This is a genomic window from Burkholderia sp. M6-3 (genome assembly GCF_050858985.1).
Taxonomy (GTDB): domain Bacteria; phylum Pseudomonadota; class Gammaproteobacteria; order Burkholderiales; family Burkholderiaceae; genus Paraburkholderia; species Paraburkholderia caledonica.
In genome coordinates this window covers 2,762,365-2,820,035 of record NZ_CP110090.1, presented here as the reverse complement: position 1 = coordinate 2,820,035, position 57,671 = coordinate 2,762,365, and the positions used below count along the sequence as shown (strand labels likewise).

Below are 57,671 nucleotides of genomic sequence, written 5' to 3'. Positions count from 1 at the left end.
GACTGGCAGGTTGTTGCTGTGGTGTGGCGCTCGCGTGCACTGCCGGCGCGCCAGGCGAAGAGAGCGGCCAAACCTTGAAGTCAAAGCTGGCCACACGCAATGGGCGCGGAGTTCGCCGCACCTTTCATACGTTTGCTTATTTCGACTGATAGGCGCGTTTGGCGCTTGTTTGCCGCTTTTTCGCGCGTTTGATGTTGCCGCCTTGCGTGACGCGTTCGTTTCCGCGTACCAGCACTGCTTTCGCCTTGGGTTTGCGCATGGGCACTTCGCTAGGCTTCACGACTTTGACTACGCGTGGTGCGCGGCCCTTGCCGGGCTTGGCTTCGACAGCGGCTTCGCGGGCGCTCGGCAATGCGCCGCGCTTGCTCTTTACCGCGGGTTGCGCCGCGGCCTCCGGCTTCCAGATAACCAGCAGCTTGCCGATATGCTGGATCGGCGCGGCGTTCAGCGTGTCGCAGATCTGTTCGTAAATGGCGATGCGTTCTTCGCGTTCGTCGCCGAACACACGGATCTTGATCAGCTGATGAGCGGCGAGGTGAACCTTGATCTCGGCGAGCACGGCGTCGGTCAAACCTTCGGCGCCGACGAGCACGACCGGTTTGAGCGCATGTGCCTGGGAGCGCAACTCGGCGCGTTGGTCGGAAGAGACTTTGAGGGCGGACATGTGAAGTGGAAGACTCGACTAAAATGGCAGCGCCTGCGTGGCCTATCCCGTCTTTCGATCGATTCGGTTTGGGCGCAATCGGGATACGAGTGGGACAGTACGGCAGGCGGCGCGTCAGAACAACAGAATCGCGGATAACTGCCGGTTTTTGGCGGTCGCCGCGCGAATTAACCGCGTATTATCCGCTAAAGCGTGACATGACGCAGCAAGAGTTCAACGTTTAATGGCAAAAAACAAGTTCAACACGGCGTGGTTGCATGACCACATCAACGATCCTTACGTAAAGATGGCGCAGCGCGAAGGCTATCGCGCCCGCGCAGCGTACAAGCTGAAGGAAATCGACGAGCAGGACAAGCTGATCCGCCCGGGGCAGGTCATCGTCGATCTGGGCTCCACGCCAGGCAGCTGGAGCCAGTATGCGCGCAACAAACTCGCGAAAGGGTCACGGCGCGACGCCGAGCGCGAAGGCGGGATCGACGGCACCATTATCGCGCTCGATGTGCTCCCGATGGAGCCGGTCGCCGACGTGCACTTCATTCAGGGCGACTTTCGCGAAGACTCGGTGCTCGCCCAGTTGGAAGAATTAGTGGGAGAGCGCCAGGTGGACCTTGTAATTTCGGATATGGCGCCCAACCTGTCAGGCGTGGCCTTGGCGGATGCAGCGCGGATCGAGCATTTGTGCGATCTCGCGCTGGAATTCTCGCAGAATCACCTGAAACCGGATGGAGCCCTTTTAGTCAAATGCTTTCACGGCAGTGGTTACAGCCAGATTGTCGAAAAGTTCAAGCGCCAGTTCAAGGTGGTGGCTGCCCGCAAGCCGAAGGCTTCGCGGGACAAGTCGTCAGAAACGTTTATTTTGGGTAAGCATTTGAAGCGGCCCGCGTAGGGCGCCCCGCGTAGGGCGCCCCGCATAGGGCGGCTCTCGTAAGGCCTGCAGAATGGTTCAGCGTCTGTCCATAAATGCGCTGATGACGGTGGAAATCTCCACCGTTGCAGCCCGCTACGCTATTTCTGTGGTAGCGAAACCTTATGGCAGGGGTCTGCGGACTGGATTAGAATGCTTTCGTGGTGCCGCAAGGCAAATGTAGGCGCCCGTCTAAGTGAAGGAGTGGTGCTTTGAACAACAATATGTTTTCGAAAGCAGCAGTGTGGCTGGTTATCGCACTGGTGCTATTTACGGTGTTCAAGCAGTTCGACAAGCCCCGTGTCCAGGAAGGCGTTTCCTATTCGCAGTTCATGGACGACGCGAAGAACGGCAAAGTCAAGAACGTCATTGTCCAGGGGCGGAACCTCACGGTCACTCCAGCAGACGGCCAAAAGTACCAGATCGTGTCGCCCGGCGACATCTGGATGGTCGGCGATCTGATGAAGTATGGCGTTCAGGTAAGCGGCAAGGCTGACGACGAACCCAATGCGCTGGTGTCCGCGCTGTATTACCTCGGGCCGACGATCCTGATCATCGGTTTCTGGTTCTACATGATGCGACAGATGCAGGGGGGCGGGAAAGGCGGCGCCTTTTCGTTCGGCAAGTCTCGCGCGCGTCTGATCGACGAAAACAACAACGCAATCAATTTCACCGACGTCGCAGGTTGCGACGAAGCGAAGGAAGAAGTCTCCGAGCTGGTCGATTTCCTGCGCGATCCGCAGAAGTTCCAGAAGCTGGGCGGCCGCATTCCGCGTGGCGTGTTGCTGGTCGGGCCGCCGGGAACTGGTAAGACGCTGCTCGCCCGCGCCATTGCCGGCGAAGCGAAGGTGCCGTTCTTCAGCATTTCGGGTTCGGACTTCGTCGAAATGTTCGTGGGTGTCGGCGCGGCGCGTGTGCGCGACATGTTCGAGCAGGCGAAAAAGCATGCACCGTGCATCGTGTTCATCGACGAAATCGACGCGGTCGGCCGTCATCGCGGCGCCGGCATGGGCGGCGGTAACGACGAACGCGAGCAGACGCTGAATCAGATGCTGGTCGAGATGGACGGCTTCGAGGCGAATTCGGGTGTGATCGTGATCGCCGCAACCAACCGTTCGGACGTGCTCGACAAGGCTCTGCTGCGTCCGGGCCGTTTCGACCGCCAGGTTTATGTCGGTCTGCCGGACATTCGCGGTCGCGAACACATCATGAAGGTTCACCTGCGCAAGGTGCCTATTTCGAACGACGTCGACGCAGCGGTGATCGCGCGTGGCACGCCGGGCTTCTCGGGCGCCGATCTGGCGAATCTCGTGAACGAAGCGGCTTTGTTCGCAGCGCGTCGCGGCAAGCGCATCGTCGAAATGACGGATTTCGAAGACGCGAAAGACAAGATTTTCATGGGTCCGGAGCGCAAGTCGGCCGTGATCCGCGAAGAATCGAAGCGTGCTACCGCGTATCACGAGTCGGGTCACGCAGTCATTGCGAAGCTGTTGCCGAAGGCCGATCCGGTGCACAAGGTCACGATCATTCCGCGTGGCCGTGCGTTGGGCGTCACGTGGCAGTTGCCGGAGCATGACAACGAAACGTATTCGAAAGACTACCTGCTGGATCGTCTCGCCATCCTGTTTGGTGGCCGTGTTGCGGAAGAGCTGTTCCTCAACCTGATCAGCACCGGCGCGTCGGACGACTTCAACAAGGCCACGCAAACCGCGCGCGCCATGGTGGCTCGTTTCGGCATGACGGACGCGTTGGGACCGATGGTCTACGTTGACGACGAAAACGACGCAACGCCGTTTGGCCGCGGTTTCACGCGTACCATTTCGGAAGCAACGCAGCAGAAGGTCGACGCGGAAATCCGGCGCGTGCTGGACGAGCAATACAACCTCGCGAAGCGCCTGCTGGACGAAAACCGCGACAAGGTCGAAGCAATGACCGCCGCGCTGATGGAGTGGGAAACGATCGACGCCGATCAGATCAACGACATCATGGCAGGTCGTCCGCCGCGCTCGCCGAAGAGCTCGCCGCCGTCGGCAAGCGACGCTTCGTCGGGCGGCAGCCCCGGCACCGAAGTCAAGCCGGGCAGCGCGACCGCGCCGGCCTGATCGGCTATCAGTAGAAAGTGCGGGCCGGTGTGTTTCACACCGGCCCGTTTTGCATTTATCCGTCATAAGTGATGTAACGCTACGTGGCCACAGTCGCTATTCCTTCTCCCCGTATCCCGGAGCCGTTGCAATGCGGCCGGTTCAAGCTGAGCTTTGAACGCCCGTTGGTCATGGGCATCCTGAACGTCACACCAGATTCGTTTTCCGACGGCGGCCAGTATGCGATGCGCGGCGATGCGTTGCGTCAAGCCGAACGCATGCTGCTCGAGGGCGCGGACATCATCGACATCGGCGGCGAATCGACGCGTCCGGGTGCGCCGCCAGTGCCGCTCGACGAAGAGCTCGAGCGTGTGATCCCACTCGTGGAGCAACTGCGCGGCGCCAACGTGCCGCTTTCCGTCGACACCTATAAGCCTGAAGTAATGCGCCACGCGCTGGCCGCGGGCGCCGATCTGATCAACGACATCTGGGGCTTTCGCATGCCCGGTGCCGTCGATGCGGTCCGCGAAAGCGACTGCGGTCTGTGCGTCATGCATATGCTCGGCGAGCCGCAGAGCATGCAACTGGGCGAACCGGCTTACGGTGACGTCGTCAGCGAAGTCCGGCAGTTTCTGGAAGAACGGGTGGATGCGCTCAGACAGGCGGGCATCGCGCGTGACCGCATCAGCGTCGACCCCGGTTTTGGTTTTGGCAAGGCAGTGGTCGAGCATAATTACGCGCTGCTGGCGGGTCTGCCGGATACGGCGCCGCGCGGCGAGCCGCCATATCCCATTCTTGCGGGAATGTCGCGCAAATCGATGATCGGCGCGGTCACCGGACGGGCGGCGCCGGAACGCGTTGCCGGCAGCATTGCTGCGGCCGTTTGCGCGGCGGAGCGCGGCGCCGCGATTCTCCGCGTGCACGACGTCGCGCAAACAGTAGACGCATTGAAAGTTTGGGTAGCCCTGCGCAACGCGGCGAATCACGCCGGCCCGCGCGGTTGAGCCCACAGTCAAGGAGGAACATAAAAGATGGCACGTCGTTATTTCGGCACGGACGGAATTCGGGGAAAGGTCGGTGAAGGGCCCATCACGCCGGAATTTGTATTGCGGCTCGGCTATGCGGCCGGCAAGGTGCTGGTCGGTGCAGACCGTTGGGCACGCACGGGCACGCGGCCAACCGTGCTGATCGGTAAGGACACGCGGGTGTCCGGCTATATGCTCGAGGCTGCGCTCGAAGCCGGTTTTTCGGCGGCGGGCGTCGACGTGATGCTGGCCGGTCCAATGCCCACGCCGGGCATCGCCTATCTGACGCGCGCGTTGCGGCTCGCGGCCGGCGTGGTGATCAGCGCGTCGCACAATCCGTATTACGATAACGGCATCAAATTCTTCTCCGCCGACGGCAACAAGTTGCCCGACGAGGTGGAATCGCAGATCGAAGAGCATCTGGAGCTGCCGCTCGCCTGTGCTGCGTCCGAGCAGCTCGGCAAGGCGCGGCGTCTCGACGACGCCGCCGGCCGCTACATCGAGTTCTGCAAAAGCACTTTTCCTGCGGCGTTCGATTTGCGGGGACTGAAACTGGTGGTCGACTGCGCGCACGGCGCCGCGTATGACGTCGCGCCGCACGTCTTTCACGAACTCGGCGCGGAGATCATCCCGATTGGCGTCGCGCCGAATGGCTTCAATATTAACGACGGCGTCGGTGCGACCGCGCCGGATGCGCTCGTGCGGGCGGTGCGGGCCAACCACGCTGATCTGGGCATTGCGCTCGACGGAGACGCTGACCGTCTGCAGGTCGTCGACGCGGCAGGGCGCCTGTATAACGGCGACGAACTGCTGTACGTGCTGGTGAAAGATCGTATCGCGACCGACGGCAAGGTCGAAGGCGCGGTCGGCACCTTGATGACCAATATGGCGGTCGAAGTCGCGTTGCAGGCAGCGGGCGTCAAGTTCGTGCGCGCGGCAGTCGGCGACCGCTACGTGCTGGAACAGTTGCGGGAGCACGGCTGGCAGCTCGGCGCGGAAGGGTCGGGCCACATTTTGTCGCTCGACCGCCATTCCACTGGCGACGGCATCGTGTCAGCGCTGCTCGTGCTCGCCGCCATGAAGCGCAGCGACAAGACGCTGGCCGAACTGCTCGACGGCGTCACGCTGTTCCCGCAAAAGCTGATCAATGTGCGGATGAAACCGGACGCCGACTGGAAGAGCAGCGACGCGATCCGGCGCGCCATCGCCAGCGCTGAGGACGCGCTCAATGGCCGCGGGCGCGTGCTGATTCGCGCATCGGGCACCGAGCCAGTGCTGCGGGTCATGGTGGAGGCGGAACACGTCGACGATGCGCTTCGTCATGCCGAATCCATAGCTGCTGCGGTGAAGCAGGCGACGGCTTAAGCGGGCGCCTGAATGCGCGCGCGGGCCCGCCGACGGCCCCGCGCGCGCATGCTCGAGTTTCATGCGGTGAGCTGATGCGCACTCCCGCATCGTTCGACCCACGCTCCACCGCCACCCCACGCAAACCCCCACCCCATCTTTTTCGCCTAATCTATACAGGCACCGGGCAACGACGCCGCCCGATCAGCGATTTAGCCGCCGGAACGCCTTTCACCTTAGTAAACCCACTGTCACATACGTTTCACGGTAAGTCACGTTACTGTCACAAAGAGACCCTAAGCTTCGCGGTGTTCGTCTTACTCGCTCACACCGCTCACACCTTGGAGGTTTCGATGAAATTGATGCAAACCGTGTTCGCTGGCGTCGCTGGCGCGTTCTTCGCGATCGCAGCGCAAGCCGCAGACATCACCGGCGCGGGCAGCACCTTCGCAGCACCGATTTATACGAAGTGGGCCGACGCCTATCAGAAATCCGGCGGCGGCAAGGTTAACTATCAGGGTATCGGTTCGTCGGGCGGCGTGAAGCAGATCGTTGCCAAGACCGTCGATTTTGCAGGCTCCGACGCTCCGCTGAAGGACGACGAACTCGCCAAGGACGGCCTGTTCCAGTTCCCGACGGTGGTCGGCGGCGTGGTGCCGGTCGTCAACGTGCCGGGCGTGAAGCCGGCTGAACTCGTCCTGTCGGGCGAAGTGCTGGGCGATATCTATCTGGGCAAGATCAAGAAGTGGAACGATCCCGCGATCGTCGCACTGAATTCGAAGGTGAAGCTGCCGGACACGGACATTGCCGTGGTTCGCCGCGCCGACGGTTCGGGTACCAGCTTCATCTGGACGAACTACCTGTCGAAGGTCAACACGGAATGGAAGTCGAAGGTTGGTGAAGGCTCGACGGTCAACTGGCCGACGGGTACGGGCGGCAAGGGCAACGACGGCGTCGCCGCATTCGTGCAACGTCTGCCGGGCGCAATCGGCTACGTCGAATGGGCCTACGCCAAGCAGAACCACATGACCTACGTCGCGCTGAAGAATTCGACGGGCACCGTGGTCGAGCCGAAGACGGAAACTTTCAAGGCAGCGGCAGCAGGCGCGGACTGGTCGAAATCGTTCTACCAGATCCTGACGAACGAGCCGGGCAAGAACGCATGGCCGATCGTCGGCGCGACGTTCGTGCTGTTGCACACGACGCAGGAGAAGGCGCCGCAAGGCAGCGAGACGCTGAAGTTCTTCGACTGGGCATTCAAGAACGGCACGCAAGCCGCGAACGATCTCGACTACATTTCGCTGCCGGAATCGGTCGTGTCGGAAATCCGCACCCAGTGGAAGTCCAAGGTCAAGGACGCAGCGGGCAAGCCGCTCGCCGAGTAAGCGTTGCCCTAGAAGAAGCAGGCAACGGCTGTACGTAACACATTGGCCGTCCTCGCGTGAGGACGGCCAATGGCATTGACCGGCACGTCCCGGCGACGTACCGGCACCCGGCAACATCAGTCGGTACTCACGCATTACCGGCCGCGCGGCATACGTCGCACGGCAACTGGAAAAGGTCCATCAGGCTCTTATGTCCGACATCCAACTCGCGTCAGGCGCTTCGCGGGCGACACCGCCCGGCAGCGCGTCCCAGCAGAAAGCGCCCAGCCGCGCCGGCGACGTGATCTTCGGCGGCCTTGCGCGCCTCGCCGCTATCGTTACGCTGTTGCTGCTCGGCGGAATCATCGTTTCGCTGATCGTCGCGTCGATGCCGTCGATCAAGCAATTTGGCCTCGGCTTCCTGTGGAGCGCGCAATGGGATCCGCCGAGTAAGCAGTTCGGCGCACTCGTGCCGATCTACGGCACGATCGCCACATCGATCATTGCACTCATCATCGCGGTGCCCGTCAGCTTCGGCATCGCACTTTTTCTGACGGAGCTCTCGCCCGCATGGCTGCGTCGGCCGCTCGGCATCGCGATCGAACTGCTCGCCGCGATTCCGTCGATCGTCTACGGCATGTGGGGCCTGCTCGTGTTCGCGCCGATCTTCGCGACGTGGTTCGAGAAGCCGCTCGGCGCGGTGCTCGGCGGCATTCCGGTGGTCGGCGCGCTGTTTCAGGGCGCGCCTATCGGCATCGGCATTCTGTGCGCGGGCGTGATTCTCGCGATCATGATCATTCCGTACATCGCTTCCGTGATGCGCGACGTGTTCGAGGTCACGCCGGTTCTGCTCAAGGAGTCGGCTTACGGCATCGGCTGCACGACGTGGGAAGTAATGTGGAAGATCGTGCTGCCCTTCACGAAGAGCGGTGTGATCGGCGGCGTGATGCTCGGCCTCGGCCGCGCGCTCGGCGAAACCATGGCCGTGACCTTTGTGATCGGCAATACGAATCTGCTCGACAACGTGTCGCTCTTTTCGCCGGGCAACAGCATCACGTCGGCGCTCGCCAATGAATTCGCCGAAGCGGATCCGGGCCTGCATACGTCGGCACTGATGGAACTCGGCCTCATCCTGTTCGTGATTACATTCATCGTGCTGGCGATTTCGAAGATCATGCTGCTTCGTCTCGAGAAAGGGGAGGGCGCCAAATGAGCCGGTCCACCTTGAACATGCCGGGTTCGAACGACGCAGCCGCGCTCGAAAAAATGCGCGTGCGTCTGCAAGGACGTCGACGCATGAAGAATGCGATGGCGCTGACGTTGTCGCTCGCCGCGATGGCCTTCGGTCTGCTGTGGCTGATCTGGATTCTCTATACGACGCTGCGCCTCGGTATCGGCGGCTTGTCGATCGAGCTGTTCACGCAGTCCACGCCTCCGCCGAACACCGATGGCGGCGGTCTCGCCAACGCGATCGTCGGCAGCTTGATGCTGGTTGTGCTCGCAACGGTCGTCGGCACGCCGATCGGCATTCTTGCAGGCGTGTATCTCGCGGAATACGGACAGAAACGCTGGCTCGCGAGCGTCACCCGTTTCATCAACGACATTCTGTTGTCGGCGCCGTCGATCGTGGTCGGTCTGTTCGTCTACGCGCTCGTCGTCGCGAAGATGGGGCACTTCAGCGGCTGGGCCGGCGTATTCGCGCTCGCGCTGTTGCAGATCCCAATCGTCATCCGCACCACCGAAAACATGCTCAAACTCGTGCCGAACGCACTGCGTGAAGCGGCGTTCGCGCTCGGCACGCCGAAGTGGAAGATGGTGTTGTCGATTACGCTGAAGGCGTCCATTGCGGGCATCGTCACCGGCGTACTGCTCGCCGTCGCGCGTATTGCCGGCGAAACGGCGCCGCTGCTTTTCACCGCGTTGTCGAATCAGTTCTTCTCGGCGGATCTGGGCCAGCCGGTCGCGAACCTGCCGGTCACGATCTACAAGTTTGCGATGAGCCCGTTCGCGCAGTGGCAATCGCTCGCGTGGGCCGGCGTCTTCCTGATCACGCTCGCGGTGTTGGGACTGAACATCCTCGCGCGCACGATCTTCACGAACAAGTAAGGGCGGAGTGTAATCCGATGAACATGGCAGAAACTCAACTCAATCCGATCTCGCGTCCAACTGCGCCCGCCGGTTTCGATCCCGCACAAGGCGGCCAGGAGCCGTCGCCGTCGCGCCCGAAGATCGAGGTCAACGACCTGAACTTCTTCTACGGCAAGTATCACGCGCTGAAGAACATCAATTTGCAGATTCCCGAAGGCAAGGTCACCGCGTTTATCGGCCCGTCGGGTTGCGGAAAGTCGACGTTGCTGCGTACGTTCAACAAGATGTACGCGCTCTATCCGGAGCAACGCGCCGAAGGCGAAATCCTGATGGACGGCGAAAACCTGCTGACCTCGAAGCGCGACATTTCGCTGCTGCGCGCGCGCATCGGCATGGTGTTTCAGAAGCCGACGCCGTTTCCCATGTCGATCTACGACAACATTGCGTTCGGCGTGAAGATGTTCGAAACGCTGCCGCGTTCGGAAATGGACGACCGCGTCGAATGGGCGCTCACGAAGGCCGCGCTGTGGAACGAAGTGAAGGACAAACTCGGCCAGAGCGGCTACGGTTTGTCCGGCGGCCAGCAGCAGCGTTTATGCATTGCGCGCGGCATCGCGATTCGCCCGGAGGTGTTGTTGCTCGACGAACCGTGCTCGGCGCTCGACCCGATTTCGACGGGCCGTATCGAAGAACTGATCGCCGAACTGAAGAGCGACTACACGGTGGTGATCGTCACGCACAACATGCAACAGGCGGCCCGCTGTTCGGACTACACTGCCTATATGTATCTTGGCGAGCTGATCGAATTCGGCGACACCGAAAAGATCTTCATCAAGCCGGTCCGCAAGGAAACCGAAGACTACATTACGGGCCGCTTCGGCTAATCCGCCGGGCAAAAACAACGGAGTACGACATGTCCGATAAACACCTGTCCAGCCAGTTCGACGCCGACCTGAACCTGGTTTCCTCGAAGGTGCTCGAAATGGGCGGCCTCGTCGAATCGCAGATCGTCAAAGCGATGCAGGCGCTCAACGAGTTCGATCTCGACATCGCCGAGCAAGTGATCGCGGCAGAAGACCGCCTGAACACGATGGAAGTGGAGATCGACGAAGAATGCAGCAACATCATCGCGCGCCGTCAGCCGGCCGCCCGTGATTTGCGCTTGCTGATCGCAATCTCGAAGACCATCACGAATCTTGAGCGCGCGGGCGACGAGGCCGAGAAAATCGCCAAGCGCACCAAGCGTCTCATGGAAGACGGCGCATCGCGCACCATCAATATCGCTGAAATCAAATTGTCGGGCGAAATGGCGGTGTCGATTCTGCGCCGCGCGCTCGACGCGTTCGCGCGTCTCGACACGGTCGCCGCTGCGCAAATCGTGCGCGACGATAAAGCGATCGACGAGGAATTCCGCGCGTTCGTGCGTAAGCTGATTTCGTACATGACCGAAGATCCGCGCTCCATTTCGGTGGGCCTCGATTTTCTGTTCATCGCGAAAGCCATCGAACGGATCGGCGACCATGCGAAGAACATCGCCGAGTTCATCATTTACATCGTGAAGGGTACGGACGTGCGGCACAAGTCGCGCGACGCGCTCGAACGCGAAGCACTCAGTTAATCCAGAGATAAGGACCAGAGGTGCCGATGCCCAGCAGCATTCTCGTCATTGAAGATGAGCCCGCGATTTCCGAACTCATTTCGGTCAATCTTCAACACGCCGGACACTGCCCGATTCGCGCGTACAACGCCGAGCAGGCGCAGAACCTGATCAGCGACGTATTGCCCGACCTCGTCCTGCTCGACTGGATGCTGCCGGGCAAGTCGGGTATTGCGTTCGCGCGCGACCTGCGCAACAACGAACGTACCAAGCACATTCCGATCATCATGCTGACCGCACGCGGCGATGAACAGGATAAGGTGCTCGGCCTCGAAATCGGCGCCGACGACTACGTCACCAAGCCGTTTTCCCCGAAAGAATTGATGGCGCGCATCAAGGCGGTTTTGCGCCGCCGCGCGCCGCAATTGACCGAAGACGTCGTCGCGATCAATGGATTGAAGCTCGACCCGGCTACGCATCGTGTCGCGGCGCACGCGGAAGGCAGCGAGATCAAACTCGATCTCGGCCCGACCGAATTCCGCTTGCTGCATTTCTTCATGACGCATCCCGAGCGCGTGCACAGCCGCACGCAACTGCTCGACCAGGTATGGGGCGACCACGTGTTCGTCGAAGAGCGCACGGTGGACGTGCACATCAAGCGTCTGCGCGCGGCCCTCAAGCCGGCCGGCTGCGATGCTATGATCGAGACGGTCCGCGGCAGCGGCTACCGTCTGGCCAAAAGCGCTTGATCGCTTGATCAATGGGTAGCGGCGCGCACGCCGCTCTCTTCGAACGTTTAGACCATGAACATCATCTGGGCGCGCTCCATCGTTTCGATCGTGCTGCTCGCCATACTGTGCGTGGTGGTCGGCGCAGTGGTCAATGTGAAGGCAGCATTGATCCTCGCGGTCGTAATGCTGCTTCTGCAAAGCTTCTTCGGCACCTTTCATAAAGAGCGCTTGTGGCGTTTGCTCGACGCGCCGGTTTACGGCGAGGTGCCGAGCGCGCCTGGCATCTGGGGCGAAATCTATTACCGTTTGCATAAGCTCGCGAAGCGCTGGCATGCACAGGTGCGCCAGGTCGAGCAGCAGCATTCGCGTTTCATTCAGGCAATTCAAGCGTCGCCGAACGGCGTCGCAATGCTCGACGACCACGATCAGATTGAGTGGTGCAACGCCATTTCGGAAGTGCATTTCGGGCTCGACGCTAAGCGCGATTTGCGTCAGCACATCACGCATCTGGTGCGTCAGCCGGACTTCGTGCGTTACCTGAACTCGCACCACTACGAAGAAATGCTGATCATGCGCGGCATGGGCGAGAAGCGGCAGAACGTGCTGTCCGTGCAAGTGTTCCCTTATGGCGAGAACCGCAAGCTCGTGCTGTCGCAAGACATCACCGAACTCGAGCGCACCGACGCGATGCGTCGCGACTTCGTCGCCAATGTGTCTCATGAACTGAAGACGCCGCTCACTGTGCTCTCCGGTTTTCTCGAGACGATGCGCGAGTTGCCGTTGGCCGAAACCGAGCGAGCGCGTTATCTGGAGTTGATGGAGCAGCAGGCGTCTCGCATGCGCCATATTGTGAACGATCTACTCGTGCTCGCGAAACTCGAAGGCGATAACAAGCCGCCGAGCGATCAGATGATCGACATGCGCGCCGTACTGCGGCATTTGCGCGACGATGCGGAAAGCCTGTCGAGCGATCACCATAAGATTACTTTCGACGCCGACGAAGGCCTCACGGTGACCGGCGTCGAGACGGAGATTCTGAGCGCGTTAGGCAACCTGGTGACCAACGCCATTCGCTATACGCCCGACGGCGGCGCGATCAAGGTCAGCTGGCAGGCGCAAAGCGGCGCTGCCGTATTCTCCGTGACGGATAGCGGCTTGGGTATTCCAGCCGCCGACATTCCACGGCTAACCGAGCGCTTTTATCGCGTCGACCGCAGTCGCTCGCGCGACACGGGCGGCACGGGCCTCGGACTCGCGATCGTGAAGCATGTGCTGCAACGGCACGATGCGCAACTCGACGTGAAAAGCGAGGAAGGGCGCGGCAGCACTTTCACCGTGAGATTCCCGGTTTATCGCACGACGCGGCGGCAACCGGCGCATGCGTGAGAAGCACTCGCTTCAAGAAAAAGCCCGCTAGAAAGCGGGCTTTTTTATGCACGTAACAGCGTTCACGCGCTCGACGCATAGTGCGCCGTCCCTCACGGACAGAACTTCGTCAACAGACTCATTTGCGCATTGCGCGAGGACTTGCCGGGACGCCGCCGACGATAGTGTCCGTCGCTTTGCATCAGCCACGCGGACTGATTGTCGCCGAGAAACGCAGACAGGCCTTCTGCAATCACACGCCGCTTGAGCCGCCGATTGTTGATGGGGAACGCAACTTCCACGCGGCGGAAGAAGTTGCGATCCATCCAGTCCGCGCTCGACAGATATACCTGCTCGCGGCCGTCGTCGTAGAAATAGTAGATGCGATGATGTTCGAGAAAGCGCCCGACAATCGAGCGCACCGTGATGTTTTCCGACAGGCCCGGCACGCCCGGCTGCAACGAACACACACCACGCACGATCAAGTCGATCTTCACGCCGGCCTGCGATGCTTCGTATAACTCTGCGATCACCGTAGGTTCGAGCAGCGCGTTCATCTTCGCGACAATGCGCGCTTTCTTGCCGGCGCGCGCATGCTCAGCTTCGGCGCGAATTGCCTCGACGAGTTTCGGATGCAACGTGAACGGCGACTGCCATAACTCGTGCAGCTTCAGTTCGCCGCCAATGCCGGTCAGTTGCTGAAAAACGTGGTGCACGTCTTCGCAGATTTTCTGATCCGCGGTCATCAGGCCGAAGTCGGTGTAAAGGCGTGCAGTGCGCGGATGATAATTGCCGGTGCCCAGGTGCACGTAGCGTTTGAGCGTCATCTTGCCGCCCACCGTTGCGCGCCGCACGATCAGCATCATCTTTGCGTGGCACTTGTGGCCCACCACGCCGTACACCACATGCGCGCCGACAGCTTCGAGTTGCGAGGCCCAGTTGATGTTCGTCTCTTCGTCAAAGCGCGCAAGCAGTTCGACCACCACCGTCACTTCCTTGCCGTTGCGCGCGGCTTGCATGAGCGCGTCCATCAGCGGCGAGTCGGTGCCTGTGCGATAAATCGTCTGCTTGATGGCAACGACGTTTGGATCTTTCGCAGCCTGCAGCAGCAGTTCGAGAACCGGCTGAAAACTTTCGTACGGGTGATGCAGCAGCACGTCGCCCTGATCGATCACGTCGAACATGCTTGTTGCGTTCGCGACGGCGGAAGGAATCGCGGGAATGTGAGGCACGAACTTCAGATCGGGCCGATCCACCATCTCCGGCAATTGCATCAGACGCACGAGATTGACGGGGCCGTCCGCGTAATAGCAGTCCTTGTTCGACAGGCCGCTCTCGTCGAGCAGGCGCCGCACGACATGCGCGGGTGTCTCCGCGGATACTTCGAGGCGTACCGCGTTACCCAGATGCCGCGCGGGAAGTTCGCCCTGTAGCGCGACGCGCAGATTAGTAATTTCGTCTTCGTCGACAAACAGTTCGCTGTTGCGCGTAATGCGAAACTGATTGCAACTTCGCACGACAAGGTTCGGAAACAGCTCGCCGACAAAGCGCTGCAATAGCGAGCTCAACAGCACGAAACCATGCGGATAGCCCGACAGTGCCTGTGGCATCCGTACGAGACGCGGCAACGCGCGCGGCGCCTGCACGATGCCCATCATTGCCTGACGGCCGAAGGCGTCCTTGCCCTCGAGTTCGACGACGAAGTTCAGGCTCTTGTTCAGCACACGCGGAAACGGATGCGCCGGATCGAGGCCGATCGGCGTGAGCACGGGAAGGAGTTCGTCGAAGAAGTAGTTGCGCGCCCATTCGGTCTGCGCTTCGCTCCAGGCTTCGGTGCCGTGAAAGTAGATGCCTTCTGCTTCCAGCGCGGTGAACACGGTGTCGTGCAGCATCGTGTACTGCCGATGCACGAGCTTTTGCGCCCGCTCGACCACGAGGTCGTAGACATGCTGCAGCGACATGCCGTCGGGCGACAGCGCACCGGGGTTGTCGCGCATCTGCTCCTGCAGTCCGGCCATGCGGACTTCGAAAAATTCGTCGAGATTGCTACTGGTGATGCAGATGAACCGCAGGCGTTCAAGCAAAGGGACGGCGGGGTCGGCGGCTTGCGCCAACACACGCTCGTTGAAACCAAGAATGCCCAGCTCGCGATTCAATAAGGGGTAGCGGATGGACATCGGCAGCGAGAATGGAATGTCAGATATGGAGGCAGAAAGACGCTCGGAAATTCTCACAGTATGATGACGATGTTATGACATTCTGAATGTTATAAATTCTACGCTGTATTCCTCGCCTGTCGTCAATATGACGCAGTCCATATGGGACCATGGGGCACCCCCATCTCCGCGAGGTGACATCGTGAACTCCGGTACGCTTAGAATGGCGTCTTTGAACAGCGCGGCCGGCCGCAAGACGAAGGGAACCTCGCGTGACGGTCCCGCCTTGCTCACATCCACCGCTGCCGCGCTCGCGCGCATGGAGTCCCCATACCCGATGGTCAATACCCCACAACTCCTTGCTGCAGTCGACCTTGGTTCGAACAGCTTCCGGCTGATCGTCGGCCGGGTCGAGGAAACCGACGCGGGCAGCCAGATTTATCAGGTCGATGCGTTGCGTGAGCCCGTGCGGCTCGCCGCCGGTCTGTCGCGCGACAAGATGCTCGATCGCGCGTCACAGGTCCGCGGCTGGGATGCACTGAAGCGCTTTGGCGAGCGGCTGCGCGACTTTCATCCCGACCACGTTCGCGCGGTCGCGACCAACACATTGCGTATCGCGAAGAATGCTGGGGAATTCCTCGGCGAAGCACAAGCTGCGCTAGGCTTCCCGATCGAGGTCATTGCCGGCCGCGAGGAAGCGCGGCTGATTTACGCCGGGGCAGCACACTCCGTGCCCGCGAGCCCGGGCAAGAGGCTCGTGGTCGATATTGGCGGCGGCTCGACGGAGTTCATCATCGGCTCGCACTACACGCCGATCAAGATGGAAAGCCTGTACATCGGCTGCGTGAGCCATAGCCGGGCGTTTTTCCCGTCAGGCAACGTCGACGAATACACGATGCGTCAGGCCGAGCTTGCAGCAGGCCGCGAAATCCAAATCATTTCGGCCGAATACAAGAAAACCGGCTGGGAGCAGGCAATTGGCTCGTCCGGCACGGCGCGTGCCCTTGCGGAACTCGTCGAGGCAAACGGCTTTAACGATGCCGGCATCACGCACGGCATTTCGCGCGGGGGCCTCGAGCGTTTGAAGCGTGCGCTGATCAAGGCGGAGAACGTCAATCGTCTTAAGCTGGTTGCGTTGAAGGGCGACCGGATTCCGGTGCTGGCGGGCGGCCTCTCGATCATGATCGCGGTGTTCGACGAACTCGGCGTCGATTATGTCGATACGACAGATGGCGCTTTGAGACTCGGCGTGCTCTACGATCTGCTCGGTCGTTCGCAACACGAAGACATGCGCACGGTCACAGTGGAAGGCTTCATGCGCCGCTACGGCGTGGATCGTCCGCAGGCCGGGCGCATCGGCGAACTGGCGGTGCGCTTTTACGATCAGTTCGCGGAGCCCGACGAAGAACGCCGCCAGGAGAACCGCATGTTTCTCGGCTGGGCGGCGGCGTTGCATGAAATCGGCTTGTCGATCTCGCACAGCGCCTATCACAAGCATTCTGCTTATATCGCCAGCAATGCAGACATGCCCGGCTTCTCGCGCACTGACCAGGCGCGGCTTGCGGCGCTGGTGCTCGGTCACGCAGGCAAGCTTGGCAAGCTGTCGCAAACGCGCGAAGTGGAGTGGCCGCTGCTGTTCTGTTTGCGGCTCGCCGCACTGCTATGCCGCCGGCGTGCCGATGTCGGTCTGCCTGGCATCACGGTCGCGCAGGCCAACGGCGGGTATGAGGTGCGTTTGCCTAACGAGTGGGTCGCCAATAATCCGCTTACGGACTACAGCCTGATCCAGGAAGCCGCGGAGTGGGAAAAGGTTGGGATTCCGTATCGAGTGGTCTATACGGACGACTGACGTGTCGATGTCTGGTTCTGTCATTACGTAGGCAGAGCATGTGGCGCATGGAGAAAAGCCCGGTTTTCACCGGGCTTTTCCGTTTCTGCTTGTGCACGCACGCTCAAACGTCGTCAGCGCGGCAATGCATCGCCTAGGAAGTGGCGCGCATAGCGGGCGTTGATGTCCGACAGACGGAACAGCGTCAGAAAATCGGCGGTATTGAAGTCGGGATCCCATGCGGGTGCGCCGCAAATCTTCGCACCTAGTCGCAGATATCCTTTGACGAGCGGTGGCGGTGCGACATTCGCACCGGTCTGCAATTCGTCGACGGGCAGCGGCGTGTGCGGGAATGCGCGATATTCCGGCGCGGTCAGCGCGCTATCGCGCAGCGAGCAATAGAGGTTCGCCGCATAGTGCCCACCGTCGACCATCGCGACACTCGCGCAGCCGAGCATCGTCTCGTAACCGTTGTGCTTCATATATGCCGCAAGTCCGGCCCACAGCGACATGATGACGGAGCCGCTGCGATAGTCGGCGTGCACACACGAGCGGCCGACTTCGACCATCTTCGCGCGCAGGTGAGTGAGACGCGAGACGTCGAACTCGCTTTCCGCGTAGAGACGTCCGATGCGCGCCGCCTGATGCGGCGGTAACGCGCGATAGGTGCCAACCACTTTCAGGGTGTCGAGATCGCGCACCAGCAGGTGATCGCAGTACGAATCGAAGGGATCGACGTCGAGGCCCGCGGGACCGCTCAGGCGAGCGCCCATTTCGTCGGCGAACACGCGGTAACGCAGACGCTGCGCCTCGCGAAGCTCTTCGTCGGTGCGGGCCCACGTGACTCGCAGCCGGTGCTGGGCGGTGACGGTCTCTTCGGCGCGGGGCAGGCGACGCGACTCGAAGATCGAAGCGAGGGGCAGGGTAGGCGTCGGCAGTTCTCGCATTGGGGCGTCCTGGTCGAAAAAAGGATGAGTCTTTTTTCGCCAATGTAGTAACGCCCGGTGACGCTCGCATGGCAAAGCCATGACGATTGGATGACTGTATGAAAGCTGCGGGTGCCGCGTCGCTTGCCGGTTGGCGTTCCGTGTACGCGCCGCGCTGGGCTCGCTGACGCTGGCCGCGCGCAGTTCGCCGATCGGATCAGACGAGATCGGGGGTCATCGCTGCGTGCAGCACCGCCTGGTCGTCGCCGTGGCGCTCGCGGCTGGCGATCCACCATAGGCCCGCTTTCTTGAGCGGCCAACTGGCGTCGCTGTTGGCAAGCAGCTTTGCGGCAACGTGGCCGAGCGTCGGCTGATGACCCACGATCACCACCGTTTCGGCGATGCCCTTCGGCCAGCCGGATGCGTTGAGCACGTCTTGCGCGCTTGCATTCGGCGCGAGCTCGCGCACGACACGGTATTGATCGCTCAACGTCTCCGCGGTCTGGATGGTCCGCACCGCGGGGCTGGCGAGGATCACGGCGTCGTCGGGCAGGCGCGTGCGCAGCCATTTGGCGACGTGTTGCGCCTGCTTGCGGCCGCGAGTGGTGAGTGCGCGGGCGAGATCCGTGGCGGCATAGTCCTCGGCTTCGGCGTGACGCCAGAGAATCAGATTCATGCGTGGCTCCTCGAGTCTGGATGCGGGGTGTTGCAGTGCCTTGCACGGCGCGCTGCACGGTTCCAACGCCTGGGCGCGGCTTGAAATCTAGCGGGGCGGCTCGCTCCATGCGGACGGTCGGTGCTTTCGACGCCGATGCATCGGCCACTTCGTCCATTACGGACCGCTGGCTGAATCGCGCTTCGGATGCAATTGTTTTAGCAGATCGCGAGCCTGGCCTCGGGCTCATCTGCATTCATTCGGATGCGAAAAGCAAAAACCCGCGAAGCCGGAGGCGACGCGGGTTTTTGTGATGCCGTTGCTGCTTTTTTCGTGGTCGGAGCGAAAGGATTCGAACCTTCGACCCTCTGATCCCAAATCAGATGCGCTACCAGGCTGCGCTACGCTCCGACGAATCCGAGATTCTACGTGGCTTTAGGTGCCAGAGTCAATCGCGAATTGCGTCGGAGTGAAAATAGCCGCGTCATATGCGTCCCATGAGCAGCAACACGATGACGATGATCAGCACAACGCCGAGCAGGCCCGTCGGGCGGTAGCCCCAGCCGCTGCTGTACGGCCAGGTCGGCAACGCGCCGATCAGCAGCAGGATGAGCACGATGAGGAGGATGGTTCCGATTGTCATTTGAGTTCTCCCTGTCCGGCTCCGACGAATGCCGGGCCGCATGGTTCGTTGATCCGACGCAAATTGCCCGGCGCGATGAGCGACGTACAACGTGCGCTGCTTGCAGCCAGCCAAGCAGCAATGCACGTGCCTAAGCTTCGACTGCTGGCCGTGGCCCCGCACGGAACGTTAGAGAGAGGCGGTGTCTGACGACGCGGGCAAGGCGGAGGTGCACCAAAGGCGGTCGGTGAGATCGGCGGGCGAAGGAGAGCGTGAGGAGGCGCAGGAGGGCGCACAGTGAGAAAGTTGGACTGGGAGCAGGCTAAACGAAGGCGGGCCGGACACGGGAGCACGGGACCGGCGCCTGGCGGGAAAGGCTCAAGGCGGGGCAGGTTTGGGCGTGATAGGGCTCAGGCGTAGCACGGCCAGCCGTGGCGCAACAGGCGCAACATGACCGGACGGCGCACCTCGACGGAGGTGTCAGGAATTTTGTGTGCTGAGGTCGGTTAAAAAATCTCAGCTCATGGCGGCGGTGAATCGCTCGCCGAACAGAATGGCGAACTGATTGACAGCTTGCCGCCAGGTGATAGGCGGCATCTTCCAATCCTTTTCGATGTTGCGCAAGGCCAGATACAGCAGTTTGCTGGCGGCTTCGTCGCTGGGGAAGTGGCCGCGATTCTTGACGATTTTGCGCAACTGCATGTGCATGCTCTCGATGGCGTTGGTCGTATAAACGATTCGACGCACCTCGGGGGGATAGGCGAAGAAGGGAATCACCTGTTCCCATTGGCGTTGCCACATGGCCGCGACGGTAGGGAATTTGCGGCCCCATTCGCTTTGCGCAAAGGCGTCGAGCGCCACTGCCGCCGCCTCGGCCGAGGCGGCCTGATAGACCGGCTTGAGCGCAGCCGCCAACGGCTTGCGGTCCTTCCAGCTCGCCAGATTCAGCGAATTGCGGATCAGATGCACGATGCAGGTCTGAATCTGGGCGGCCGGATAGACCGCTTCGATCGCCTCCGGGAAGCCGCGCAAACCGTCAACCACCGCGATCAGGATGTCGTGCAGGCCACGGTTCTTCAGTTCGTTGAAGACCTTCAGCCAGAACTTGGCTCCCTCGGTTTGCTCGATCCACAAACCCAGCACTTCCTTGCGGCCGTCGGCGCGAATGCCCAGCGCGAGATACACCGCCTTGTTCCTGACCGTGCCTTCGTCGCGGATCTTCAGCCGAAGTGCGTCGAAATACACGATCGGATACATCGCCTCAAGCGGGCGTTGCTGCCACTGTTCGACCTCGGCCAGCACTTCATCGGTGACAGTCGAAATCAGATCGGGCGACACCTGCAGGCCATACAGTTCCAGCAAATGGCCCTGGATCTCGCGCACGCTCATGCCGCGCGCGTACATGCTGATGACGTGATCGTCGAAGCCCGGCAGCCGGCGTTGATACTTGCCGACCAGTTGCGGCTCGAACGTTGCCTGCCGATCACGCGGGATATCCAGATTCAGTTCGCCGTTGGGCGTGATGACCGTCTTATGGCTCGTGCCGTTGCGGTGGTTGCCGGCCTTGCCTTGCTCAACCTCGTTCTCCAGGTGATGCGTGAGCTCCGCCGCCAGCATGCGCTCAGCCAGTTGCTTCTTCAGTTGCCCGGCCAGGCCCGATTCGCCGAGAACCGACTCCGCATCCTTGTTTTGAATCTGCGCCAGCAGTTGATCGATCAGTTCATCGGGAAACAGCTTCGGCGCCTTCGGGTTCTTGATCTTCTTAGTCACAGTTGCTTCGGTCATAGGACGTTGTTTCCGTTATCGTCTCATGACCTCGGCACACTAAAATTCTGACAGGCTCACCTCGACCGACACGACAGCGCCCCTCCCGCAATCGCGGGACAACCTGCAATCGAACGAGGCACAAAAACCTTCAGTGCCGGCGGCGCTTCCAGTGCGGCATGTGCACGTGCTGATGAGTCAGCCAGTGATGCAGCATGCCTTCGCCGTGTTCGCGCCGATATGTCTTCGATTCAAAAATCGACAGTGCGAGCAGCACGGCGAGGCCGATCCCGAGTCCGACCAGACCGGCAACCGATTCAGCGTCCATGGCAGTCTCCTTTGACGTTCTGCTGTGACTTTATAGTAGGTCACGCATCGCGAAACGGCAGGGCGGACTGCGCGCGCCGCGTCATGGAACGAGCGTTGCGGGTAGACTCTCGCGCTCCGTAGCTCCGTAGCTCACGCCTTGCGTTCCTTCCCACTAGAGAGACTACCGTCCATGTTTCGTGTTTCGATGATTGCATTGTTCCTGAGCGCCAGTGTCGTGGGCTGTGCAAATGATCCATCCGGCCACCGCGCGGCTCCGCCGCAGGATCCTGCCGATTATCATGGTGTGCCCACCGACACCCGCCCGCCCGCGATGGTGCCCGCACCTGTCGCGGGTTGAGCGCGAGCGGAAAACCGACGCGCCGTCGCCGCTACACCCCCACGCTCGCAACGACTTTCGTCAGATGACGCGCAAGCGTCACCCCACGCGCGGCCATGAAGACCAGCATCGCTGCCCAAAGACCATGGTTGCCGTACAGCACGAGCAGCGGCCACGAGGCGCCGACGAAAATTGCGAACGACAAGACCATCGACGTCATCAATTCTCGCGTGCGTGTTGCGCCGATAAACACGCCGTCGAGCACATAGCCGCCTACCGACACCACCGGCGAGAGCGCCGCCCAAGGCAGATAACGCCCGGCCGTGGCGCGCACGGCCGCCTGATCGGTCAGGCAGCCGACGATCCACGAACCCAGCCCCGCATACACGAGTGCGAAGCCGAGTGCGCCGAGCGCCGACCATAGCGCCGTAACCTTGATGGCCTGGACGAACGCGTGCCGGTCGCGCGCGCCGATTGCCGCGCCGACCAGCGCCTCGGCGGCGTGTGCGAAGCCGTCGAGCCCGTAAGCCATGAAGGTCTGAAAGTTCAGCAGCAGCGCGTTCGCGGCGAGCGTCGCGTCGCCCTGTTTCGCTCCGAGGTGCGCAAACCAGCCGAACGACAGCAGCAGGCACAGCGTGCGCAAAAAGATGTCGCGATTGAGAACGATCAGGCGCCGCAGCGCCGCGGCGTCGAAGAGCGCCTGCCGAGTGAGGGCGGGTAGGCCGCGCGTCCTGCCGTGCCACAGCAGCGCGGCGCCGAGCACGAAGCCGAGCGCGTCGGCGGTGGAAGTGGCTGCGCCGATTCCCGCAACGCCCCAGTTGAACACGTACACATACAGGAGCACCGCGGCGATGTTCACGCCGTTGATAAACACCTGCGACAACAGCGCCAGACGCACGCGCTGCGTGCCGAGCAGCCAGCCCAGCACCACATAGTTGCCGAGCGCGAGCGGCGCGGCCCAGATGCGCGCGTGACAGTAGAGGCGCGCGTTGCGCTGCACGGCGTCGCTTCCGCCGATGGCACGCAAAGCGTAATCGATCAGCGGCACCTGGAGCGCGAGAATTGCGGCGCCGATCGCGACCGCGAGCAATAGCGCTCGCACCACGTTATCGCGCAATGCCGCCTGGTCGCCCGCACCGTGCGCCTGCGCGACGAGGCCGGTCGTGCCCATGCGCAAAAAGCCGAAGCCCCAGAACACGAAGTTGAAGAAGAGTCCGCCAAGCGCGACGCCGCCGAGATACGCCGCTCCGTCCAGATGACCGGCGACGGCGGTATCTACGGCGCCGAGAATCGGCTGAGTCAGATTGGCGAGGACGATCGGAAATGCAAGCGCCAGCACGCGGCGATGCCAGCGCACCGGCAGCGCGGGCGCCGTATGTTCGGCCCCAGACGCCGCTTCGCTCAATGGCGTTCCTGCACACAAATCCACGGAGAGACGACCACGGCCCAAAGGTCAGGGTCGCGCGCGGCGAAGTCCGCGGCGGTTTCCGACTGCACTCGCTCGACAAGTCCCGCCGACAGCCATTGTGTGATCTGCGCGGTGTCGTCGCTCGCGATGGCTTCGGCCACGCTCACGAGATCGAGGTCGCTCGCCACGCGTAACAGCATGCCCCGCGCGAAGAAGCGTTCCAGTTCCGGCCAGCCGATTTTCGCTGTTTCGGCGAGGAGCTTGGCATACAGGGGGCTATGGGCGGCGTCGTTGGAAGTCATCGTAAGCGGGTTCTGGCGGGGGTCGATACTATAAACCATCGGCGTAAGCAGCCGGCGCGGTACGCATTCCGGTACGCTTAGGCCCTTCGCAATTCGTCCGATTCTGAACCTTCATGTCACTCGATTCAACCGCGCCGGCTTCGGGCGCGCCAGTTCACGAAGTGGCCGGCGCCACGCTCACTCGCGCCGACGTCGAGCAACTGATTGCGGCAAGCGCCGTCGCAAGCAAACAGCCGGGCGGCGCGCCGCTCATCTTCAACGACTGCGATCTGGAAGGCGCCGATCTGTCGCGGCTCGACTTGCGCGGCGCGCAGTTCCACCGCTGCACGCTTGCCGAGGCTTCGTTTTTCGGCGCAACGCTTGCGCAGACACGCTGGGCTCGGTGCCGGGCCCGCCAGGCCGATTTTGCATCGGCGGATCTCGTGGATGCGGCATTCCAGTCGAGTGATCTGAACAACTCGAACTGGCGGCGCGCCAAACTCGCGTCTGCGTCGTTTCGCGGCTGCAAGCTGACCGGCGCGAACTTCGAGGCGTGCACGGCGCTGGGCCTGAGCTTCGTCGAAACGCTGCTGGTCGGCGCGCATTTGCGCGGTCTGTCATTTCGCAAGGCCACGCTGCATCAGCTAGATTTCTCCGACGCCGACCTCGCGGGCGTCGATTTCCGCGAGGCGATTTTCGATGGCGGCAGTCTCAAGGACGCACATCTGAAGGGCGCGCGGTTCGACGGCGCCGATCTGCGCGAGGCTGACTTGAGCGGCGTGCGACTGGTAGATGCGGCTCTCTTCAAAGGCGCGACGATTTCGCATCTACAGGCTGCGGTGCTCATTACCGAGCTGGGATTGCGAGTCATGTAAAGCCCCCGCGCGACCTGGCCGGATTATGACTTTCGGCCGACTTGTGCGGAACCGCACGAATGACTAACATCTGATTTATTCAACGCCTGAAACCGGGATTTTAAGCGGCTTATTTGTCGGTGGATTTGAGGCGAGTTTAGAGTTTCGCCATTCGCGGATTCTCATGCGAGGTTATTGGACGTAAGCAACGCGGGCTGATTCCGATTATTTAATTGAATTGGTGCGGTGGCGCACCTAGCGTTTTTAACACCACCGTTCCGCGAATAAGGCGAGGCGCCAGCACTGGAAAGAGAGGCGTGTTATTTGTCAGCCTTGTTGCGGTGAAGTGATCTGGAGCCTTGCTGCAGAAGGGTTTGCGGGCGTACTAACACGCTTGAACGGCCAGGGTAATAACCTGCGGTCTGCCGAGTCGGCCTGATTTATTAGGCGGTTATTGCCTATGTTTTCGGTTCACATAATGCGAAATCCGTGCGTCGCATCACATTGCTCTCGAAATTAAGATATTGCGCTTGTAAAACCGGGTTGTTAAATTTCGTTCTGGCGCATGGTGAACCGGTCCTTTGCCGATATGCGCCGAACCCCCGTTAGCCCGGCCTCGCGCCGGGCTTTTTTTGGGGCAGATCTTTAATTGCCGTCACCGCGATTACACACGCCGCGTGGATCATAAAAGCTTACCTTTTCTTTCCTCGGTTATGAGCTGGGTAATCATATTCGTTGCCGCGTGGCCAATTGCATTCGGAGTGTTGCTGGCCTTCGCCGCACGCATCGAACCACGGTCGGGGCGTTGGGTGCGCGGCCGGCTGCACTTCGTGCAACCCGGCAGCGTGGTACGCATGCCTTACTGCTTGCAGCGAATCACCATCGAGCGGTTTTTCACGTTCGCTCCAAAAATTCCGCCGACGGAGCCGCCCGAAGTCGCGCCGTTATCGACATCTTTCGATACGACGTCGTAGCCATAATTGCCGCAGACTTCGCCCGCGCGCTTGTAGCATTCGGCCCAGCTCGTGCTGGCGTCGCTGCCGCTGCAGTTGATCGCAAACCCGGTCTCGCCGCTTGGCAGATAGGTCATGGTCGTGGTGGTCGAGCAGCCGCTGAGGCTGCCCAATGTCAGCAGGCTTACCCCGATCGCTGCGGCCGTCGCCACGGACGCAAATGCGCTCTTCATTGCAGATTCCCTTACAGATGACATGAAAGACGTGGCACGAAGCCACGCGTGTCGGATTGAGCGTTTATAGCACGCAGGGTTCCCCGGTCAGTCCGTGTAACGCGGCGCTCCGGATGCGCGGCCTGTAGCTCCGCTTACCAGGCAACAGGCGGCGCGCCAGCTGCAGGCTGTCGCCACGCCTAACGCCACTTGTAACGTAACGTCTAACGCGGGGGCAGCGCACGCGACGGGTCGATCGAGCGGCCCTGATAGCGCAGCTCGAAGTGCAGCATGACCCGATTGGTATCGGTGTCGCCCATCTCGGCGATTTTCTGGCCTTGCGCGACGGTTTCGCCTTCCTTCACGAACAGCGCGCGATTGTGCGCGTAGGCGGTCAGATACTCCGCGTTGTGTTTGAGAATCAGCAAATTGCCGTAACCGCGCAGCCCGTTGCCCGCGTAGACGACTGTGCCGGCCGCCGCCGCGACCACAGGCGTGCCCGCTGGAGCGGAGATGTCGATGCCCTTTGAATTGCTGCCGTCAAAGCCGCGAATGACATTGCCGTTCGTCGGCCACACGAGCGAGATCGACGCGGCTGGCGCCGGTGAGGGCGCGCTCTCGACCGGCGCGGAACGCGGCGCGGCCGTAGCACTCGCGCTCCCGTTGCCGTTGCCGCTGCTGCGCACGGCGCCGTTCGTCGAAGCCGCGCCGTTGGGCGGATCGACACGCAGTACTTGCCCGACCTCGATGCTGTCCGGGTTCGTCAGGTTGTTCCAGCGCACGATGCTTTGCACCGACTGGTGATGACTACGCGCGATCTTCGACAGTGTGTCGCCCCGTTCGACGCGATAAAAGCCCGGCCCCACCGGCGCCGACCCGCACGCGGCGATGAGCGCCACCCACGACACGCACGCGAGTCGTTTGATAATTCTTGTTGTTTCAGACATTGGACCTCGCAAAGCGCTGCCGCGCGCCGATCCCGATCACGCGGCAGGTAGATACAAAGCGTCTGATTCTAACGGTTTTGCGTTGCAGCATCGGAAAGACGGGCAGTGGGCGCGCTCGGCACGTCGCGCAATGTAGCCGCGCGCGTTACCGCTGCGCCCGTATGCGCCGCAATTAGTCGAGTTGTCCGACGCTGATGCGCAGCGCGGCGATTTCGGTCTTGCCCGGATCGAGCCAGCGCAGGCCCATGCCGTTATGGATCGCGTCGGGCAGGCCAAGCCACGGTTCGACGCAGTAGAAGTCGGACTCCGCCGCTTCCGTCCATGTCGTTACCGCGTACCAGGGCACGGAGTTCGGCCGCTGCAGATCGATGGTGATGACCCGACTTAGGCCCGGCGCGATCAGTCGTACCGGTTGTTCCGGTGCGCCCGTGAGGCAGTGGAAGCGGTCGTGAATGCGTGCTTCGTCGAGTGTGTAACGCGCTTCACCCGGCTCGGCCGCGCTGATCGAGCCGTCTGCCTGCTGGAAGCGCCGTTCAGTGCGCGGCAATTCGAGCGACGTCTCGGCATGTTGCCGGTGCGGCAGCGTGAAATAGAAGTGATGGCCGGCGTAATAGGGCAGCGGTGCATCGCCGGTGTTGGTGGTCGTCAGCGTGACTTCGAGCGTGTGCGCGTCGATCAGCGTGTAGGCCGCCTCGAAGCGGAAGCCGAACGGATAACCGCTACGCGTTGCCTCGCTATCGGTGAGCACGAGGCGCAGGCCTGCGCCGTGCACGTCGGCGTGAGCGTCGAACGGAAGGTCGCGTGCAAAGCCGTGCATGGGCAGCTCGCGGACCGTGCCCTGGGCGTCTCGCCAGTAACCGATCTTGCCGTCCACGCGATGGCGTCCGAGAAACGGAAACAGTAGAGGGTTGCCGCCGCGGATGCGCGCGGGCTGACTCCAGTCGGCATGCTCGGGCCAATGGATCACCTCTTCGCCGTCGATGATCCACGAAAGCAGACGGCCGCCGGCTTGCGGCGCGAAGCGGAGCACGGAGGCGTCCTGAGCGATCTCGAGAATGTCCTGCTGCGGTGAAAGAGGCATGGTCGATGGTGTGATGGAGTAAGTGGTAGACGCGCCGGACGCGACAGCCGCAGCAGCCGATCCCGGCGGAAACGACGATTTTGCTCTGCTTTACGCTACGGGGAAACCCTTCTCGGGAAATTGCGGGTGTCGCAAGCGGCCGATCGTTGCCGATAATCCGTCTCACTGCCCGGTGATATCTACCGCCGGGCGAGATCGCTCAGGAGGGGTTATGGATCTCGCAATGGCAATGGGTGTCGCTCTCTTCGGCATGTTCACTGCAAGCACGGTCTACTTCTTTTACAAGCTCGAGCGCTGATCTGCGTGCTCGCCCGCTGTGTGTTCACCCGCTTCCTACGATGCGTCGCGTCGCCCATGCAAGCGCTTTCATTTCGTAAGCTTGACGATTTCGCGTCCGCGCTAATCCCACGTTCGCCGTTAGGCGATTGAAAGGGCTGCTGCCTCCAGCGGCCCTTTTCGTTTGCGTTTCGCGTAGCGATAGTCTTTTGTCGTGACGCAGCGCGTCAATATCTCCCCGAATGCGGCCCAAACGCTTGGCGCTGACTTGCCAGCCAGGCATAATCGGTGCGCCTTTTTAACGCGCCGGGTAATTCGTTGTGCGGCGCGCTGTCCCCGACATCTTCCTTACAAGGACTGCCGCGTGAATCTGTCGTTTCTTATCTTCCTGAGCGTGCTGCAAGGCGTGACCGAACTTTTTCCGGTGAGCAGCCTCGGTCACACGCTGCTCGTGCCAGCATTGTTCGGCATGCATATCGATAAACACGCGCCGCAGTTGCTGCCGTTTCTCGTCGCCTTGCACCTCGGTACGGCCTTCGCGCTGCTGTGGTATTTCCGCGAGCGTTGGTGCGCACTCGTGCGCGGCTTCTTCGCGTCGTTCGGCGGCCGCCGCAACGACGATGCTCACATGATGTGGGCGCTCATCATCGGCACGATTCCGGCTGGGCTCGTTGGCCTGCTGCTCGAGAAGCGGCTCGAACGGATTTTCCACGACCTGCGCATCGTGGCAATCGCGCTGATCGTCAACGGCGTGCTGTTGTGGTTGGGCGATCGTCTGCAGCGCTCGCGCGCGCATCAGGCGCCGGAGAAAATGGGTTTCGGCCAGGCGTTCCTCGTCGGCCTCGCGCAAATCGGCGCGCTGATTCCGGGCTTTTCGCGCAGCGGCCTCACGATGATCGCCGGCAATGCTGCTGGCCTCACGGCGGAGAAAGCCGCGGAGTTCTCGTTCCTGCTCGGCACGCCGATCATTTTCGCAGCCGGTTTGCTCGAGGTGCCGAAACTTTTCCATGCACCGGGCCAACTCGCGGACGCACTGCTCGGCGGCGTGCTGACCGCCATCGCCGCGTATCTGAGCGTGCGTTTTCTGATGCGCTACTTCGAAGGCCGCGGACGTCTTGCTTCCTTCGGTGTGTACTGCGTGATCGCGGGCATTGTGTTCCTCGGCTGGTTTGCGCTGCATCCGCAGCCGGTCTGATAATGTGCGATGTGCCCGCCGCGTTCTGGCGGGCATGAGGCGATCGGTTATAATCCGGGCCGACCTTTGCGGCGGTAGCTCAATTGGATAGAGCACAGGTCTTCTAAACCTGAGGTTGTGAGTTCGATCCTCGCCCGCCGCGCCATTGCCCGCATGTCAAGAATCCCATCTACCGAATCCGGTGATGGGATTTTTTTATTGCCTCGCGTTTTCCCGCGTTACGACAGCGCTTGCACGTCGATCGAATCGACGCGGTTGGGATAGAACGCGAGATGTTGGGCTATCTCTTTTACGGCCGCATACGGCGATTCATAGGTCCACACTGCATTGACCGCGCGCTCCCCGCCCGGCGTGATGCTGTAGTACGCGCAATCGCCTTTGTACGGGCAGTAGGTCGTGTGGTCGGTACGCACGAGCAGGTTCATGTCGGCGTCGTTCCGCGGAATGTAATACACCGCCGGATAGGACGCTTCGCGCAGCACGAGCGCCTTTTCCGTGTCGGCAATGACGCGGCCCGCTACCGTCACGACAACGCGAGCCCGCGCGGGCTCGACGCTAATCGGATGATCGGCGCCGGGGACCTTGATGGTTCTTTCAGTCATGCTGTCGAACTCCTGATGATCGGGCGAATGACGTCGACGCAAACCGTCGAGCCTGTAGCGCAGCATACGCTCGTCGAGTCCGATGCGCCGCGCCGAAGGTCACCGGTCATGAGGCCCATATCACGGCTCCGGGTCTACGCGGCCCGCCAATAAATCGCGCCAATAAAAATGGGCAGCCGAAGCTGCCCGTCGAAAGCCGCGCCGCAAGGCCGGCTGTTGCTTACCGGTGCCGCTGCGCTGTCGCGCTTACTGCCTGACGTTCAGTGCGGCGGTCAGATCGCCCATCGGCTTGCCGCCGTTGGCGACGAGCGCCGCGTCGCGCGCCGCGATGCCCGGAAGCGTCGGCAGCGAGAAACGGTGCGTGATGAAGCGCAGGATCGAAGTCGTGTCGTATTGCGTGTGATCGACGAATCCCTTCTTCGCGAACGGCGAGATGATGAGCGCCGGAATGCGCGTGCCCGGACCCCAGCGATCCGCCTTGGGCGGCGCGACGTGATCCCAGAAGCCGCCGTTTTCGTCGTAAGTGACGACCACCACCATGTTGTTCCACTGCGGGCTCTTCTGCAGATGCGAAATCACGTCCGCGATATGCTGGTCACCCGACGCGACGTCGGTATAGCCCGGGTGCTCGTTCAGGTTGCCTTGCGGCTTGTAGAACGTCACTTGCGGCAGCGTGCCGCTGTCGATCGCCTTGATGAACTCCGAGCCGCCAAGGCCGCCGTCCAGCAGATGCTGCGAGCGGTTTGCCGTGCCCGGCGCGAGATCCGCGAAGTAGTTGAACGGCTGATGATGCGGCTGGAAATTAGGCGCCGTCAGATTCGCGCCGTAAATCACGTTCGACGTGCCGTTCTGAGCGGCGCTCAACGCCGCGCCCCACGCGCCGCTATACCATGCCCACGACACCTTCGCATTGTTCAGCAGATCGCCGATGTGTTGCTGCGTCTGCGCGGGCAACGTGGTGGCTGCGCCCGGATCGGCGAGATTCGCGTCGCCGCCCGAGGCCGCCTTGTTGCCGCTCGGCTGATACGGCGGCTGCATCGTGTTGATCGCGTAGAAATCGGGGGTGAGATTGCCGGACAGCACGAACTTGGGCGGCCCATTGAGCGACGACGCCGGCGAATTGGACGCGACCTTGAGCGTCACGCCGTCGCTTTCCACTGCCGAAATCGAGCCGGCCGCCGGGCTCTTGTCCGCGTTCGGATAGGTCGGCGTGCACGCGCACACGAGCCACTGGTGATTGAGAAACGAGCCGCCGAATGCGCCCATGAAGAAGTTGTCGGCAAGCGTGTACTGCTGCGCGATTTTCCACAGCGGCAGCTTGTCCGCATTGAGCGTGTAATGGCCCATGACGAGGCTGCCCGAATCGGCCCATGCGGCGAACTTGTCGTTCTTGCCGCCGTCGATCTGCATCTGGTTCTCATAGAAGCGGTGATACAGATCGCGCGTCGTCGCGGTGATCGGCGTGTTGAAACCGTTGGGGTCGTCGATCGCGAACGGGCTGTTCGGCAAGTTTGCCGTCATGGCCTGCGTGACGACCGGCGTCACGCCGGTTTGCGTGAGGCCGTTCCAGACCTGGGGCAGCGTCGCGAGCGTGGAGCCGTCGCGATCCAACTGCTTCGCACTCGCCGCGCTCACGTTCTGCAGACCGTTGGCGCCGGGGAAGTTGCCGTACAGGTTGTCGAAGCTGCGGTTTTCCGCGTAGATCACCACAACGTTTTTGATCGACGTGATGTCCGGTTGCGTAACCTCGTTGCCGCCGCATGCATAAAGGCTTAACGCTGCAGCGATCGCCAACGGCGCCGCGCAGATCAGTTTCTTGTTCATCTTTGTAAGTTCTCTCTCTCGCGTTGGGGACGGGCCGCGTGCGTTTGATAGCTCGATGACCGCCCGCGAAAGTGTGGCGATGCAATTTGACAGAAAGATGTATTCATTACGAATTGCTTCGGCGCGGCGATTCGCTGTGGGGCGAATGTCATTTGAACGTCATATCCATGAAATACGCTCGCGGACTTCATATCGCACATTCACATCATTCACATGCGGCTCGGTCTGACGGGGATCCGGAAAACAGTAGCGCCCGACGCGGCGCAGTCGCGCGCGAGGCCGGCGGTCAACCGCGGATGTCGCGCGATAGCGTTTTCGTTCGCGGTTGCGGGAATGGCGGTGACCATGAGTCTCGCTGGCTGCGATGCCGGCATGACGTCCGCTGCCGCAGATGTGGGTGCGAGTGCGGCTCGTGCTTCGGTGGATTCCGCTGCGGCCGTCGTGCGGGTTGCGGCGCGTGAGGTGACGCATGAGGTGACGCAACCAACACCGCAGCAGGTGACGCCGGGCGGCGGACAATCGCGCGCACAAGTTTACGAAGCCGTGCGGCAGATGACCGCGGTCGGCAAGCAACTGTTCTTCGATCCGTCGCTATCCGGTTCGGGCAAGCTGGCGTGCGCGTCGTGCCACAGTCCAGACCACGCGTTTTCGCCGGCCAACTCGCTGTCCGTGCAACTGGGCGGCGGCGACATGCACCGCACCGGCATGCGCGCAGCGCCGACGCTCAAATATCTGCAATCGGTGCCGGCATTCGCCGAGCACTATCACGAGTCCGACGACGAAGGCGACGAAAGCGTCGATGCCGGTCCAACCGGCGGCCTAACGTGGGACGGTCGCGTGGATCGCGGCAGCGACCAGGCGCGCATTCCGTTGTTGTCGTCGTTCGAAATGGGCAGCTCGCCGGCGAAGGTCACCGCCGCGATCAAGGCTGCGCCGTATGCAGGTGCGTTCCGTGCTGCGTTCGGCGAACATATTTTCGATAGCGACGACGCGACGTTTAAAGCCGTGCTGCAAGCGCTCGAAACGTTCGAGCAGACGCCGGAAGTCTTCTACCCGTACACCAGCAAATACGACGCTTATCTGGCCGGAAAGACGCAGCTCACCAAAGCCGAGCTGCACGGTTTGCAACTTTTCAACGACGAAAAGAAGGGCAACTGCGCGAGCTGTCACATCAGTCAGCGGACGCTGGACGGGGCGCCGCCGCAGTTCAGCGACTTCGGGCTGATTGCCATCGGCGTGCCGCGCAATCGCGCGTTGCCCGTGAACCGCGATCCGCGCTTCTATGACCTTGGCGCATGCGGCCCGGAGCGCACCGACCTGAAGGGACGCGCGGAGTTCTGCGGCATTTTTCGCACGCCGACGCTGCGCAACGTCGCGTTGAAGAAGAGTTTCTTCCACAACGGTATCTATCATTCGCTCGAACAGGTTCTGCATTTTTATGCCGAACGCGACACGAACCCGGAGAGGTTCTATCCGGCGTCGAAAGGGAAGGTGCAGAAGTTCGACGATCTACCGCAGCGTTACTGGGCGAATCTCAATACGGAGCCGCCGTTCGACCGCAAGCCGGGCGACAAACCGGCGCTAAACGACGCGGAGATCAAGGACATGGTGGCGTTTCTGAAAACGCTAACCGATGGCTACAAGGCGGGGAACTGATGAAGAAGCTTCGGGAGCGGCGCGTCGCCACCGAATAGGCGGCGGGCACGAGGTGATCCGGCGCTTCAGATAGACGCGCCGGCGACGATGCAGAAACAGGCGGCGAGCAGCAGCGCAAAAGAAACGAGCACGCATGCTATGCCGGCGCGCGTTACGAGGTTCGGCCAGCGGGGACGGCGCAGTCCGTCGATCGGGATGATGGGCCGCGCGAGACCGGGATCGCGTCGGATAGCGACCGGCACGAGCGCCACGCAAAGCAGCGCGAGTCCGACGGCAAAGGTTTCCAGTGCAACGGTGAATTCCATGATTGGGCGTTTGAAGGGAGCAGTGCGAAAGCGCAATACGGCCAATCTTAGGAAAGCGTGACGCACGGTGATATGGGAGCCATCCTAAAAATGAGAGCGACTAAATCCGAGTGAGTAAGTAAGAGCGGTTAAATGAGAGCCGCTAAATGAGAGCGGCTGCCGGTCGCGAGCCATAGCCGCAGCGCGCCCAAGCTGTCACGACGGACATGCTATGCTTTTGGGGTCCAGATCAAGAGCGGCCATCAGTGCGCTCGAGACCGCCAAAAACGCAGTACAAACGTATCCGAGGAGCCCCTACATGTCGATGCGAACCCGTGCACTCCGTCAACTGACCGCCGCCGGTCTCCTGCTTGGGGCGGCCATCGGCGCACAAGCGGCGAATCTCGGTTTCCTCAACGACACGCCGATCAGCTACATGAAAGAGCGCGACGTCGAGTCGATCAAGCAGGCGGTCTTCGCCGCACTTGACCAGAAGCACGACGGCGAAAGCATCACATGGGTCAATGAAGGCACGCGGAACAGCGTGAAGATCGACGCGACCATTACGATCGCGAGCACGTCGAAGGAAGGCGAGCGCACGTGTCGCGACCTCGGTGTCGTGCTCAATGCAAAAGGGCAGTCCATGAACCTGCGCCCGCAGTTCTGCAAGCAGGGCGGCGGCAAGTGGCAGTTGCAGAAGAAGAACTAGGCATGCGTTCGCTCCTGGAAATACCGGCGGGTCGTTCGCGAGCCCGCACGGATGCGGTGAGTCGGACCGGGTCGGGGCGGCGATGAGTCCGCGGATCGTCTCGTGCGGAATCGTGCTACTCGATCCCGAAGGCCGCGTGCTGCTCGCGCATGCCACCGAGACATCGCACTGGGACATTCCGAAAGGTCATGGGGAGGAAGGCGAGGCGCCGCACGTCACCGCGCTGCGCGAGATGGTCGAAGAGACAGGAGTCGCAATCGAGCCGGAGCGTCTGAAGGATTTGGGCCTGTTCGTCTACCGGCGCGATAAGGATCTGCATCTGTTCGCAGCGCGCGCCACCGTCGATGAACTCGACCTGAGCTCCTACACATGCACGTCGCTGTTTCCGCGCCGCTCGGACGGTAAGCTGATTCCCGAGATGGATGCCTATCGCTGGACCGCGCCCGACGAAGTGGAAAAGTATGCGAGCCGCAGCCTCGCGCGGCTCTTTCAAACCACGCTTTCGCTCACGGAATTGCATCGGTCGTTATAGCGGCGCGGCAGCGCTTCTGCTGACGATTCCCGACGCGAGATGGCACGCGCAAAGAAAAAGGCGTGCATCCGATGAAACGGATGCACGCCTTGGTCGATCACTGGTGCGCGGCTAACGCCCTCTGGAGCGGCGACGCGTGCCGTTAGCCGTTGTCTTCGCCGCTTACGCCGGCTTGCCCCAACTGTCGCGCAAGCTCACGATGCGGTTGAACACCGGCTTGCCCGGCTGCGAGTCCACGCGGTCCGCGACGAAGTAACCGTGACGCTCGAACTGATAGCGCTGTTCGGGCAACGTGCCGTGCGCGCCAGGTTCGAGGTACGCGTTGACCACGCGCTTCGAGTCGGGATTCAGCGCTTCGAGGAAATCCCGGCCGCCTGCGTCCGGTTGCGGTTCCTTGAAGAGGCGGTCGTAGATTCGCACTTCGGCCGGGCACGCGGCTGCCGCGCTGACCCAGTGAATGTTGCCCTTGACCTTGTAGTTGTTCGCGCCTTCGGTGCCCGACCGGCTGTCCGGGAAGTAGTTGCAATGCACCGCGACGATGTTGCCGTTCTCGTCCTTCTCGGCACCCGTGCATTCGATTACGTAGCCGTAGCGCAAGCGCACCTTGTTGCCGGGGAAGAGGCGGAAATAGCCCTTCGGCGGCGTTTCGGTGAAGTCGTCGCGCTCGATCCACAGCTCGCGCGAAATCGGAAACTCGCGCATGCCCTGTTCCGGATGATGCGGATGCACCGGCGCACTGCACGGCTCGCTGAGGCCCTCAGGGAAGTTGTCGATGATCAGCTTCAGCGGGTCGAGTACGGCGGCGATGCGCGGCGCCTTTTCGTCGAGATCGTCGCGCAGCGCGCCTTCGAACACGCTCATGTCGATCCAGGAATCGACCTTCGTCACGCCGATACGCTCGCAGAACAACTGGATCGACTCAGGGGTGAAGCCGCGACGGCGCACGCCGACGATGGTCGGCATGCGCGGATCGTCCCAACCGTCCACGTGGCCTTCGTTCACGAGTTGCAGCAGCTTGCGCTTGCTGGTGATCGCGTACGTCAGATTCAGACGCGAGAATTCGATTTGCTGAGGCAGCGGGCGCGTGAAAATACCCGCTTCGGCCAGCTCGTTCAGAATCCAGTCGTAGAGCGGACGGTGGTCTTCGAATTCGAGCGTGCACAGCGAATGCGTGATGTTTTCCAGCGCGTCCGAAATGCAATGCGTGTAGTCGTACATCGGATACACGCACCACTTGTCGCCTGTGCGGTAGTGATGCGCGAAGCGGATCCGGTAAAGCACCGGATCGCGCATGTTGAAGTTCGGCGACGACATGTCGATCTTCGCGCGCAGCACGTGCTCGCCTTCCTTGAACTCGCCCGCCTTCATGCGGCGGAACAGGTTCAGGTTTTCCTCCACCGAACGCTCCCGGAAGGGCGACGGCGTGCCGACCTCGGTAGCCGAGCCGCGGTTCGCGCGCATTTCCTCGGCGGACTGGCTGTCGACATACGCCTTGCCGCGCTGAATGAGCAATTCGGCGAATTCGTACAGCTTGTCGTAGTAGTCGCTCGCGTAGTAGAGGTGTTCCTTGCCGTCTTTCTGCCACTCGAAGCCGAGCCAGCGCACGGCGTCGATGATCGAATCGACGTATTCGACGCTTTCCTTCTCCGGATTGGTGTCGTCAAAGCGCAGATGGCATACGCCGCCATAGCTACGCGCCACGCCGAAGTTCAGGCAGATACTCTTGGCGTGACCGATGTGCAGATAGCCGTTCGGCTCGGGCGGAAAGCGCGTTTCGACGCGCTGGCCCCACTTGCCGGTACGGTTGTCGTCGTCAATGATGTTGCGGATGAAATTGGATGCCGCTGGCGCGTCGTTGCGTTCGGTATTCATGCGAGATGGTGAAAGTCTGTCGGGGGCGCGCAATACGCCCACTTATCCGACAATTCTACCTGACGAGGCACGATGCGGCAGGCGAGTGCGGCGCGCAGCCGACGTTCGAGCGGCTTTCATGGCGCGCCGCGCCGCGAGCCATGTGAGGTCTTGCCCGGCGGTTCGGGCGCAGTTCGATGCGCAGACCGGCTGTAACAGGAGGTAAATCGTTTTGTTCAGCGCCTGACAGCGACTTAGCATGCCGGTCGGCGCGGGTCTGGGCGGACGCAGGAAACGCGCGTTGCCCGTCAGGCCGGTGCCGTGTGCCGCCTCGGGCCGCCCGAGGGGCCACGTCATGGGCCGCCTTAGCGCCCGCCGATCATTCAAGAACGGTGCCGCTAGCGCCGTGGCGACGCTTCCGCCTCGCGCTGCGCTCACGCAAGCCGCACGTTCCGTCTCGCCTTGCTCGACCTTTTTCTGTTCGTGCAACATGGCGCACTTAGTTGCCGGAGTTCCTCGGATGCCAATCTTGACGCACGACGCGCCTCGCGCGCCCTTTGCCTTCACTTCGTTCGCGCGACTGATCTCGGCCGCCACGTTATCGGCCACGTTCGCTGCGTGCATCGTCGCGCCCGCCGCGGTGTTCGCCAAAACGCCGCAGCCTAAAGCCGTGTTCGATGCGTCCGCGGTAGCCGCGCCGGATCGCTACAGCGCCGACGCCGCGCAGCAAATCTTCGCCGCGGGGGGCAACGCAGTGGACGCCGCCGTGGCGATCGCCTTCACGCTGGCCGTCACGCGCCCGGATGCGGGGAACCTCGGCGGCGGTGGGTTCATGACGCTGTTCGTCGACGGCAAGCCGTATTTTCTCGACTACCGCGAGCGCGCGCCGCAGCAGGCGACGCGCGACATGTATCTCGACGACAAAGGCAACGTCGTGCCGGGCATGAGCTCCATCGGGCATCGCGCGGTGGCTGTGCCGGGCAGCGTCGACGGTATGTGGCAGGCTCAGCAGCGTTTTGGAAAGCTGAAGTGGAAGCAGGTACTCGCGCCCGCCATCCGCTACGCCACTGAAGGCTTCCAGGTCGATCCCCGGCTCCAGCAGCAGCGTGACGCGGCGGCGAAGCATTTTGCCGGCAAGACGAACTTCGACGCCTATTTCTCGGGCATGAAAGCAGGCGCCACTTATCGGCAGCCGGAACTGGCGCAAACGCTCTCACGGATTGCGAGCGACGGCGGCCGTGAGTTCTACGAAGGGCGCACCGCCGATCTGCTCGCGCAGCAGATGTACGGGCATGGTTTCGTCGCGAAAGGTGACCTGCTGCAATACAAGGCCGTGTGGCGTCAGCCGCTCACTGCAAACTGGAACGGCTATCAGGTGCTGACGGCGCCGCCGCCGAGTTCGGGCGGCGTGGGGCTCATCCAGATGCTGAAAATGAAGGCCGATCTGAAGCCGGCTTTCGACGGGCTCGAAGTGAACTCTGCGCCGTATATCCATCTGGTCGCGCAGATCGAAGACCGCGTGTTCGCCGACCGCCAGCAGTACCTGGGCGACCCGGATTCGTACAAGCTGCCGGTCGATAAACTGCTCGACGACGCCTACCTTAGCCAACGCGCGTCCGAAGTCAGTGCGGACGAAGCGCCAGGCGCGACGCCGGTCAAACCCGGCTTAGGCGACGCGGTACCCGAAAAAGCGCAGACCACGCATTTCTCGGTCGTGGACAAGTGGGGCAACGCGGTGTCGAACACCACGACGCTCGACGGCGAATTCGGCTCAGGTGTAGTGGTCGACGGCGCGGGTTTCCTGCTCAATGACGCGATGGACGACTTCGTGACGAAGGCCGGCGCCGCGGGGCAGTCTGGCTCGACCGCGACGGCTGTGACGGGTGCCACGGCTGCCACGGCTGCCACGGCTGCGGAACTCAATACGGTGCTGGCCGGCCGCCGCCCGCTTTCGTCGATGACGCCAACCATCCTGCTGAAGGACAACAAGGTGTCGCTCGTGATCGGGACGCCCGGAGGATCGCGCATTCTCACGTCGATCTTTCAGGTCATGACCGATCTCTATGACTTCAATATGCCGCCGGGCGATGCGCTCGCTGCGATGCGCTTTCATCATCAGTTACTGCCGCCCAAGACGATTTACTTCGAGCCGTTTCATCCCATTACGGGCGAACTCGCCACCGCGCTGCAGGACCTGGGCTACACGCTGGAAGCGCAGTCGTTCAACGGCGACGTGCAGATGATCCGCATCGACGGTACGACGCCAGAGCCAGCCGCCGATCCACGTGGCATGGGAATAGGACGTGTGATACGTTGAGCGCTCGACGGGTTGCAACTGGCCACTGCTGATAGCGGTCGGCCGCGATTGCACGCTAAAACAAAATCTACGGGGAACACAATGAACGCACGACAGCCGGGCGTACTCGTATTGCCGGGTTACCAGAACTCCGGCACAGGGCATTGGCAAACACGCTGGGAGGCTCTCGATCCCGCATTCGCGAGGGTGCAGATGCCTGACTGGGATTATCCCGTGCGCGATGCCTGGTGCCGCGCGCTGGACTCAGCGGTGGCTGCCGCTGATGGTCCGGTCGTCTTCGCTGCCCACAGCCTCGGTTGCCTGACGGCCGCGTTCTGGGCGTCGCAGTACGCGAGCGTCGCGCAACTTGGCAAAGTTGCGGGCGCGTTGCTGGTCGCCATTCCCGATCCCGCTGGAGCGAACTTCCCGCAGGACGCGAGCGGATTCGCGCCCGTGCCGACTGAGCGCTTGCCGTTTGCGAGCATCGTGGTTGCGAGCAGCGACGATCCATACGGCGGCGTGCCTTTCTCACAAGCCTGCGCAAGCGCGTGGGGCAGCCGCTGGATCGACGTGGGCCCGCGCGGACATATCAATGCGGACAGCGGGCTCGGCGATTGGGACGAGGCGCGCGGCTGGCTCGCTGCGCTGCGCGCTTCGGCTTGAGCGCGGGACGAGAGGCAGCCCGGGCGGAAGCGGGCATTTTCTCAAATAACGGATTGCCCGCGTAACGCCGCGATCCGTTCGTCGCCGTAACCGAGCACGTCGCGCAGAACGCTTTCCGTATGCTCTCCGAGCGTCGGCGGATGCGTGAGCGCTTGTGGCGGGGTGCCCGTCATATTGATCGGATTGCGCACCAGCTTGACGGTGCCGCCCGACGGATGCGGCAGATCGACCTGCATGCCGCGCGCCACCACCTGCTCGTTTTCGAACACTTCTGCGAGATCGTTGATCGGACCGCACGGCACGCCGGCTGCTTCGAGCGCCGCTATCCAGTCCTGCTTGCCCTTTAAGCGGACCATTTCTGCGAGGATCGGCACGAGCACCTCGCGGTGTCGCACGCGCGCGGGATTGGTCGCGAAACGCTCGTCTTCGGCAAGTTCCGGGCGTTGGCCCACCTCGACGAACTTGCGGAACTGGCCGTCGTTGCCGACCGCGACGATGATCCAGCCGTCGCTCGTCTGGAACGTCTGGTACGGCACGATGTTTGGATGCGCGTTGCCCCAGCGGACTGGCGGCTGGCCGCTCGCGAGGTAGTTCGAATTCATGTTGGCGAGCATGGCGACCTGCACGTCGAGCAATGCCATGTCGATATATTGGCCTTCCCCGGTGCGGTCGCGGTGCGTGAGAGCCGTGAGCACGGCGATGGTCGAATACATGCCGGTCATGAGATCGGCAATCGCTACGCCGGCCTTTTGCGGGCCGCCGCCAGGCTGGCCGTCGCGCTCGCCGGTGATACTCATGAATCCGCCGATCCCCTGTACGATGAAGTCGTAGCCCGCGCGCTGCGCATACGGTCCCGTCTGCCCGAATCCCGTCACGGAGCAGTAGATCAGATCCGGCTTGACTTCTTTCAGCGACGCGTAATCGAGGCCGTATTTCTTCAGTTGCCCGACCTTGTAGTTCTCCAGCACCACGTCGCTTTGCGCGGCCAGTTCGCGAATGATCCGCTGACCTTCTGGCGACGCGATGTCGATGGTCACCGAGCGCTTGTTGCGGTTCGCGGCGAGATAGTAAGCCGCCTCGCGCGTGTCCGTGCCCTCGGGCGTCTTGAGGTACGGAGGACCCCAGTGGCGCGTGTCGTCACCCACGTCGGGGCGTTCGATCTTGATCACGTCTGCGCCGAAATCGGCAAGCGTCTGCGCGCACCAGGGGCCGGCGAGCACGCGGGTAAGATCCAGCACGCGGATATGACTGAGAGCGCCCATGTTTGTCGATGTCTCCAATGTAAGCGGCCGGCGCGCAAAGCACCGTGTATGTGGGCAATCTTAAGCGATTCGCGCCCGCCGGCGCAGTCGGCCAAACGTCATAAGACGAATGACGCGCAATTCTCGCAAGCGCTGCAAGAGCCACGCGATGACCCGTACGCGGCTTGACGCATCCTGTGTCTCACACTACCCGGTGCGACCTGGCCGAACGGCTAACCACGCGGCAGCGCGCCGCGCGAGGCCGCCGATCCCGTATAATCAGTCGTTTAAGAAACAAACAGTTGGCGCATCTTCCGATGCCGCCGGTAAAAGTCTGGAAACAGTCAGGACCGTCCCCCGCACGCTATGAAAGCCGCCGAAATCCGCGAGAAATTCCTCAAGTTCTTCGAATCGAAGGGCCATACGATCGTTCGCTCGTCGAGCCTTGTGCCCGGCAACGACCCGACGCTGCTCTTCACCAATTCGGGAATGGTGCAGTTCAAAGATGTGTTCCTCGGCGCGGAGTCGCGTCCGTATTCGCGCGCCACTACCGCGCAGCGCAGCGTGCGCGCGGGCGGCAAGCACAACGATCTGGAAAACGTCGGCTATACCGCGCGCCACCATACGTTCTTCGAAATGCTGGGCAACTTCTCGTTCGGCGACTATTTCAAGCGTGACGCAATCCACTACGCGTGGGAACTGCTGACGGGCGTGTACCAGCTGCCGAAAGACAAGCTGTGGGTCACCGTCTATCACGAAGACGACGAAGCGCACGACATCTGGGCGAAAGAAGTTGGCGTGCCTGTAGAGCGCATCATCCGCATCGGCGACAACAAGGGCGCGCGTTACGCGTCGGACAACTTCTGGCAAATGGCAGACACCGGCCCGTGCGGCCCGTGTTCGGAAATTTTCTACGACCACGGCCCGGACGTGTGGGGCGGCCCGCCGGGATCGCCGGAAGAAGACGGCGACCGCTACATCGAGATCTGGAATCTCGTGTTCATGCAATTCAACCGCGACGCGCAAGGCAACATGACGCCGTTGCCCAAGCAGTGCGTCGACACAGGCATGGGTCTCGAGCGTATCGCCGCGGTGTTGCAGCACGTGCACAGCAACTATGAGATCGACCTGTTCCAGGCGCTCATCCAGGCTGCCGCGCGCGAAACCGGCGTGAGCGATCTCACGAACAACTCGCTGAAGGTGATCGCCGATCATATTCGCGCGTGCTCGTTCCTCATCGTCGACGGCGTGATTCCCGGCAATGAAGGTCGCGGCTACGTGCTGCGCCGTATCGTGCGTCGCGCTATCCGTCATGGCTACAAGCTCGGCAAGAAGGGCTCGTTCTTCCATCGCATGGTGGCCGATCTCGTCGCGCAAATGGGCGGCGCATATCCGGAACTGAAGGACGCACAACAGCGCGTGACCGACGTGCTGCGTCAGGAAGAAGAACGCTTCTTCGAGACGATCGAGCACGGCATGTCGATTCTCGAAAACGCGCTGGCCGACCTCGAAAAGAAGGGCGGCAAGACACTCGACGGCGAGCTTGCGTTCAAGCTGCACGATACGTATGGCTTTCCGCTCGACCTGACCGCCGACGTATGTCGCGAGCGCGAAGTGACAGTAGACGAAGCAGCGTTCGACGAAGCCATGGCGCGTCAGCGCGAACAGGCTCGCGCAGCGGGCAAGTTCAAGATGGCGCAAGGGCTCGAATACTCGGGCGCGAAAACCACGTTCCACGGCTACGAGGAAATAATCTTCGACGACGCGAAGGTGACCGCGCTTTATGTTGATGGTGCTTCGGTGCAGGAAGTCACGCACGGGCAGCAGGCCGTTGTGGTGCTGGACCATACGCCGTTCTACGCAGAGTCGGGCGGCCAGGTTGGCGATCAGGGCCTGCTCGCCAACGCGAGCGTGCGCTTTGCGGTATCCGACACGCTGAAAGTGCAGGCCGATGTGGTCGGTCATCACGGTACGCTCGAACAGGGCACGCTGAAGGTGGGCGACGTCGTCAAGGCTGAAATCGACGCGGTGCGCCGCGCACGCACGGCCCGCAACCACTCGGCCACGCACCTTATGCACAAGGCGTTGCGCGAAGTGCTCGGCTCGCACGTGCAGCAGAAAGGCTCGCTCGTCGATCCGGACAAGACGCGTTTCGACTTCGCGCACAACGCGCCTATGACAGACGAGCAGATCCGCCGCGTCGAAGAAATCGTCAACGCCGAAGTTCTGGCGAACGCACCGGGCATCGTGCGCGTCATGCCGTTCGACGAAGCGGTGAAGGGCGGCGCCATGGCGCTGTTCGGCGAGAAATACGGCGACGAAGTGCGCGTGCTCGACCTGGGCTTCTCCCGCGAGTTGTGCGGCGGCACGCACGTGCAACGCACCGGTGACATCGGTCTTTTCAAGATCGTCATGGAAGGCGGTGTGGCGGCAGGGATTCGTCGAGTGGAAGCGATCACGGGCGACAACGCCGTGCGCTTCGTGCAGGATCTCGACGCGCGCATCAATGCCGCAGCGGCCGTGCTGAAAGCTCAACCATCCGAACTGACGCAGCGCATCACCCAGGTGCAGGACCAGGTGAAGCAGCTTGAGAAGGAACTCAGCGCGCTCAAGTCGAAGATGGCGTCGAGCCAGGGCGACGAACTCGCCGGTCAGGCGATCGAAGTGGCCGGCGTGCGGGTTCTCGCCGCCACGCTCGAAGGCGCAGATGTCAAGACGCTGCGCGAAACGGTGGACAAGCTCAAGGACAAGCTGAAGAGCGCAGCGATCGTGCTGGCTTCAGTCGAAGGCGGCAAGGTCAGCCTGATCGCCGGGGTCACAGCGGACGCGAGCAAGAAGGTTAAGGCGGGCGAGCTCGTCAACTTCGTCGCGCAGCAGGTTGGTGGCAAGGGTGGCGGCCGGCCGGATATGGCGCAGGCTGGCGGGACCGAGCCGGCAAATCTGCCCGCAGCGCTTGCTGGTGTGAAGGGGTGGGTCGAAGCACAGCTTTGATCGCGTTTCGATCCGGCCGTTATGGACTGGATCGAGCCGAACCTCGCTGAAAGGATGTGAAGTGGGTCACGCGGTGCGCCGGATCGTCGGCGTGGCGCGTGGCCCGATTTTTTTACTGCGTCGGCGTTCGGTCTGCGTTTCGGGCTTACCGTTGGGGAGCGAGACACGGCGGCGTGACGCGTCTACCTGCCAATTTCAGATACTCGCTGTGTGCCCAGCGTTGCAGCGAAAAATCAAGCGACGCCAGCGCTCATGCCAGCGTGAACGCCTGGATCAGCATCTGAACCTGCACCCGCACCCACCTCCGGCGTCACGACCCCAGCGCCCTCCTGCGCGACCAGAGTCTGCTTAAGCGCGTTGAGGGCCGATGAAAAATGCCCACGTCGCCAGACGAGCAATGTCTCGATCACACCGATGTCGGGCAAGTCATGCACAGCGATGTTGCTCGCGTCCGCTTGCAGTCCCAGCACCGAGCGGGGCGCAACCGCCACCCCGGCGCCAGCGGCCACGCAAGCCACGATCGCATGATACGAGCCGAGTTCCAGCACCCGCGCCGGCCTCACGCCGTGCTCCAGATACCATTTCTCGATGTAAGCCCGGTAGGCGCAGCCGCGCTCGAACGCAACGAGCGTCGATAGCGCGATGTCGCGCACTCCGCGAATGGGCCGATGGCCGCGCGGCGTCAGCATCACCAGTTCCTCCCTGAACACGGGCACAGTCTCGAACAAGTCGCCGAGCGCCGCCGCGTCCAGTGGCGTTGCCACGAGAGCGGCGTCCACTTCGAATTCGCGCACGCGTTCGATCAGCTTGCCGGTCGTACCGGTTTCCAGTTCCAGGGCGACGTCGGGCCATTGCTGGTGATAGCGGGCGAGCAACCCGGGAAGACGGGTTGCCGCGACACTTTCCATGGTGCCCAGACGCAGCCGGCCGCTCGGACGGTCGGCGCGCACCGCGTGGCGTGCCTCGTCGGCAAGAGCAAGCAGCCGCTCGGCGTACGGCAGGAGCGTCTCGCCGGCGGGCGTCAGCACGAGGCGCCGCCCGTCCCGGATAAAGAGGTCCGCTCCGAGTTGCTCCTCAAGCTGTTTGATGCGCGTGGTGACATTCGATTGCACGCGATTGAGCTTCGCGGCGGCTCGGGTCACGCCGTTTTCACGCACGACCGCCCGAAAAATCGTCAACGCTGCCAGGTCCACGATTCTCTCCTCGCGATGGATGGTATCCAAATTATTCATTTTCCATGATCGAATCGTCAAGCTAATATGGATACAGCTTCGGCTCAGCGCCGCCCCATGCTGGGCCGCTAGTGCCGGCCGCGCCGCAGCTCACGCGAGTTGCCGCGCGGCTTCCTGCATGCCGAGCGCTTTTCCTTCAACGGCTATCCATGAACGATTCTGCTTCCCAAGCCCAATTCATGTCCGCGGAACCCCATGCCGCCCGGCGCGCAGCGCTTGCCTGTATGGTGACGCTGGCCGTCGCGCTCGGAGTCGGGCGGTTTGCGTTCACGCCGCTGTTGCCACTGATGCTGCACGGCGGCGGCGTGTTCGGTCAGCCGCCGATCGACATCCAGCACGGCGGCTGGCTGGCGTCGTTCAATTACGCGGGCTACTTCATCGGCGCGTTGACCTGCGCGGCGTTGCGGGTCGAGCCCGCCCGGATGGTGCGCTCGGGCCTCATGCTGACCGTTCTGTTGACACTGGCAATGGGCGTCACGAGCCAGTTCTGGGTGTGGGCTGCGGTGCGGTTCATCGCCGGAGCGGTGAGCGCCTGGACTTTCGTGTTCGCGTCGCAATGGGGTCTGCGGCGGCTCGCGGAACTCGGTCAGCCTGCATGGAGCGGCGTGATTTACACGGGACCGGGCGTGGGCATCGTCGGAACCGGCTTGCTGGTCAGCGCGGCGGGCGGTTATGGCGCGACGGTGGGTTGGATCGGCTTCGGCTTGATTTCGGCAGTTCTGACGGTGGTGGTCTGGTCCGCGTTCGGCGCGCCGGCCGGTGCGGGTTCCAGTGCCGGGAGGGTGCATCGCCGCTCTGCGCCTTTAGTCAATACAAGCGCGATGGGAGAAAGGCCGGCTAGCGGATCGTTCACTGGGACGGTAGGGGGCGTGGCTCAACGCACCGGCCAAGAACGCACATCCAGCTTTGGCCCCGCGACGCGGGGTCCAGCGGCGCCGGAGGGTCTAGCTGCCGCGAGCTCCGGCGGCCCCACAGTAAAGAGTTTCGCCACTGCGGCGCCTGACGCCATCGAAGCAAACGTCTCCGCCGCCGCAACCGCACATGCAACCACATCGCCCAGTCCTGCCCCGGCAACGCCCGACGCCGCCGCGCGAAGCTATGGCCACGCAACCCGCCCGACCGTGAGCGACGAGCGTCGCAGCCACCCCGCGGACGCCTTCTGGCTCGTTATCCTTTACGGTGTACCCGGCTTCGGCTACATCATTACCGCGACGTTTCTGCCAGTTATCGCGCGTCATGCGCTGCCCGGCTCGCCGTGGCCCGACCTGTTCTGGCCGATGTTCGGCGCCGCGCTGATCGTCGGTGCATTGCTGGCCGCGCGGCTGCCGCTGCATCTGGACAATCGCGTCTTGCTGGCCGGCAGTTACGTGTTGCAAGCCTGCGGTATCGCGCTCGGCATTGTCTGGCCGACGGCGGGCGGCTTCTCACTCGGAAGCATTCTGATCGGCGTGCCCTTTACTGCAATTACCTTGTTCGCGATGCGCGAGGCACGGCGTCTGCGCGGCGACGACGCGGCCGGCCTCATGGGCTATGCCACTGCCGCCTACGGCCTCGGCCAGATCATCGGACCGCTCGTGGCTGCGCCGATTGCCGCGCATACCGGCTCGTTTTCGCCGGCTCTTTGGCTCGCGGCCGGCGTCTTGTTGCTGGGGGCGGCCGGTCTCGTCGCTGTCGCGAGAATGCCTCGCGGGCGAGGGCGCATGCCGGAGTGCGGCTGCGGCTGAAGCCGCAGTTGGACACCTCGGTAAGTCTGCCGTCGGTCGCGCATCCAGGTGATGAGACAACGTGCCGTTGCGTCCTTCGTTTGCATACTCGCGCGTGCATATCGTCGCTAGCGAATATCCTCGAACAACCCCTTCCGCAACCCCACACGAAAAGCTCACGCTTGCCCCAACACTCGAAGCGCCCACGCTCAACCCCAAAACCACGTCCCCCGAAAAACAAATCCCTCCCGCTAGCACTAAAATGACGGCTTTCCGTCATCCCCGCGCGTCTGTCGCCGGCCGCGCTGCTCACCATGCAACATTTCGCGTCCGACAACTACGCCGGCATCTGTCCCGAAGCGCTCCATGCGCTGATCGCCGCCAACAACAGCGGCCACGAACCGGCCTATGGCGACGACTCCTGGACCAATCAGGTATGCGACCGTCTGCGCGAACTGTTCCAGACCGATTGCGAAGTATTCTTCGTGTTCAACGGCACGGCGGCCAATTCGCTTGCGCTTGCGTCGCTTTGCCAGTCATACCACTCGGTGATCTGCCATGAGCTCGCGCACATCGAGACCGACGAATGCGGCGGCCCCGAGTTCTTCTCTGGCGGCTCGAAGCTGCTCACGGCGCCTGGCATCGGCGGCAAGCTCACGCCTGATGCGATCGAGGCGGTCGTCACGCGCCGCGCCGACATTCATTACCCGAAGCCCAAGGTCGTCACGCTCACGCAGTCAACGGAAGTCGGCACCGTCTACACCGTCGAGGAAGTGCGCGCGATCGCTGCGATCGCCAAGCGGCGTCATCTGAAAGTGCATATGGACGGCGCGCGTTTCGCGAATGCGGTCGCCGCGCTCGACGTGCATCCGTCCGAGATCACCTGGCGCGCGGGCGTCGACGTACTGTGTTTCGGTGGCACCAAGAACGGCTTGCCCGTGGGCGAAGCGGTGGTGTTCTTCGACCGCGCGCTCGCCGCCGACTTCGCCTACCGTCTGAAGCAGGCGGGCCAGCTTGCTTCCAAGATGCGCTTCATTTCTGCGCCGTGGCTCGGCCTGCTCGATAACGACGTGTGGCTGCGCAACGCGCGTCACGCGAACGCGATGGCGCAACTGCTGCAAACGCGGTTGCAGGAAATTCCGGGCGTCAGCATCATGTTCCCGCGCGAGTCGAACGCGGTCTTCGCACAGTTGCCCGCGCAAGCCGCGAAGGCCATGCGTGCGCGCGGCTGGAAGTTCTACGAGTTCATCGGCGCGGGCGGGTGCCGGCTGATGTGCGCGTGGGACACGCAGCCCGAAACGGTCGAGCGTTTCGCGACCGAAGTCCGCGAGTTGTGCGCGGCGTAAAGTTCGTCCGCTGTGCAAACCGCGAAAGCCGGGAAGCCGGGAATCCGTGTAAGCCGCAACACCGCAACGCCGCCAGCGCGCCACGCAGGCAAAGACCGAACCTCCAAGTCACCTCACCATGACCGAATACCGATTTTGTCCTCGCTGCGCGTCGCCGTTGACGGAGCGCGCCGACGCCGAGCATGAAGGCGGGCGCATCCGCCAGACCTGTCCCGATGCCGGATGCGGCTACGTGCACTGGAACAATCCGCTGCCGGTGGTCGCGGCGATCGTCGAATACGAGGGCAAGATTCTGCTCGCGCGCAATGCTGCGTGGGCGGAGGGCGTCTTTGCGCTGATCACGGGCTTCCTCGAAAACGGCGAGACGCCGGAAGAGGGCATTGCGCGCGAGGTGCTCGAAGAGACGTCGTTGCATGCCGAGTCGGTCGAGCTGATCGGCGTGTACGAATTCATTCGCAAGAACGAACTGATCATCGCGTATCACGTGAAGGCAAACGGCACGATCTCTCTGTCGCCGGAACTGCTCGAGTACCGGCTGGTCGAGCCGGCGAAGCTGCGGCCATGGCGCGCCGGCACCGGGCAGGCGCTCGGGGAATGGATGCGGCGGCGCGGCTTGCCGTTCGAATTCGTCGACAAGCCGGGGCAATAGTCGTGAGCGGCCATGATCGCCAGTAGCTTCGGCGAGGCGGACAGCGCCGCGGCAACTGCGGCAGCGGCAGGCGTCGCCCCAAACCTACCGCACCCCGACCCCACCACTCAAGCGACCTAGCTACGCCAATGTCTAAACCCGCTGCCGCGTCACGAAGCTCGTACCCGCACTTTCTCGCCATCACCACGCGCTGGATGGACAACGACGTCTACGGTCACGTGAACAATGTCGTCTATTACAGCTACTTCGATACGGTGGTGAACGAGTATCTGATTCGCGCCGGCGTGCTCGATTTCGAGCGCGGCGAAACGATCGGACTGGTGGTCGAGACGCATTGCAACTACTTTGCGCCGCTCGTATTCCCGGAGCGCGTCGAAGCGGGCTTGCGAGTGACGCGGCTCGGCACATCGAGCGTGCGCTACGAAGTAGGACTCTTCAAGGAAGGCAGCGACGAAGCCGCCGCGCACGGCCACTTCGTGCATGTGTACGTGGATCGCGTCACCCGCCGTCCAGTGAGCCTGCCCGATGCACTGCGCGAGGCGCTCGAGCCGATCCGCGTTGCCACCGGCACAGCGGCGGATTAGGCACGTGCAGTCGTTAGCCATCAACCTGCTTAACGGGCTCAGCTTCGGACTGCTGCTCTTCATGCTGTCGGCCGGGCTGACGTTGATCTTCAGCATGCTCGGTGTGCTGAACTTCGCGCATGCGAGCTTCTACATGCTTGGCGCCTACGTCAGTTATTCGGTGGCCGCGCGGGCTGGATTCTGGAGCGCGCTCGTAATCGCGCCGCTCGTCGTCGGTTCGCTCGGTGCTGCGTTGGAGCGCTGGCTGTTGCGCCGGGTGCGAAGCCATGGCCATCTGGCGGAATTGCTGCTGACGTTCGGCGCCGCCTATGTGCTCGGCGAACTCGTGAAGCTCGGCTGGGGTTTGAGTCCGCTCGGCGCGAGTGTGCCGGCCGCGCTGGACGGTCCGCTCTTCACGCTCTACGGCGCCACATTCGCGCGTTATCGCGCGTTCATGATGTTCGTCTCTCTTGTGATGCTCGTCTCGCTGTACGCGGTGCTGCGCGTGTCGAAGGCGGGCCTGATCGTGCGGGCCGCGCTGACGCACCCGAGCGCCGTCGAAGCGCTCGGCCACAACGTGCCGCGTGTCTTCACCGGCGTTTTCGCGGCGGGCACGGCGCTCGCCGCGCTGGCCGGCGTGATCGGCGCGCCGCTTTCCGTGATCGAACCCGCTATGGCCGAGTCGCTCGGCTCGATTGTGTTCGTCGTCGTGGTGATAGGCGGGCTGGGATCGCTAGGCGGCGCGCTGGCTGCGTCGCTGCTGATCGGCTGTGTGCAGACACTGGCGGTGGCGAGCGACGTTTCGCTCGGCGACGTGCTCGCTACGTTCGACGCTTCGTTGCCGCCCGAATGGGACGGGCTGACGCTCGCGCAGCTTGCGCCGCTGATTCCATACCTGCTGCTCGTCGGCATGCTGGCGCTGCGCCCGCGCGGACTCTTCGGCCGGCGCGACGATCATGCGTGAACTGCTCAAGCCGGAGCCTGCGCAAGCGTCGCCCGTAGCCGGGACCCAGCGTTCTCACGCGATGTGGCGTCGTCTCGCACCGTGGCTCGCGCTGATTGTCCTTCTCACTGCACCGCCATTGATCTGGCGTCAAAGCTGGCTGCTCGTCTATCTCGCGCAGACCGCCACGATGATCGTCTTCGCGCTCTCGTACAACCTGTTGCTCGGAGAGACCGGACTGCTGTCGTTCGGCCATGCCGCCTATTCGGGCCTCGGGGCGCTGATTGCCGCGCAGGTTTTCAACCATATCGGCGCACCGCTCGCGCTGCTGCCGCTGGTCGGCGGCGCGGGCGCCGCGTCGTGCGGGGCGTTGCTCGGTTTTATCTCGACGCGTCGCGCCGGGACCGCGTTTGCCATGATCACGCTAGGCATCGGCGAACTCGTCGCGGCCGCGGCGTGGACCTTGCCCGACTGGTTCGGCGGCGAAGCGGGTGTTGCCATAGACCGTGCAAGTGGACCCGTGCTCGGCGCCTTTACTTTCGGCCCCGCGCGCGAGGCTTACACGCTGATCGCGCTGTGGTGCGTGCTCGCGAGCGCCGCGATGTTCGCCCTGTCACGCACGTCGTTCATGCGGCTTGCCAACGCGGTGCGCGACAACCCGGCGCGCGCCGCGGCGATCGGCTGCTATCCACGCCGCGTCCGCTATAGCGTCGTGGTCATGTCGGCGTTCTTCGCGGGCATCGCGGGCACACTTGCGCTGATCAACGTCGAACTGGTGTCGACCGATAGTGTGAGCATGGTGCGCTCGGGCTCGGTGCTGATCGCCACGGTAATTGGCGGTACGGGTGTCTTTTTCGGACCGGTCGCGGGCGCGGTCGTCCTGACGTTTTTCAGCGTGGCCGTGGCCGGCGTCACGCGGGCCTGGCTCTTTTATCTGGGCCTTTTCTTCATCGTGATCGTGGTCGCTGCGCCGGACGGACTCGCCGGTTTTATCCAGCGGCATACGTCGCGGCTCGCGCGTGACGGTTGGCGCACATGCCGCGCCGTCTACCTCTGCGGCACGGCTGCGATCCTGCTGTGGACGGTCGCCACCGTGCTCGCGGTGCAGTGGGCTTACGCCGTCCAGTTCGGTGCCGAGGAGGGCGCTGCGCTGCGCGTCGGCGATGAGTCTTCGTGGCTATCGTTCGTCACCGCGTCGCCGTTGCGGCTCGGGCTGACGATCTTCGTGCTCGGAGCACTGGGCGCCTTGGCGGCTTTGTCCGCGTCGCGCGCGCAGACCCGTCTCGCGGCCCATGCACGCACGATGCAAGACGCCGGAGGTCCGCAATGATCCCGGCGCTCGCGCTCTACGGCGTCGAGAAGCGCTTCGGCTCTACGCGCATCCTGCGCGGTGTGAGTCTCGCGATCGAACCGGGTGAGCGGCACGCGTTGATCGGCCCCAACGGCGCGGGCAAATCGACGCTCTTCAATCTGATTGCCGGAGCTGCGCGGCCGGATGCCGGGCGCATCGACCTCTTCGGTGCTCAGATCACACGCCTTGCGCCGGCGGCGATTGCGCGCCGTGGCCTCGCGCGCAGTTTCCAGAGCACGAGTGTATTTGCAAGGTTGAGCGTGTACGACAATTTGCGCTGCGCAGCGACGCTCGCCGAGCGCGATCGCATACGCTGGTGGCAGCGATTCTCTGGCGCACCGGAGGTCGATGCACGCGCGGCGCAGGTGCTCGAAGCAGTCGGCCTCGACGCGCGCGCGCATGTTCTGGCCGGCGCGCTGAGCTACGCGGAGCAGCGCGCGCTCGACCTCGGCATAGCGCTCGCCGGCGGCGCGCATACGTTGTTGCTCGACGAGCCGACTGCGGGCATGAACCGCGCGGAGGCAGCGCGTGCAATCGAACTGATCCGCGAGACCACGGCGGGACGCACGCTGCTGATGGTCGAGCACGACATGGACGCGGTGTTCGCCATCGCGGATCGCATTTCAGTGCTCGTGCAAGGGCGGATTATCGCGACCGGCACGCCTGCGGCGATTCGCGCAGACGCCGCGGTGCGCGCAGCTTATCTTGGCGAAGGATTCGACGCATGACATCCTTGCTCGAGATTCGCGGACTGAATGCCTGGTACGGGCCTAGCCAGGCGTTGCACGGCGTGAATTTGCAGATAGGCGCGGGCGAAGTGGTCGCGCTCGTCGGGCGCAACGGTTCGGGACGCTCGACGCTCGCGCGCTCGATCATGGGCCTCGTGCATGCCGAAGGCGAGTTGCGCTTCGCGGGCCACTCACTTGCCGCGTTGCGCACCTTTGAAATCGCGCGGCTCGGCATCGGCTATGTGCCCGAGCATCGCGATGTGTTTCCCACGCTGAGCGTCGGCGAAAATCTCGAACTCGGCTTAGCCCCGCGCAATCGCGGGCGCACGCCGCGCTTCAGCCTAGACGACGCCTACTCGCTTTTCCCCGTGCTGCACGAGCGACGGCGCACGCGCGCGGGCGCGCTGTCGGGCGGTGAGCAGCAGATGCTGAGCCTCGCCCGCGCGCTGCTCGGCGATCCCGATCTGTTACTGGTGGACGAGCCTGGCGAGGGCCTCGCGGGCTTCGTGATGCAGCAGGTCGCTCAATGCCTGCGCGTGCTGCGCGAGCGCGGCATGGCGATGTTGCTGATCGAACAGCGACTCGTGATCGCGCAGGACATCGCGAGCCGCGTCGCGGTGATGGGTCATGGCGAGATCGTGTTCGACGGCGAACTTCACGTGTTCCTGCAGCGTCCCGACGTCATGCTCGAATGGCTCGGTGTAGGTTGATCCCTTTGCCTGCGTGCGGTTCTCTACCTCGCGTGTGCTTTTGTCGAATGCCAATCTTTCTGCGCGGTAGAAAAGGCGGCAGCATTAGCGTTTGAATCTCCGTTCCGACTATGCCGCTTTCCCCGAGCCCGCACGGCTTTGCGTCGACTCGTCAAAGCGATTCAAACGCTTGATCGTTTGGTGAGCGTCCTCCAGAAATCTTGTCGGCAGCGCGCGTACAAATGAAGACAATCATGTGAAAGACGCGCGACGTCGACGTGAGCGTTGAAGACGCGTCACGGCTTCAGGAGGAGACATCATGAACGAGACAGGCGCGGTCGCCACGGTGCTTGCCACCGCTCTGCTGATGTGCGCTTGTGCCGACGCCAGTTCGTCGGCGAACCAGGCGGCGTCGGCGACGATGCAGGCGTCGCAAGGCAAAACGGGCTACGACTCACAGACGGCGCCCCCGCCGCGACCTGCCATCGAGAGTGCGAAGGCTAAACAGCTCGCGATCGAGCAACGCATCGCCGCGAGAGTGCCGGCGGCAAGCGGCCTCAGCACAAAGCGCAGTCGCGCGCTTACGCTGCGCGACTCGGGCATCGACGGTTCGCTGATGTTCGCGCGGGACGTCGACTTTCGCGTGACGGGCGACATCGGCTTCATGATTCACGACATGGCCGCGACGCTGGTTCCGTCGCGGCCAGGAGAGCCGATCGTATTCGACGACCCGACTAGCCTGAGCATCGACGTTCATCGCGGCGACGTGACGCTCGACAGTACAAAGCTCACCGCGATCTTCAACCGTTATCTGTTCCAGTATCGTGGTTCGCCGCTGCGCAACATGCGCGTCGTGCCGCAAGACGACGGCAGCCTGCGCATTACCGGCGAGATGCGTCGCGATACGTGGGTGCCGATCGTGTTGTCGGGGTCTCTGTCCATGCGCAGTGCCGACGAACTCGTGTTTCATGCCGATCACGTCGAAGTCGCAGGCGTGGCGGCCGACAGGTTGATGCAGGCCGCGCACGTCAGGATGGCCGATCTGTTGAAGGTCGATACGCCGATTGCGCGGCTCGACGGCGACGACGTCGTCATGCAGGTCGCGAAACTGACGCCGCCGCCCGCACTGCGCCTGACGATAACGAAGCTCGACACGAGCGCGGCGGGCGTGCGCTTCACGCTCGACGACGGCTCGGTGTCGAAGATCGACTGGCCTGCAAGCATGCCCGCGCGCGGCATGCTGATGGAAGGCGGGGACGTCAAATTCATGCGCTCGATGCCGATGAACATCGACATGGCGCTCACGCCTATCGACGCGGGCGCGCCGTTCGTGCTCGATCTGTACCACTATCGCGACCAGATGGCCGCAGGATATTTCACCTTCGACGAAGCGGGCGCGCTTGCCGTCCACCTGCCTTCGTACACGACGCTTGCGGGTGCCGCGAAAGATCCGCCATTGCAGATCGGCAGCGCGAGCGCGCGCTTCAACGATAGCTTGATTCACGCGCAGCAGGCCTCGCTTGCTCAGGCGCGGCTCGAGTGGCGACGCGTGCCGCAGGAGTTGCAAAGCGCGTCGGCGGCGCGTGCTGTTCCTGTCAGCATGCGGAGTGCGTTTTCCGGTGCCAGGGAGGGGACTCGAACCCCTACACCCGGCGACGAACGTCATTCATCCGGCCATGCGTCGTTGATACATGTCGAAAACGTCGACTTCTATGTGGCGGGTCGCATCGGCTTTCATGTGCGTTCGCTCGACGCGCAGATGATCCCGAAGACGCCCGGCGAGCCTGTCGACCTCGACGATCCGGGACAGTACGACATTCGAATCATCGGCGGGGAAGTGGTCGAGCCTTGGCCAGCCATGGCGGCGCTCTTCAACGACTACCTGCTCGATTACGAGCCGCGCTCGCTGAATGATCTGGAGTTGAAGCCGGTGGACGGCAAGCTCGAAGTGACGGGCGGCATCAAGTTGTGGAATCACTTTCCCGGTGTGTGGCTGCCCACGACGATGAGCGGCACCATCGTCGCGAGAGACGATCGGCATCTCGTGTATGAGCCTTCGTCGGTGAAAGTGCTTGGCATACCACAGGCCGGGCTGCTGCGCGCACTCGACATTCCGCTCGCTTCACTGACGCCATTTGCGCGCAAAGGCGTCGCGCTCGAAGGCAACGAACTCGTGTTCGATCAGTACACGGTGTTTCCGCCGCCTGTCTTGCAAGGGCGTCTTGCAAGCGCGACCGTGACGGACGAAGGTCTTCTGCTGAAGTTCAGGCGCGAGACCGGGATCCCGCCCGCGCGGCCGCCGGCAAACATGGTCAACGCGGCGAAAAGTTATGTGTGGATAGAAGCCGGCGACGTGAAGATGTTCAATTCGCTCGTCACGAATGCGCGAACGTTCATCAAGGACAGTTCGACCGCCGACGCGATGAAGTTCGATTTATACGGCTATCGCAGGGACGTTTCGAAGGGCACGGTGAAAATGGACACCAACGGGGGGCTCGAAGTGGATCTCGCCGCGCGAGGTAAATGACCGGGCTTTGGCATCGCGGGAGTCGGCTGTGTGGTGTTACGCGAAGTTGCCTCGCTCCTTGTGCGAGGCAACTTTGCGCGAGGCAACTTTCGCGCGGCTCAATCTTCCTTGTTGATGATCCACTCGTGCGCCGGGTCGTTGCGGAAATGCCAGACACGTTGAGCACCGGCCATGACATTCAAATAATACGAGTCATAGCCATACGGCACGACGACCGGATGATAGCCGCGCGGCACCATCACGACATCGTGGTCCTCGACGGCCATTGATTCGTCGATGTCGCGCATATCGGTGTACACGCGTTGGAACGCAAAGCCTTGTGGCGGATTCAACCGATGGTAGTACGTCTCTTCGAGCGAACTCTCGTGGGGCACGTTATCGGTGTCGTGCTTGTGCGGAGGATAGCTCGACGCGTGTCCACCAGGCGTTCTCACTTCAACCACCAGCAACGATTCCGCCGGCTCTGTTTGCGGAAGAATGTCGCATACGTATCGCGTATTGAGACCCTTCCCGCGCGTCGAGCGCTTCATTGAAGACGGCTCGATCAGACGTGCGGGCAGCTCGCCCTTCGCAGGCGCGCTCGCTACGCCGACCTCTGCATCGCGGCATGCGCGCACGGTGGCGCGCACGCCCGGCGGCAAATAGACCGCATAAGGCGCGGCATCTTCGAATACGCTGTCGCGCGAACCGAGCGAGCTCCATCGGGTGTCCGCAGTTTCAATATCCACCGTGCCCGTGAGCACGACAATGCACACTTCGCGCGACGGCTCCATCACGTGCACGACTTCACTCGTGCCAAGACGGTAAGCGGCAAAGCCGACATAGCGCCAGCACGCCGATGCGGGTGTAACTCGCGCGATCGTCTGGCCTTCGCGCTGCGCCTTCACTAATAGAGTCATGCTGCCTCCTGCGTGGTGCCATGGCTGTCGCCCCGAGTGCCGGCAGACGTCGTGTCGAGCGGGGCATCGACCAACGCACGCAATGTCTGATAGCCTTTCTGCGCATACTCGAACGACGGCGCCACGACCGGGTCCTGTTCCGCCTCCACGACGAGCCAGCCGGAATAGCCATGCCGCTTCAGGCGCGCAATGATCGACGGGAAATCGACTGCGCCGTCGCCGGGCACCGTGAAAGCGCCGGCGATCACCGCGTCGAGAAAGCTCCAATTGCGATTGCGCGCGAGTTTCATGACGGCAGGGCGCACGTCCTTGCAATGCACATGACAAACCCGGCCGATGTGTTTGTCGAGCACGGCGAGCGGATCGCCGCCTGCGAAAGTGATGTGTCCCGCGTCGAACAGCAGTCCAACCGCGTCGCTCGTGCGTGACATCAACTGATCGACGTCGGCCGGCGTTTCGACGTAAGCACCCATGTGATGATGGTACGCAAGCCGCACGCCGCGGCTTAGCGTATAGCGCGCGAATTCGTCGACGCGTGCGGCGTAGGCGGCCCACTGTGCATCGCTGAAAAAGCGCGGCCGTTGATATAAAGGTCTTGGCGCGCCCTGAATAGAATCCGCCACTTCGCCATACACCATGACCGTCGCGCCGTTTCGCGCGAGCAGTTCGAGATGTGGGCCGACCTCGGCGATTTCCTCTTCGACGCTGCGCCGCGCGAGACGTCCCGAGTACCAGCCGGACACGAGCGCGAGATCGTATTGCGCGAGCAGCGTCTTCAACGCCTGCGGTTCACGCGGAAACTTGTTGCCGAGTTCGAAGCCCTGATAACCAATCTCGCGGCCCTCGGTCAGCGCTAATTCGAGCGGCGTTTCGCCGCCGAGCGAAGGCAGATCGTCATTCATCCACGACAACGGGTTGATGCCGATGCGTACATTGAAAGCTGTCATGCGAGCGTCCTCAATCGTTGACCTGGTCGTTGCTGTTGCCGCTGCCGTTGCCGCTGTTCTCTGCCGAAGCGGGCGGTTTCCCGCGCGCCGAGATCTGCGCGTCATAGTTTGCTCGCGCTTCGCGCACGCTCGCTCGCGGCGAGACTTCGGGCACCGCGACTTCCCACCACCAGCCGCCGTCGCTCGTCGTGCGGGCCGGATCGGTGTCGATGCTGATCACGTACGTCCTGTCCGCCGAGCGCGCGCGTTGCAGCGCGGCTTCCAGTTCCGTCACATTCGCCGCGTGTTCCGCGCGCGCACCGAGCGCGCGGGCATGCGCGGCGAAGTCGATCTTCGGCGCACCGAGCGGACCCTGCATGCTGTCTTCGAGCAGGTTGTTGAACGGCGCGCCGCCGCATGCCTGTTGCAGGCGATTGATACAACCGTATCCGCGATTGTCGAGCACCACGACAATGAGCTTCGCGCCGAGCATCACCGA

The 57,671-nt window shown here is 62.6% G+C and carries 50 protein-coding genes and 2 tRNA genes (1 of these 52 running past the window's edge); 30 read left to right on the top strand and 22 right to left on the bottom strand.

The window, feature by feature from the left end; all coding sequences use genetic code 11:
* Positions 1–136: 136 nt before the first annotated feature.
* A complete protein-coding gene (locus OH764_RS12065) occupies positions 137–664 on the bottom strand; it encodes a YhbY family RNA-binding protein (protein ID WP_498846957.1) in 528 nt (175 codons plus the stop codon).
* Between the two features lie 223 nt (positions 665–887).
* On the opposite strand from OH764_RS12065, the gene OH764_RS12060 reads away from it, so the two are divergent.
* From OH764_RS12060 to phoR, 11 genes are all read left to right on the top strand, one after another.
* The gene (locus tag OH764_RS12060) at positions 888–1,550 is read left to right on the top strand and encodes an RlmE family RNA methyltransferase (RefSeq protein ID WP_020069434.1); all 663 of its coding nucleotides are present in this window, start codon (positions 888–890) and stop codon (positions 1,548–1,550) included.
* A 230-nt stretch (positions 1,551–1,780) separates the two neighbouring features.
* Positions 1,781–3,670, top strand: coding sequence for an ATP-dependent zinc metalloprotease FtsH (ftsH, locus tag OH764_RS12055; RefSeq protein ID WP_006051983.1), 1,890 nt, complete (start codon positions 1,781–1,783; stop codon positions 3,668–3,670).
* 83 nt (positions 3,671–3,753) lie between these two features.
* On the top strand, positions 3,754–4,653 hold the full coding sequence (gene folP / locus OH764_RS12050; RefSeq protein ID WP_498846956.1) for a dihydropteroate synthase: 900 nt from the start codon (positions 3,754–3,756) through the stop codon (positions 4,651–4,653).
* Between the two features lie 27 nt (positions 4,654–4,680).
* The gene (gene glmM, locus OH764_RS12045) at positions 4,681–6,039 is read left to right on the top strand and encodes a phosphoglucosamine mutase (protein WP_027776523.1); all 1,359 of its coding nucleotides are present in this window, start codon (positions 4,681–4,683) and stop codon (positions 6,037–6,039) included.
* A gap of 332 nt (positions 6,040–6,371) precedes the next feature.
* Complete coding sequence (gene pstS, locus OH764_RS12040; protein ID WP_498846955.1) at positions 6,372–7,403, top strand: type 2 periplasmic-binding domain-containing protein; 1,032 nt, start codon at positions 6,372–6,374, stop codon at positions 7,401–7,403.
* 190 nt (positions 7,404–7,593) lie between these two features.
* The gene (pstC, locus tag OH764_RS12035; protein WP_027804860.1) at positions 7,594–8,595 is read left to right on the top strand and encodes a phosphate ABC transporter permease PstC; all 1,002 of its coding nucleotides are present in this window, start codon (positions 7,594–7,596) and stop codon (positions 8,593–8,595) included.
* A complete protein-coding gene (pstA, locus tag OH764_RS12030; RefSeq protein WP_498846954.1) occupies positions 8,592–9,488 on the top strand; it encodes a phosphate ABC transporter permease PstA in 897 nt (298 codons plus the stop codon). The genes pstC and pstA overlap by 4 nt, the downstream gene beginning before the upstream one ends.
* Before the next feature lie 17 nt (positions 9,489–9,505).
* Positions 9,506–10,354, top strand: coding sequence for a phosphate ABC transporter ATP-binding protein PstB (gene pstB / locus OH764_RS12025; protein WP_020069440.1), 849 nt, complete (start codon positions 9,506–9,508; stop codon positions 10,352–10,354).
* A gap of 29 nt (positions 10,355–10,383) precedes the next feature.
* Positions 10,384–11,088 carry a phosphate signaling complex protein PhoU gene (gene phoU, locus OH764_RS12020; protein WP_020069441.1) on the top strand — a complete coding sequence of 235 codons (705 nt, stop codon included), beginning with the start codon at positions 10,384–10,386 and terminating at the stop codon, positions 11,086–11,088.
* A 26-nt stretch (positions 11,089–11,114) separates the two neighbouring features.
* Positions 11,115–11,816, top strand: coding sequence for a phosphate regulon transcriptional regulator PhoB (phoB, locus tag OH764_RS12015; protein ID WP_006051991.1), 702 nt, complete (start codon positions 11,115–11,117; stop codon positions 11,814–11,816).
* A gap of 54 nt (positions 11,817–11,870) precedes the next feature.
* Complete coding sequence (gene phoR, locus OH764_RS12010; protein ID WP_498846953.1) at positions 11,871–13,184, top strand: phosphate regulon sensor histidine kinase PhoR; 1,314 nt, start codon at positions 11,871–11,873, stop codon at positions 13,182–13,184.
* 92 nt (positions 13,185–13,276) lie between these two features.
* Here the strand turns inward: phoR and ppk1 are convergent, their stop codons facing one another.
* Positions 13,277–15,340 (bottom strand): polyphosphate kinase, encoded by a 2,064-nt coding sequence (gene ppk1 / locus OH764_RS12005; RefSeq protein ID WP_498846952.1) that lies wholly within the window; start codon positions 15,338–15,340, stop codon positions 13,277–13,279.
* Positions 15,341–15,542: 202 nt separating this feature from the next.
* Between ppk1 and ppx the strand changes: the two genes are divergently transcribed.
* Complete coding sequence (ppx, locus tag OH764_RS12000; protein WP_498846951.1) at positions 15,543–17,168, top strand: exopolyphosphatase; 1,626 nt, start codon at positions 15,543–15,545, stop codon at positions 17,166–17,168.
* Between the two features lie 113 nt (positions 17,169–17,281).
* On the opposite strand, the gene OH764_RS11995 is transcribed toward ppx, so the two are convergent.
* From OH764_RS11995 to OH764_RS11960, 8 genes are all read right to left on the bottom strand, one after another.
* A complete protein-coding gene (locus tag OH764_RS11995) occupies positions 17,282–18,094 on the bottom strand; it encodes a GNAT family N-acetyltransferase (protein ID WP_020069445.1) in 813 nt (270 codons plus the stop codon).
* 196 nt (positions 18,095–18,290) lie between these two features.
* Positions 18,291–18,749, bottom strand: coding sequence for a SixA phosphatase family protein (gene sixA / locus OH764_RS11990; protein ID WP_498846950.1), 459 nt, complete (start codon positions 18,747–18,749; stop codon positions 18,291–18,293).
* 313 nt (positions 18,750–19,062) lie between these two features.
* Positions 19,063–19,139, bottom strand: a tRNA-Pro gene (locus tag OH764_RS11985).
* Positions 19,140–19,212: 73 nt separating this feature from the next.
* Complete coding sequence (locus OH764_RS11980) at positions 19,213–19,371, bottom strand: DUF3309 family protein (protein ID WP_020069447.1); 159 nt, start codon at positions 19,369–19,371, stop codon at positions 19,213–19,215.
* Between the two features lie 495 nt (positions 19,372–19,866).
* The gene (locus OH764_RS11975) at positions 19,867–21,135 is read right to left on the bottom strand and encodes an IS256 family transposase (RefSeq protein WP_408968216.1); all 1,269 of its coding nucleotides are present in this window, start codon (positions 21,133–21,135) and stop codon (positions 19,867–19,869) included.
* Positions 21,136–21,265: 130 nt separating this feature from the next.
* Positions 21,266–21,442, bottom strand: a complete 177-nt coding sequence (locus OH764_RS11970) for a hypothetical protein (RefSeq protein ID WP_020069448.1) — start codon at positions 21,440–21,442, stop codon at positions 21,266–21,268.
* A gap of 370 nt (positions 21,443–21,812) precedes the next feature.
* Positions 21,813–23,165, bottom strand: a complete 1,353-nt coding sequence (locus OH764_RS11965) for an MATE family efflux transporter (protein WP_498846949.1) — start codon at positions 23,163–23,165, stop codon at positions 21,813–21,815.
* The gene (locus OH764_RS11960) at positions 23,162–23,470 is read right to left on the bottom strand and encodes a DUF2288 domain-containing protein (RefSeq protein WP_027804863.1); all 309 of its coding nucleotides are present in this window, start codon (positions 23,468–23,470) and stop codon (positions 23,162–23,164) included. The genes OH764_RS11965 and OH764_RS11960 overlap by 4 nt, the downstream gene beginning before the upstream one ends.
* Before the next feature lie 113 nt (positions 23,471–23,583).
* Here OH764_RS11960 and OH764_RS11955 point away from each other — a divergent pair, with 113 nt between their 5' ends.
* The gene (locus tag OH764_RS11955) at positions 23,584–24,324 is read left to right on the top strand and encodes a pentapeptide repeat-containing protein (protein WP_498846948.1); all 741 of its coding nucleotides are present in this window, start codon (positions 23,584–23,586) and stop codon (positions 24,322–24,324) included.
* An 838-nt stretch (positions 24,325–25,162) separates the two neighbouring features.
* On the opposite strand, the gene OH764_RS11950 is transcribed toward OH764_RS11955, so the two are convergent.
* The 3 genes from OH764_RS11950 to OH764_RS11940 form a co-directional block, all read right to left on the bottom strand.
* Positions 25,163–25,489, bottom strand: a complete 327-nt coding sequence (locus tag OH764_RS11950; protein ID WP_498846947.1) for a hypothetical protein — start codon at positions 25,487–25,489, stop codon at positions 25,163–25,165.
* Between the two features lie 203 nt (positions 25,490–25,692).
* Positions 25,693–26,415: a M23 peptidase family protein gene (locus OH764_RS11945; RefSeq protein ID WP_498846946.1), complete on the bottom strand. Its 723-nt coding sequence runs from the start codon at positions 26,413–26,415 to the stop codon at positions 25,693–25,695.
* Positions 26,416–26,587: 172 nt separating this feature from the next.
* Positions 26,588–27,496 (bottom strand): aldose epimerase family protein, encoded by a 909-nt coding sequence (locus OH764_RS11940; protein ID WP_498846945.1) that lies wholly within the window; start codon positions 27,494–27,496, stop codon positions 26,588–26,590.
* Positions 27,497–28,136: 640 nt separating this feature from the next.
* On the opposite strand from OH764_RS11940, the gene OH764_RS11935 reads away from it, so the two are divergent.
* Complete coding sequence (locus OH764_RS11935) at positions 28,137–28,967, top strand: undecaprenyl-diphosphate phosphatase (RefSeq protein ID WP_498846944.1); 831 nt, start codon at positions 28,137–28,139, stop codon at positions 28,965–28,967.
* 68 nt (positions 28,968–29,035) lie between these two features.
* Positions 29,036–29,112 (top strand) — tRNA-Arg (locus OH764_RS11930).
* A gap of 73 nt (positions 29,113–29,185) precedes the next feature.
* Here the strand turns inward: OH764_RS11930 and OH764_RS11925 are convergent.
* Together OH764_RS11925 and OH764_RS11920 are read right to left on the bottom strand one after the other, a co-directional pair.
* Positions 29,186–29,569 carry a DUF427 domain-containing protein gene (locus OH764_RS11925; RefSeq protein WP_498846943.1) on the bottom strand — a complete coding sequence of 128 codons (384 nt, stop codon included), beginning with the start codon at positions 29,567–29,569 and terminating at the stop codon, positions 29,186–29,188.
* A 246-nt stretch (positions 29,570–29,815) separates the two neighbouring features.
* On the bottom strand, positions 29,816–31,393 hold the full coding sequence (locus tag OH764_RS11920) for an acid phosphatase (RefSeq protein ID WP_498846942.1): 1,578 nt from the start codon (positions 31,391–31,393) through the stop codon (positions 29,816–29,818).
* Positions 31,394–31,606: 213 nt separating this feature from the next.
* Here OH764_RS11920 and OH764_RS11915 point away from each other — a divergent pair, with 213 nt between their 5' ends.
* A complete protein-coding gene (locus OH764_RS11915; protein WP_498846941.1) occupies positions 31,607–33,049 on the top strand; it encodes a cytochrome-c peroxidase in 1,443 nt (480 codons plus the stop codon).
* A gap of 65 nt (positions 33,050–33,114) precedes the next feature.
* Here the strand turns inward: OH764_RS11915 and OH764_RS11910 are convergent, their stop codons facing one another.
* A complete protein-coding gene (locus OH764_RS11910; protein ID WP_498846940.1) occupies positions 33,115–33,354 on the bottom strand; it encodes a hypothetical protein in 240 nt (79 codons plus the stop codon).
* 298 nt (positions 33,355–33,652) lie between these two features.
* Here OH764_RS11910 and OH764_RS11905 point away from each other — a divergent pair, with 298 nt between their 5' ends.
* Positions 33,653–34,042 carry an RT0821/Lpp0805 family surface protein gene (locus OH764_RS11905; protein ID WP_087754213.1) on the top strand — a complete coding sequence of 130 codons (390 nt, stop codon included), beginning with the start codon at positions 33,653–33,655 and terminating at the stop codon, positions 34,040–34,042.
* Positions 34,043–34,124: 82 nt separating this feature from the next.
* Complete coding sequence (locus OH764_RS11900) at positions 34,125–34,574, top strand: NUDIX domain-containing protein (RefSeq protein WP_131319818.1); 450 nt, start codon at positions 34,125–34,127, stop codon at positions 34,572–34,574.
* Between the two features lie 162 nt (positions 34,575–34,736).
* Here the strand turns inward: OH764_RS11900 and OH764_RS11895 are convergent, their stop codons facing one another.
* The gene (locus OH764_RS11895) at positions 34,737–36,446 is read right to left on the bottom strand and encodes a glutamine--tRNA ligase (RefSeq protein ID WP_498846939.1); all 1,710 of its coding nucleotides are present in this window, start codon (positions 36,444–36,446) and stop codon (positions 34,737–34,739) included.
* Positions 36,447–36,945: 499 nt separating this feature from the next.
* Between OH764_RS11895 and ggt the strand changes: the two genes are divergently transcribed.
* Together ggt and OH764_RS11885 are read left to right on the top strand one after the other, a co-directional pair.
* Positions 36,946–38,742, top strand: coding sequence for a gamma-glutamyltransferase family protein (ggt, locus tag OH764_RS11890; protein ID WP_498846938.1), 1,797 nt, complete (start codon positions 36,946–36,948; stop codon positions 38,740–38,742).
* A gap of 81 nt (positions 38,743–38,823) precedes the next feature.
* Positions 38,824–39,384, top strand: coding sequence for an RBBP9/YdeN family alpha/beta hydrolase (locus tag OH764_RS11885; RefSeq protein WP_498846937.1), 561 nt, complete (start codon positions 38,824–38,826; stop codon positions 39,382–39,384).
* A 41-nt stretch (positions 39,385–39,425) separates the two neighbouring features.
* Here the strand turns inward: OH764_RS11885 and OH764_RS11880 are convergent, their stop codons facing one another.
* Positions 39,426–40,646 (bottom strand): CaiB/BaiF CoA transferase family protein, encoded by a 1,221-nt coding sequence (locus OH764_RS11880; RefSeq protein ID WP_087754209.1) that lies wholly within the window; start codon positions 40,644–40,646, stop codon positions 39,426–39,428.
* 345 nt (positions 40,647–40,991) lie between these two features.
* Between OH764_RS11880 and alaS the strand changes: the two genes are divergently transcribed.
* Positions 40,992–43,616: an alanine--tRNA ligase gene (gene alaS, locus OH764_RS11875; protein WP_498846936.1), complete on the top strand. Its 2,625-nt coding sequence runs from the start codon at positions 40,992–40,994 to the stop codon at positions 43,614–43,616.
* Between the two features lie 233 nt (positions 43,617–43,849).
* Here the strand turns inward: alaS and OH764_RS11870 are convergent, their stop codons facing one another.
* Entirely contained in the window at positions 43,850–44,809 is a 960-nt protein-coding gene (locus OH764_RS11870) for a LysR family transcriptional regulator (RefSeq protein WP_498848810.1), read from the bottom strand.
* A 188-nt stretch (positions 44,810–44,997) separates the two neighbouring features.
* Between OH764_RS11870 and OH764_RS11865 the strand changes: the two genes are divergently transcribed.
* The 9 genes from OH764_RS11865 (at position 44,998) to OH764_RS11825 (ending at position 55,347) form a co-directional block, all read left to right on the top strand.
* Positions 44,998–46,572 (top strand): MFS transporter, encoded by a 1,575-nt coding sequence (locus tag OH764_RS11865; RefSeq protein ID WP_498846935.1) that lies wholly within the window; start codon positions 44,998–45,000, stop codon positions 46,570–46,572.
* Between the two features lie 293 nt (positions 46,573–46,865).
* Positions 46,866–47,897 (top strand): threonine aldolase family protein, encoded by a 1,032-nt coding sequence (locus tag OH764_RS11860; RefSeq protein WP_087754206.1) that lies wholly within the window; start codon positions 46,866–46,868, stop codon positions 47,895–47,897.
* A gap of 118 nt (positions 47,898–48,015) precedes the next feature.
* Entirely contained in the window at positions 48,016–48,546 is a 531-nt protein-coding gene (locus tag OH764_RS11855) for an NUDIX domain-containing protein (RefSeq protein ID WP_408413169.1), read from the top strand.
* A 128-nt stretch (positions 48,547–48,674) separates the two neighbouring features.
* Entirely contained in the window at positions 48,675–49,130 is a 456-nt protein-coding gene (locus OH764_RS11850) for an acyl-CoA thioesterase (protein WP_498846934.1), read from the top strand.
* Positions 49,131–49,134: 4 nt separating this feature from the next.
* On the top strand, positions 49,135–50,073 hold the full coding sequence (locus OH764_RS11845; RefSeq protein ID WP_498846933.1) for a branched-chain amino acid ABC transporter permease: 939 nt from the start codon (positions 49,135–49,137) through the stop codon (positions 50,071–50,073).
* Positions 50,066–51,382 carry a branched-chain amino acid ABC transporter permease gene (locus OH764_RS11840; protein ID WP_498846932.1) on the top strand — a complete coding sequence of 439 codons (1,317 nt, stop codon included), beginning with the start codon at positions 50,066–50,068 and terminating at the stop codon, positions 51,380–51,382. Before OH764_RS11845 ends, OH764_RS11840 begins: the two co-directional genes overlap by 8 nt.
* Positions 51,379–52,131: an ABC transporter ATP-binding protein gene (locus tag OH764_RS11835; protein ID WP_498846931.1), complete on the top strand. Its 753-nt coding sequence runs from the start codon at positions 51,379–51,381 to the stop codon at positions 52,129–52,131. The genes OH764_RS11840 and OH764_RS11835 overlap by 4 nt, the downstream gene beginning before the upstream one ends.
* On the top strand, positions 52,128–52,841 hold the full coding sequence (locus OH764_RS11830) for an ABC transporter ATP-binding protein (protein ID WP_498846930.1): 714 nt from the start codon (positions 52,128–52,130) through the stop codon (positions 52,839–52,841). The genes OH764_RS11835 and OH764_RS11830 overlap by 4 nt, the downstream gene beginning before the upstream one ends.
* Positions 52,842–53,139: 298 nt before the next feature.
* Positions 53,140–55,347 (top strand): hypothetical protein, encoded by a 2,208-nt coding sequence (locus OH764_RS11825; protein ID WP_498846929.1) that lies wholly within the window; start codon positions 53,140–53,142, stop codon positions 55,345–55,347.
* A 98-nt stretch (positions 55,348–55,445) separates the two neighbouring features.
* On the opposite strand, the gene iolB is transcribed toward OH764_RS11825, so the two are convergent.
* The 3 genes in view from iolB to iolD are tightly spaced (at most 10 nt apart) and all read right to left on the bottom strand, a layout consistent with a single transcriptional unit that may run on beyond the window.
* Positions 55,446–56,246, bottom strand: a complete 801-nt coding sequence (gene iolB, locus OH764_RS11820; RefSeq protein ID WP_498846928.1) for a 5-deoxy-glucuronate isomerase — start codon at positions 56,244–56,246, stop codon at positions 55,446–55,448.
* A complete protein-coding gene (iolE, locus tag OH764_RS11815) occupies positions 56,243–57,193 on the bottom strand; it encodes a myo-inosose-2 dehydratase (RefSeq protein ID WP_498846927.1) in 951 nt (316 codons plus the stop codon). Before iolE ends, iolB begins: the two co-directional genes overlap by 4 nt.
* A gap of 10 nt (positions 57,194–57,203) precedes the next feature.
* Positions 57,204–57,671, bottom strand: partial view of a 3D-(3,5/4)-trihydroxycyclohexane-1,2-dione acylhydrolase (decyclizing) gene (iolD, locus tag OH764_RS11810; protein ID WP_498846926.1) — the end only. It continues 1,521 nt past the right edge of the window; the window shows 468 of its 1,989 coding nt (coding positions 1,522–1,989); its start codon lies off the right edge, out of view; it ends in the stop codon at positions 57,204–57,206.

Excerpts from the sequence above, each read along its gene's own strand:
- OH764_RS12065 (WP_498846957.1), bottom strand. The coding sequence starts at position 664 with ATGTCCGCCCTCAAAGTCTCTTCCGACCAACGCGCCGAGTTGCGCTCC.
- OH764_RS12060 (WP_020069434.1), top strand. The coding sequence starts at position 888 with ATGGCAAAAAACAAGTTCAACACGGCGTGGTTGCATGACCACATCAAC.
- glmM (WP_027776523.1), top strand. The coding sequence starts at position 4,681 with ATGGCACGTCGTTATTTCGGCACGGACGGAATTCGGGGAAAGGTCGGT.
- pstS (WP_498846955.1), top strand. The coding sequence starts at position 6,372 with ATGAAATTGATGCAAACCGTGTTCGCTGGCGTCGCTGGCGCGTTCTTC.
- pstC (WP_027804860.1), top strand. The coding sequence starts at position 7,594 with ATGTCCGACATCCAACTCGCGTCAGGCGCTTCGCGGGCGACACCGCCC.
- pstA (WP_498846954.1), top strand. The coding sequence starts at position 8,592 with ATGAGCCGGTCCACCTTGAACATGCCGGGTTCGAACGACGCAGCCGCG.
- pstB (WP_020069440.1), top strand. The coding sequence starts at position 9,506 with ATGAACATGGCAGAAACTCAACTCAATCCGATCTCGCGTCCAACTGCG.
- phoU (WP_020069441.1), top strand. The coding sequence starts at position 10,384 with ATGTCCGATAAACACCTGTCCAGCCAGTTCGACGCCGACCTGAACCTG.
- phoB (WP_006051991.1), top strand. The coding sequence starts at position 11,115 with ATGCCCAGCAGCATTCTCGTCATTGAAGATGAGCCCGCGATTTCCGAA.
- phoR (WP_498846953.1), top strand. The coding sequence starts at position 11,871 with ATGAACATCATCTGGGCGCGCTCCATCGTTTCGATCGTGCTGCTCGCC.
- ppk1 (WP_498846952.1), bottom strand. The coding sequence starts at position 15,340 with ATGTCCATCCGCTACCCCTTATTGAATCGCGAGCTGGGCATTCTTGGT.
- ppx (WP_498846951.1), top strand. The coding sequence starts at position 15,543 with ATGGCGTCTTTGAACAGCGCGGCCGGCCGCAAGACGAAGGGAACCTCG.
- OH764_RS11995 (WP_020069445.1), bottom strand. The coding sequence starts at position 18,094 with ATGCGAGAACTGCCGACGCCTACCCTGCCCCTCGCTTCGATCTTCGAG.
- sixA (WP_498846950.1), bottom strand. The coding sequence starts at position 18,749 with ATGAATCTGATTCTCTGGCGTCACGCCGAAGCCGAGGACTATGCCGCC.
- OH764_RS11980 (WP_020069447.1), bottom strand. The coding sequence starts at position 19,371 with ATGACAATCGGAACCATCCTCCTCATCGTGCTCATCCTGCTGCTGATC.
- OH764_RS11975 (WP_408968216.1), bottom strand. The coding sequence starts at position 21,135 with ATGACCGAAGCAACTGTGACTAAGAAGATCAAGAACCCGAAGGCGCCG.
- OH764_RS11970 (WP_020069448.1), bottom strand. The coding sequence starts at position 21,442 with ATGGACGCTGAATCGGTTGCCGGTCTGGTCGGACTCGGGATCGGCCTC.
- OH764_RS11960 (WP_027804863.1), bottom strand. The coding sequence starts at position 23,470 with ATGACTTCCAACGACGCCGCCCATAGCCCCCTGTATGCCAAGCTCCTC.
- OH764_RS11955 (WP_498846948.1), top strand. The coding sequence starts at position 23,584 with ATGTCACTCGATTCAACCGCGCCGGCTTCGGGCGCGCCAGTTCACGAA.
- OH764_RS11950 (WP_498846947.1), bottom strand. The coding sequence starts at position 25,489 with ATGAAGAGCGCATTTGCGTCCGTGGCGACGGCCGCAGCGATCGGGGTA.
- OH764_RS11945 (WP_498846946.1), bottom strand. The coding sequence starts at position 26,415 with ATGTCTGAAACAACAAGAATTATCAAACGACTCGCGTGCGTGTCGTGG.
- OH764_RS11940 (WP_498846945.1), bottom strand. The coding sequence starts at position 27,496 with ATGCCTCTTTCACCGCAGCAGGACATTCTCGAGATCGCTCAGGACGCC.
- OH764_RS11925 (WP_498846943.1), bottom strand. The coding sequence starts at position 29,569 with ATGACTGAAAGAACCATCAAGGTCCCCGGCGCCGATCATCCGATTAGC.
- OH764_RS11920 (WP_498846942.1), bottom strand. The coding sequence starts at position 31,393 with ATGAACAAGAAACTGATCTGCGCGGCGCCGTTGGCGATCGCTGCAGCG.
- OH764_RS11915 (WP_498846941.1), top strand. The coding sequence starts at position 31,607 with ATGCGGCTCGGTCTGACGGGGATCCGGAAAACAGTAGCGCCCGACGCG.
- OH764_RS11910 (WP_498846940.1), bottom strand. The coding sequence starts at position 33,354 with ATGGAATTCACCGTTGCACTGGAAACCTTTGCCGTCGGACTCGCGCTG.
- OH764_RS11905 (WP_087754213.1), top strand. The coding sequence starts at position 33,653 with ATGTCGATGCGAACCCGTGCACTCCGTCAACTGACCGCCGCCGGTCTC.
- OH764_RS11900 (WP_131319818.1), top strand. The coding sequence starts at position 34,125 with ATGAGTCCGCGGATCGTCTCGTGCGGAATCGTGCTACTCGATCCCGAA.
- OH764_RS11895 (WP_498846939.1), bottom strand. The coding sequence starts at position 36,446 with ATGAATACCGAACGCAACGACGCGCCAGCGGCATCCAATTTCATCCGC.
- ggt (WP_498846938.1), top strand. The coding sequence starts at position 36,946 with ATGCCAATCTTGACGCACGACGCGCCTCGCGCGCCCTTTGCCTTCACT.
- OH764_RS11885 (WP_498846937.1), top strand. The coding sequence starts at position 38,824 with ATGAACGCACGACAGCCGGGCGTACTCGTATTGCCGGGTTACCAGAAC.
- OH764_RS11880 (WP_087754209.1), bottom strand. The coding sequence starts at position 40,646 with ATGGGCGCTCTCAGTCATATCCGCGTGCTGGATCTTACCCGCGTGCTC.
- alaS (WP_498846936.1), top strand. The coding sequence starts at position 40,992 with ATGAAAGCCGCCGAAATCCGCGAGAAATTCCTCAAGTTCTTCGAATCG.
- OH764_RS11865 (WP_498846935.1), top strand. The coding sequence starts at position 44,998 with ATGAACGATTCTGCTTCCCAAGCCCAATTCATGTCCGCGGAACCCCAT.
- OH764_RS11860 (WP_087754206.1), top strand. The coding sequence starts at position 46,866 with ATGCAACATTTCGCGTCCGACAACTACGCCGGCATCTGTCCCGAAGCG.
- OH764_RS11855 (WP_408413169.1), top strand. The coding sequence starts at position 48,016 with ATGACCGAATACCGATTTTGTCCTCGCTGCGCGTCGCCGTTGACGGAG.
- OH764_RS11850 (WP_498846934.1), top strand. The coding sequence starts at position 48,675 with ATGTCTAAACCCGCTGCCGCGTCACGAAGCTCGTACCCGCACTTTCTC.
- OH764_RS11840 (WP_498846932.1), top strand. The coding sequence starts at position 50,066 with ATGCGTGAACTGCTCAAGCCGGAGCCTGCGCAAGCGTCGCCCGTAGCC.
- OH764_RS11835 (WP_498846931.1), top strand. The coding sequence starts at position 51,379 with ATGATCCCGGCGCTCGCGCTCTACGGCGTCGAGAAGCGCTTCGGCTCT.
- OH764_RS11830 (WP_498846930.1), top strand. The coding sequence starts at position 52,128 with ATGACATCCTTGCTCGAGATTCGCGGACTGAATGCCTGGTACGGGCCT.
- OH764_RS11825 (WP_498846929.1), top strand. The coding sequence starts at position 53,140 with ATGAACGAGACAGGCGCGGTCGCCACGGTGCTTGCCACCGCTCTGCTG.
- iolB (WP_498846928.1), bottom strand. The coding sequence starts at position 56,246 with ATGACTCTATTAGTGAAGGCGCAGCGCGAAGGCCAGACGATCGCGCGA.
- iolE (WP_498846927.1), bottom strand. The coding sequence starts at position 57,193 with ATGACAGCTTTCAATGTACGCATCGGCATCAACCCGTTGTCGTGGATG.